The organism is Aliiruegeria haliotis (assembly GCF_003003255.1).
In the GTDB taxonomy this organism is placed as follows: Bacteria; Pseudomonadota; Alphaproteobacteria; order Rhodobacterales; family Rhodobacteraceae; genus Tropicimonas; species Tropicimonas haliotis.
Map to the genome: position 1 here is coordinate 1 of NZ_PVTD01000007.1, position 56,783 is coordinate 56,783.

At 64.0% G+C, this 56,783-nt stretch carries 54 protein-coding genes (1 of these 54 running past the window's edge); 23 read left to right on the forward strand and 31 right to left on the reverse strand.

The window, feature by feature from the left end:
- Positions 1–86 precede the first annotated feature (86 nt).
- The 5 genes from CLV78_RS15800 to CLV78_RS15820 all read right to left on the reverse strand — a co-directional run bounded on the left by CLV78_RS15800 (position 87) and on the right by CLV78_RS15820 (position 5,771).
- Entirely contained in the window at positions 87–1,184 is a 1,098-nt protein-coding gene (locus CLV78_RS15800; RefSeq protein WP_106205804.1) for a mandelate racemase/muconate lactonizing enzyme family protein, read from the reverse strand.
- Position 1,185: 1 nt separating this feature from the next.
- The gene (locus CLV78_RS15805; protein ID WP_106205805.1) at positions 1,186–2,181 is read right to left on the reverse strand and encodes an ABC transporter permease; all 996 of its coding nucleotides are present in this window, start codon (positions 2,179–2,181) and stop codon (positions 1,186–1,188) included.
- A gap of 5 nt (positions 2,182–2,186) precedes the next feature.
- Positions 2,187–3,143, reverse strand: a complete 957-nt coding sequence (locus CLV78_RS15810) for an ABC transporter permease (RefSeq protein ID WP_211301005.1) — start codon at positions 3,141–3,143, stop codon at positions 2,187–2,189.
- A gap of 44 nt (positions 3,144–3,187) precedes the next feature.
- Positions 3,188–4,735 carry a sugar ABC transporter ATP-binding protein gene (locus CLV78_RS15815; RefSeq protein WP_245925108.1) on the reverse strand — a complete coding sequence of 516 codons (1,548 nt, stop codon included), beginning with the start codon at positions 4,733–4,735 and terminating at the stop codon, positions 3,188–3,190.
- Positions 4,736–4,796: 61 nt separating this feature from the next.
- Positions 4,797–5,771, reverse strand: coding sequence for an ABC transporter substrate-binding protein (locus CLV78_RS15820; protein WP_106205807.1), 975 nt, complete (start codon positions 5,769–5,771; stop codon positions 4,797–4,799).
- Positions 5,772–5,946: 175 nt separating this feature from the next.
- Between CLV78_RS15820 and CLV78_RS15825 the strand changes: the two genes are divergently transcribed.
- Positions 5,947–7,059: a LacI family DNA-binding transcriptional regulator gene (locus CLV78_RS15825; protein WP_245925109.1), complete on the forward strand. Its 1,113-nt coding sequence runs from the start codon at positions 5,947–5,949 to the stop codon at positions 7,057–7,059.
- 9 nt (positions 7,060–7,068) lie between these two features.
- On the opposite strand, the gene CLV78_RS15830 is transcribed toward CLV78_RS15825, so the two are convergent.
- On the reverse strand, positions 7,069–8,535 hold the full coding sequence (locus CLV78_RS15830) for an aldehyde dehydrogenase family protein (protein ID WP_245925110.1): 1,467 nt from the start codon (positions 8,533–8,535) through the stop codon (positions 7,069–7,071).
- Between the two features lie 175 nt (positions 8,536–8,710).
- On the opposite strand from CLV78_RS15830, the gene CLV78_RS15835 reads away from it, so the two are divergent.
- The 5 genes from CLV78_RS15835 to CLV78_RS15855 all read left to right on the forward strand — a co-directional run bounded on the left by CLV78_RS15835 (position 8,711) and on the right by CLV78_RS15855 (position 14,402).
- Positions 8,711–9,445 (forward strand): FCD domain-containing protein, encoded by a 735-nt coding sequence (locus CLV78_RS15835; protein ID WP_106205808.1) that lies wholly within the window; start codon positions 8,711–8,713, stop codon positions 9,443–9,445.
- A gap of 23 nt (positions 9,446–9,468) precedes the next feature.
- On the forward strand, positions 9,469–11,088 hold the full coding sequence (locus CLV78_RS15840) for a GMC family oxidoreductase (protein WP_106205809.1): 1,620 nt from the start codon (positions 9,469–9,471) through the stop codon (positions 11,086–11,088).
- A 419-nt stretch (positions 11,089–11,507) separates the two neighbouring features.
- On the forward strand, positions 11,508–12,497 hold the full coding sequence (locus tag CLV78_RS15845) for a sialic acid TRAP transporter substrate-binding protein SiaP (protein ID WP_245925112.1): 990 nt from the start codon (positions 11,508–11,510) through the stop codon (positions 12,495–12,497).
- A 59-nt stretch (positions 12,498–12,556) separates the two neighbouring features.
- A complete protein-coding gene (locus CLV78_RS15850) occupies positions 12,557–13,111 on the forward strand; it encodes a TRAP transporter small permease (protein WP_106205810.1) in 555 nt (184 codons plus the stop codon).
- A gap of 13 nt (positions 13,112–13,124) precedes the next feature.
- The gene (locus CLV78_RS15855; protein WP_106205812.1) at positions 13,125–14,402 is read left to right on the forward strand and encodes a TRAP transporter large permease; all 1,278 of its coding nucleotides are present in this window, start codon (positions 13,125–13,127) and stop codon (positions 14,400–14,402) included.
- Positions 14,403–15,009: 607 nt separating this feature from the next.
- Here the strand turns inward: CLV78_RS15855 and CLV78_RS15860 are convergent.
- The 4 genes from CLV78_RS15860 to CLV78_RS15875 form a co-directional block, all read right to left on the reverse strand.
- Complete coding sequence (locus CLV78_RS15860; RefSeq protein WP_106205814.1) at positions 15,010–16,203, reverse strand: alpha-D-ribose 1-methylphosphonate 5-triphosphate diphosphatase; 1,194 nt, start codon at positions 16,201–16,203, stop codon at positions 15,010–15,012.
- Positions 16,204–16,339: 136 nt separating this feature from the next.
- Positions 16,340–16,804, reverse strand: a complete 465-nt coding sequence (locus CLV78_RS15865) for a phosphonate metabolism protein/1,5-bisphosphokinase (PRPP-forming) PhnN (protein WP_106205816.1) — start codon at positions 16,802–16,804, stop codon at positions 16,340–16,342.
- Positions 16,801–16,992 (reverse strand): hypothetical protein, encoded by a 192-nt coding sequence (locus CLV78_RS15870; RefSeq protein ID WP_106205818.1) that lies wholly within the window; start codon positions 16,990–16,992, stop codon positions 16,801–16,803. The genes CLV78_RS15865 and CLV78_RS15870 overlap by 4 nt, the downstream gene beginning before the upstream one ends.
- A 237-nt stretch (positions 16,993–17,229) precedes the next feature.
- Positions 17,230–18,210, reverse strand: coding sequence for a carbon-phosphorus lyase complex subunit PhnI (locus tag CLV78_RS15875; protein WP_245925113.1), 981 nt, complete (start codon positions 18,208–18,210; stop codon positions 17,230–17,232).
- 432 nt (positions 18,211–18,642) lie between these two features.
- Here CLV78_RS15875 and phnF point away from each other — a divergent pair, with 432 nt between their 5' ends.
- Positions 18,643–19,380 (forward strand): phosphonate metabolism transcriptional regulator PhnF, encoded by a 738-nt coding sequence (gene phnF / locus CLV78_RS15880; protein ID WP_106205820.1) that lies wholly within the window; start codon positions 18,643–18,645, stop codon positions 19,378–19,380.
- A gap of 269 nt (positions 19,381–19,649) precedes the next feature.
- On the opposite strand, the gene CLV78_RS15885 is transcribed toward phnF, so the two are convergent.
- Positions 19,650–22,004 carry a putative inorganic carbon transporter subunit DabA gene (locus CLV78_RS15885; RefSeq protein ID WP_106205822.1) on the reverse strand — a complete coding sequence of 785 codons (2,355 nt, stop codon included), beginning with the start codon at positions 22,002–22,004 and terminating at the stop codon, positions 19,650–19,652.
- Between the two features lies 1 nt (position 22,005).
- The gene (locus CLV78_RS15890) at positions 22,006–23,595 is read right to left on the reverse strand and encodes a proton-conducting transporter transmembrane domain-containing protein (RefSeq protein ID WP_211301006.1); all 1,590 of its coding nucleotides are present in this window, start codon (positions 23,593–23,595) and stop codon (positions 22,006–22,008) included.
- 99 nt (positions 23,596–23,694) lie between these two features.
- Between CLV78_RS15890 and CLV78_RS15895 the strand changes: the two genes are divergently transcribed.
- Positions 23,695–24,564, forward strand: a complete 870-nt coding sequence (locus tag CLV78_RS15895) for a LysR family transcriptional regulator (protein WP_106205824.1) — start codon at positions 23,695–23,697, stop codon at positions 24,562–24,564.
- Here CLV78_RS15895 and CLV78_RS15900 read toward each other — a convergent pair whose 3' ends face one another.
- The 11 genes from CLV78_RS15900 to CLV78_RS15950 all read right to left on the reverse strand — a co-directional run bounded on the left by CLV78_RS15900 (position 24,565) and on the right by CLV78_RS15950 (position 33,644).
- A complete protein-coding gene (locus CLV78_RS15900) occupies positions 24,565–26,274 on the reverse strand; it encodes a proton-conducting transporter transmembrane domain-containing protein (RefSeq protein WP_106205826.1) in 1,710 nt (569 codons plus the stop codon). It lies immediately after the preceding gene.
- Positions 26,271–27,743, reverse strand: a complete 1,473-nt coding sequence (locus CLV78_RS15905; RefSeq protein ID WP_106205828.1) for a complex I subunit 5 family protein — start codon at positions 27,741–27,743, stop codon at positions 26,271–26,273. The genes CLV78_RS15900 and CLV78_RS15905 overlap by 4 nt, the downstream gene beginning before the upstream one ends.
- The gene (locus tag CLV78_RS15910) at positions 27,740–29,149 is read right to left on the reverse strand and encodes a complex I subunit 5 family protein (protein WP_106205830.1); all 1,410 of its coding nucleotides are present in this window, start codon (positions 29,147–29,149) and stop codon (positions 27,740–27,742) included. The genes CLV78_RS15905 and CLV78_RS15910 overlap by 4 nt, the downstream gene beginning before the upstream one ends.
- Positions 29,142–29,417 carry an NADH-quinone oxidoreductase subunit K gene (locus CLV78_RS15915; RefSeq protein WP_106205832.1) on the reverse strand — a complete coding sequence of 92 codons (276 nt, stop codon included), beginning with the start codon at positions 29,415–29,417 and terminating at the stop codon, positions 29,142–29,144. Before CLV78_RS15915 ends, CLV78_RS15910 begins: the two co-directional genes overlap by 8 nt.
- A gap of 1 nt (position 29,418) precedes the next feature.
- The gene (gene mbhE, locus CLV78_RS15920; protein ID WP_106205834.1) at positions 29,419–30,312 is read right to left on the reverse strand and encodes a hydrogen gas-evolving membrane-bound hydrogenase subunit E; all 894 of its coding nucleotides are present in this window, start codon (positions 30,310–30,312) and stop codon (positions 29,419–29,421) included.
- Positions 30,312–30,620 carry a cation:proton antiporter gene (locus CLV78_RS15925; protein WP_106205836.1) on the reverse strand — a complete coding sequence of 103 codons (309 nt, stop codon included), beginning with the start codon at positions 30,618–30,620 and terminating at the stop codon, positions 30,312–30,314. The genes mbhE and CLV78_RS15925 overlap by 1 nt, the downstream gene beginning before the upstream one ends.
- A complete protein-coding gene (locus CLV78_RS15930; RefSeq protein ID WP_106205837.1) occupies positions 30,617–30,868 on the reverse strand; it encodes an MrpF/PhaF family protein in 252 nt (83 codons plus the stop codon). Before CLV78_RS15930 ends, CLV78_RS15925 begins: the two co-directional genes overlap by 4 nt.
- A complete protein-coding gene (locus CLV78_RS15935) occupies positions 30,865–31,446 on the reverse strand; it encodes a Na+/H+ antiporter subunit E (protein ID WP_106205839.1) in 582 nt (193 codons plus the stop codon). The genes CLV78_RS15930 and CLV78_RS15935 overlap by 4 nt, the downstream gene beginning before the upstream one ends.
- A 278-nt stretch (positions 31,447–31,724) precedes the next feature.
- Positions 31,725–32,087, reverse strand: a complete 363-nt coding sequence (locus CLV78_RS15940) for a hypothetical protein (RefSeq protein ID WP_146136707.1) — start codon at positions 32,085–32,087, stop codon at positions 31,725–31,727.
- 245 nt (positions 32,088–32,332) lie between these two features.
- Positions 32,333–33,121: an anti-sigma factor family protein gene (locus CLV78_RS15945; protein ID WP_106205843.1), complete on the reverse strand. Its 789-nt coding sequence runs from the start codon at positions 33,119–33,121 to the stop codon at positions 32,333–32,335.
- 13 nt (positions 33,122–33,134) lie between these two features.
- Entirely contained in the window at positions 33,135–33,644 is a 510-nt protein-coding gene (locus CLV78_RS15950; RefSeq protein WP_106206159.1) for an RNA polymerase sigma factor, read from the reverse strand.
- 175 nt (positions 33,645–33,819) lie between these two features.
- On the opposite strand from CLV78_RS15950, the gene CLV78_RS15955 reads away from it, so the two are divergent.
- Genes CLV78_RS15955 through CLV78_RS15965 form a run of 3 tightly spaced genes read left to right on the forward strand, consistent with a single transcriptional unit; the run spans position 33,820 to position 35,589 of the window.
- Entirely contained in the window at positions 33,820–34,833 is a 1,014-nt protein-coding gene (locus tag CLV78_RS15955; RefSeq protein WP_245925115.1) for a DUF2333 family protein, read from the forward strand.
- Positions 34,834–34,863: 30 nt separating this feature from the next.
- Positions 34,864–35,220 (forward strand): hypothetical protein, encoded by a 357-nt coding sequence (locus CLV78_RS15960; protein WP_106205845.1) that lies wholly within the window; start codon positions 34,864–34,866, stop codon positions 35,218–35,220.
- Positions 35,221–35,268: 48 nt separating this feature from the next.
- Positions 35,269–35,589: an ATPase inhibitor subunit zeta gene (locus CLV78_RS15965; protein WP_106205847.1), complete on the forward strand. Its 321-nt coding sequence runs from the start codon at positions 35,269–35,271 to the stop codon at positions 35,587–35,589.
- A gap of 288 nt (positions 35,590–35,877) precedes the next feature.
- Here CLV78_RS15965 and CLV78_RS15970 read toward each other — a convergent pair whose 3' ends face one another.
- The 6 genes from CLV78_RS15970 to CLV78_RS15995 all read right to left on the reverse strand — a co-directional run bounded on the left by CLV78_RS15970 (position 35,878) and on the right by CLV78_RS15995 (position 42,830).
- Positions 35,878–37,095 carry an L-rhamnonate dehydratase gene (locus CLV78_RS15970; protein ID WP_281261153.1) on the reverse strand — a complete coding sequence of 406 codons (1,218 nt, stop codon included), beginning with the start codon at positions 37,093–37,095 and terminating at the stop codon, positions 35,878–35,880.
- Positions 37,096–37,119: 24 nt separating this feature from the next.
- The gene (locus tag CLV78_RS15975) at positions 37,120–38,100 is read right to left on the reverse strand and encodes an ABC transporter permease (RefSeq protein WP_106205849.1); all 981 of its coding nucleotides are present in this window, start codon (positions 38,098–38,100) and stop codon (positions 37,120–37,122) included.
- Complete coding sequence (locus CLV78_RS15980) at positions 38,100–39,635, reverse strand: sugar ABC transporter ATP-binding protein (RefSeq protein ID WP_211301007.1); 1,536 nt, start codon at positions 39,633–39,635, stop codon at positions 38,100–38,102. Before CLV78_RS15980 ends, CLV78_RS15975 begins: the two co-directional genes overlap by 1 nt.
- On the reverse strand, positions 39,635–40,666 hold the full coding sequence (locus CLV78_RS15985) for an ABC transporter permease (protein ID WP_106205851.1): 1,032 nt from the start codon (positions 40,664–40,666) through the stop codon (positions 39,635–39,637). The genes CLV78_RS15980 and CLV78_RS15985 overlap by 1 nt, the downstream gene beginning before the upstream one ends.
- 106 nt (positions 40,667–40,772) lie before the next feature.
- Positions 40,773–41,768, reverse strand: coding sequence for a sugar ABC transporter substrate-binding protein (locus CLV78_RS15990; RefSeq protein WP_106205853.1), 996 nt, complete (start codon positions 41,766–41,768; stop codon positions 40,773–40,775).
- A 36-nt stretch (positions 41,769–41,804) separates the two neighbouring features.
- Entirely contained in the window at positions 41,805–42,830 is a 1,026-nt protein-coding gene (locus CLV78_RS15995; protein ID WP_106205855.1) for a Gfo/Idh/MocA family protein, read from the reverse strand.
- 169 nt (positions 42,831–42,999) lie between these two features.
- On the opposite strand from CLV78_RS15995, the gene CLV78_RS16000 reads away from it, so the two are divergent.
- Together CLV78_RS16000 and CLV78_RS16005 are read left to right on the forward strand one after the other, a co-directional pair.
- Positions 43,000–44,058 carry a LacI family DNA-binding transcriptional regulator gene (locus CLV78_RS16000; protein ID WP_106205856.1) on the forward strand — a complete coding sequence of 353 codons (1,059 nt, stop codon included), beginning with the start codon at positions 43,000–43,002 and terminating at the stop codon, positions 44,056–44,058.
- A complete protein-coding gene (locus tag CLV78_RS16005) occupies positions 44,055–45,086 on the forward strand; it encodes a hydroxyacid dehydrogenase (protein WP_106205858.1) in 1,032 nt (343 codons plus the stop codon). The genes CLV78_RS16000 and CLV78_RS16005 overlap by 4 nt, the downstream gene beginning before the upstream one ends.
- Before the next feature lie 29 nt (positions 45,087–45,115).
- On the opposite strand, the gene CLV78_RS16010 is transcribed toward CLV78_RS16005, so the two are convergent.
- Positions 45,116–45,811 carry a GntR family transcriptional regulator gene (locus tag CLV78_RS16010; protein WP_106205860.1) on the reverse strand — a complete coding sequence of 232 codons (696 nt, stop codon included), beginning with the start codon at positions 45,809–45,811 and terminating at the stop codon, positions 45,116–45,118.
- Positions 45,812–45,855: 44 nt separating this feature from the next.
- Positions 45,856–46,710 carry an alpha/beta hydrolase gene (locus tag CLV78_RS16015; protein WP_158263556.1) on the reverse strand — a complete coding sequence of 285 codons (855 nt, stop codon included), beginning with the start codon at positions 46,708–46,710 and terminating at the stop codon, positions 45,856–45,858.
- A 211-nt stretch (positions 46,711–46,921) separates the two neighbouring features.
- Between CLV78_RS16015 and CLV78_RS16020 the strand changes: the two genes are divergently transcribed.
- From CLV78_RS16020 to CLV78_RS16070, 10 genes are all read left to right on the forward strand, one after another.
- Positions 46,922–48,178: an ABC transporter substrate-binding protein gene (locus CLV78_RS16020; protein WP_158263557.1), complete on the forward strand. Its 1,257-nt coding sequence runs from the start codon at positions 46,922–46,924 to the stop codon at positions 48,176–48,178.
- Between the two features lie 79 nt (positions 48,179–48,257).
- Positions 48,258–49,196: a carbohydrate ABC transporter permease gene (locus CLV78_RS16025; RefSeq protein WP_211301008.1), complete on the forward strand. Its 939-nt coding sequence runs from the start codon at positions 48,258–48,260 to the stop codon at positions 49,194–49,196.
- Positions 49,196–50,032: a carbohydrate ABC transporter permease gene (locus tag CLV78_RS16030; protein WP_211301009.1), complete on the forward strand. Its 837-nt coding sequence runs from the start codon at positions 49,196–49,198 to the stop codon at positions 50,030–50,032. Before CLV78_RS16025 ends, CLV78_RS16030 begins: the two co-directional genes overlap by 1 nt.
- A 12-nt stretch (positions 50,033–50,044) precedes the next feature.
- On the forward strand, positions 50,045–51,118 hold the full coding sequence (locus CLV78_RS16035; protein ID WP_106205868.1) for an ABC transporter ATP-binding protein: 1,074 nt from the start codon (positions 50,045–50,047) through the stop codon (positions 51,116–51,118).
- Positions 51,115–51,798 carry an RraA family protein gene (locus CLV78_RS16040; RefSeq protein ID WP_106205870.1) on the forward strand — a complete coding sequence of 228 codons (684 nt, stop codon included), beginning with the start codon at positions 51,115–51,117 and terminating at the stop codon, positions 51,796–51,798. Before CLV78_RS16035 ends, CLV78_RS16040 begins: the two co-directional genes overlap by 4 nt.
- Positions 51,799–51,803: 5 nt before the next feature.
- Positions 51,804–52,784: an NAD(P)-dependent oxidoreductase gene (locus CLV78_RS16045; RefSeq protein ID WP_106205872.1), complete on the forward strand. Its 981-nt coding sequence runs from the start codon at positions 51,804–51,806 to the stop codon at positions 52,782–52,784.
- Positions 52,781–53,578 (forward strand): amidohydrolase family protein, encoded by a 798-nt coding sequence (locus CLV78_RS16050; RefSeq protein ID WP_106205874.1) that lies wholly within the window; start codon positions 52,781–52,783, stop codon positions 53,576–53,578. The genes CLV78_RS16045 and CLV78_RS16050 overlap by 4 nt, the downstream gene beginning before the upstream one ends.
- Complete coding sequence (locus CLV78_RS16055; RefSeq protein ID WP_158263558.1) at positions 53,568–54,566, forward strand: Gfo/Idh/MocA family protein; 999 nt, start codon at positions 53,568–53,570, stop codon at positions 54,564–54,566. The genes CLV78_RS16050 and CLV78_RS16055 overlap by 11 nt, the downstream gene beginning before the upstream one ends.
- Before the next feature lie 476 nt (positions 54,567–55,042).
- Complete coding sequence (locus CLV78_RS16065) at positions 55,043–56,581, forward strand: phospholipase D-like domain-containing protein (RefSeq protein WP_245925117.1); 1,539 nt, start codon at positions 55,043–55,045, stop codon at positions 56,579–56,581.
- 174 nt (positions 56,582–56,755) lie between these two features.
- On the forward strand, positions 56,756–56,783 hold the 5' end (the start) of the coding sequence (locus tag CLV78_RS16070) for a PLD nuclease N-terminal domain-containing protein (protein WP_106205880.1). 149 nt of this gene lie beyond the right edge of the window; the window shows 28 of its 177 coding nt (coding positions 1–28); it begins with the start codon at positions 56,756–56,758; the stop codon falls past the right edge of the window.

The following is a 56,783-nucleotide window of genomic DNA, read 5'->3' on the forward strand; positions in this document are numbered from 1 at the left end:
CCGGGAGCCTCAGCCGCGATCTCCGTAACCTCGAACGTCTTCTCGCCACGATAATAGGCCGCCAAAATCGACATCGTTCTTTCCTTTCAGGCCGCCTTGTCCGCAGCGGCGTCGAGTTTGTCCCAATCGAAGGTCACGCCGATGCCGGGCGCATCCGGGGCAACCGCGAGGCTGTCCTCCAATACAACGGGGCGCGTGGTGTAGCGGTCGATCGGAAACGAGTGCAGTTCGACCCAGCCGGCATTGGGCTGCGCCGAGACCAGTGAAATGTGAAGTTCCTGCATGCCGTGACTGCACACCGGCACGTCATGCTGACGCGACAGCTCCGCCACTTGCAGCCAGCCGGTGACGCCCCCGCAATTGCTTGCATCGGGCTGCACGAAGGAGAGGGCCGCCTGATCGAAAGCGTATTCGAACTCGTGGATCGTGTGCAGGTTCTCGCCCATTGCCAGCGGCATGCCGGTTTCGCGGGCGATCCTGCCAAAGCCCTTGTAGTCGTCGGGGATGGTCGGCTCTTCGAACCAGAGCAGGTTGAACGGCTTGAACGCATTGGCCGCCTCGATGGCCTGATCGACGCTCATGGAGTAATTGGCATCGACCATGAAGGTGATGTCCGGCCCGATGAGGTCCCGGACGGCGGCGATGCGTTCCACGTCCTCGGCCAACGTCGGCTGGCCGATCTTGATCTTCACACCGTTGGCGCCCTTGTCCAGATACCCGCGGATCGAGTCGAGCAGCTTGGGCAAGGGGAAGTTCAGGTCGATGCCGCCAAAATAGCAGTTGCATCGGTTGGACGCCCCGCCCGCCATTTGCCAAAGCGGTTTGCCCGCGCGCTTGCAGCGTGCATCCCACAGCGCGATATCGACGGCAGAGATCGCGAAGGACGCGATCCCGCCGCGCGCCACGTAGTGGACGTGCCATTGCATCGCCTCGTAGAGCGCCTCGACATCCGCCCCTTCGCGCCCGAGCAGGAAGGGTTTGAGGTCGTGTTCGATCATGGCGAGGATCGACCAGCCGCCCTTGCCACCGGTATAGGTGTAGCCGGTGCCCTCCGAGCCGTCGTCGAAACCGATGGTCACGGTGATCAGTTCGAAGTGGAAATGGTCCCCGTGCCTGGCGTCCGTCAGCACCTCGTCCAGAGGGACGGCGAACCGCTGCGTGTGCAGCGTCGTTATCTTTGCCATGTCAGGCTCCTTGTTTCGCCCCGACGCGCGAGACGCGCGACTGCAGGAGAATGACAACGAAGAGGAAGAGGCCGCGAATGACCATCTGCCAATAGGCAGAGAAGGAGATCACGCCACGTCCGTTTTCGAAGTTGAGAATATTGAACACGAGGCCAAGCAGAAGCGCGCCCGCAACCGTCGCCGGTACCGAGCCGAGGCCGCCTGTCAGCAGCGTGCCGCCAACCACGACCGAGGCAATGGCCGAGAGCTCCCAGCCGACGCCTTCCAGCGGTTGGCCCGCGCCGAAGCCCGAAGCGAGGATCACACCCGCGAGCCCGGCGCAGCCGCCCGACAGAATGTAGACGAAGGCCTTTGCACGGTTGACGGGCAGGCCCATCATCTTGGTCGCATCCTCGCCGCCGCCGATGGCTTCGACAGTGCGCCCGATGGAGGTCTTTTCCAGCACGATCCAAAGCGCCACGGCAAGAATGGCCACGACGATGATCGACCACGGAAGGATACCGCCGACATTGTTCATCCCGAACTTGGTGAAATTCGACGTCCAGTCGACAGAAATCGTCTGTCGGCCCGAGATCACCAGTGCTCCGCCCTTGGCGCCAAGCATGGTGGCCAGCGTGGCGATGAAGGGCGGAATTCGCATGGCAATGACGAAGAACGCATTGAGCGCCCCGATTGCCATGCCCGCCAGAATGCCACCGGGAAGCGCCACCTGGATGCCGTAGGGTGACAGGTAGGCGACGCAGACCGAGGTGAAGGCCACCACCGATCCGACCGAGAGGTCGATACCGCCGGTCATGATGACGAAGCACATGCCGAGCGCGATCGCGATGAACATGGAGTTGTAGTTGAGGAAGGAGGAGATGTTGTAGGCGCCTGCGAAATTGTCGTAGCGCAGCGCGCCGAAGACAATCATCACCACCAGGGCAATCCACACGCCCATGGACTGGCCATTGCCCTGGATGTACTTGCGAAGGTCGAAAGTGTTCTGGTCGAGCATATCGTTCACTCCTTCCGGCCTTGCTGGACGTAGACGGCGAGCACGATGATGCCGGCCTTGGCAATCAGCGCCACCTCGTCGGCCACGCCGTTGGCAAGCAGGGTATATTTCACGAGCTGGATGATGACCGCGCCGAGTACGGCGCCGAAGATGGGCGCCTTGCCGCCCATCAGCAGCGTGCCGCCCACCACGGCGGAGGCGATGGCGTCAAGCTCCATGAGGTTGCCGATCCGTGCGGCGTCGGAGGCGGAGTTGATCGCCACGACGATCAGCCCGGCGATGCCCGAAAGCCCCGCCGAGATCACGTAGACGCCTGTCTTGACCCGGCGCACCGGCGTCCCCGTCAATCGCGCGGCGTTTTCGTTGCCGCCGACGGCGAGGATGCGGCGGCCATACATCGTGCGATTGACGATGTACCAGAAGACGATCGCGATCAGGAGGACAAGCCACCCCTGGAACGGCAGACCGAGGATCTTTCCGGTTCCGAGATAGGAGAACCCGGGATGGGTGAAGGTTTGCAGGTTGCCGTTGGTGAGCACCTGCGCAATCCCACGCCCCGAGATGAAGAAGATCAGCGTCGCGATGATCGGCTGCACACCTAGGTAGGCGACGAGGACCCCGTTGAAGAGCCCGCAGAGCAAGGCCACCAGGATCGGCACGATGATCGACGCCGCGAGGCCGAGCGTCGGATAGGCCTGGGCGAAGTCGCTGAGGAAAATCAGCGGCGCGAGCGCCCCCGCCACAGCCATGACCGCCCCGACCGACAGGTCGATGCCCGCGGTGGCGATGACAAGCGTCATGCCGACCGCAACGATGGCGATGGTCGCAACCTGCGAGATGTTCACGAACAGCGTCTGCATTTGCAGGAAGTTCGGCGTGATCGCGATATTGATGAGCAGCAGCACCGCCAGCGCGATCAGCCCCCCATGCTTGGTGAGTGTCTTAGCGTCGAAGCCAGCCATGGCAGGGTTCCTGCTCTTGCCCCGTGGGGTCTGCGAAATGTCGGTCATGCTGCCGCCCCGTCTTGGGTTCCGTCGGGCGATGCGTCATGCGACTGGGCGATGGCACCGATGAGGCTCTCTTCGGTGATCCCTGGATTGTGAAGCTCGCTGACGGACTTGCCGTCCTGAAGCACGATGATCCTGTCCGCGCCTTCGACCAGTTCCTCGAATTCCGAGGAGATCAGCAAGACACCGACGCCCTTCTCGACATATTCCTGAATGATCGACTGGATCTCGAATTTCGCGCCCACATCCACGCCGCGGGTGGGCTCGTCGAGGATCAGCAGGTCGGGCTCCAGCGCCAGCCAGCGCGCCAGCAGAACCTTCTGCTGGTTGCCGCCCGACAACTCGCGGATCGGCTGTTCGATGGAGGCGAGCTTGATGCCGAGCGCCTCGACGAACTTCTTGACGATTTCCTCTTCCTTGGCCCGGTCAATGGCGCCATTGCGCACCAGCCGGGGCATCAACGCGAGCGTCATGTTCTCGCGCACCGACATTTCCGGCACGATCCCTTCGGCCTTCCGGTCTTCGGTGAGGAAACCGATGCCGCTGCGGATCGCTTCGGCCGGATCCTTGAAGCCGGCCGGGTTGGCATGCGTCGCCACCGCGCCGCCGCGCAGCTTGTCCATGGCAAAGATCGCCCGCGCCGCTTCCGTGCGGCCCGAGCCGAGCAACCCGCCCAACCCCACGATCTCGCCCTTGTGGATGGACACGGAGACGTCGCGCAGGTTGCGGTCGGTGTGAAGGTTCGTGGCTTCCAGCAACAACTCGCCGCGTTCATGCGTGCCGCCACCGAGATCGGTCATGCCGGCGGCCGATATCTCTTCGGGGTCGCGCCCCAGCATGTCCGCGATCAACCCGAGCTTGGTGCTCTCTGCGATCTCGCGCACGGCGACGGTCTGGCCGTCGCGCATGATCGTGGCGCGGTCGCAGATGTGGAACAACTCGTCGAGGAAATGCGAGATGTAGATGACCGACACACCCTTGGCCTTCAGCCCGCGAACCACGCCGAACAGCGTTTCCACCTCGCGGTCATCCAGCGAGGACGTCGGCTCGTCCATGATCACCAGCCGGGAGTTGAGCGACACGGCACGGGCGATGGCGGTCAGTTGCTGGATGGCCGTGGAAAAACTGCCCAAAGGCTGCGTCACGTCGATGTCGATGCCAAAATCGGAGAGGATCTCCCGTGTGCGCCGGTGCGCCGCCTTCCAGTCGATCAGGCCAAGCTTGGTGCGCGGCTCGTACCCCATGATGACGTTTTCCGTCACCGAGCGGAGCGGCACGAGGCTCAACTCCTGGTAGATTGTCGCGATGCCGTTGTCCTGCGCTTCCCGCGGGGACAGCGCATTCCAGGGGGCATCTTCAAAGGTGATATCCCCGGAATCCTTGCGATAAACGCCAGTCAGGATCTTGATCAGGGTGGATTTTCCAGCGCCGTTCTGCCCGATGACGGCATGAACTTCGCCCGGGGCGATCTCAAGTTCTGCGGATGTGAGAGCTGCGACGCCCGCAAAGGACTTGTTGATGCCCTGCATTCTCAGGAGCGGTTGCATCAGAGGCCTTTCGCCAAAATGCGCGAGGGGCCGCCCGAAGGCAGCCCCCCGGCGGGGAGGATCAGTACGCCTCGTCGATGTGATCGGCGGCGTTCTCGGCGGTGAAGATACGGTCTTCGACCTTCACCCATGGCGGGATCTCTTCGCCAGCGGCGTATTTCTTCATCACCTCGCAGGCGAGCGGCCCGAAGAACGGCGAGGATTCCACCGTCACGCCCATCTTGCCGTCGATGATCGCCTGAAGCGCGTCGCGGGTACCGTCGATGGAAACAACCATCACGTCCTCACCCGGCTTGCGGCCGGCAAGCTCAAGCGCCTGGATCGCGCCGATGGCCATCTCGTCATTATGTGCATAGACGATGTTCACGTCCGGATGCGCCTGCAACAGTGTCTCCATGACCTGACGGCCAAGGTCACGGGCGAAATCACCGGTCTGCGAGGCGACGATCTCGAAGCGGTCATCCTGAAGGATGCGATCATCGAAGCCGGACTTGCGATCGTTCGCGGGCGAGGAACCGGTGGTGCCTTCCAGCTCGACGATGATGCCCTTGTCGCCCTCGAAGTTCTCGATCACCCATTCGGCGACGCGCTTGCCTTGATCGACGAAATCGGAACCAAGGAACGACACGTAATGCTCGCCCGCCTTGGCGACGTTCGGGTCAACCGAACGGTCGACGAGGAAGGTTGGGATACCGGCAGCCTGGGCCTTCATCACTGCGGGGATGAGCGGCTTTTCTTCGCGCGGCGGCAGGAAGAGCACATCGATTCCCTGCGCGATCATCGAGTCGACATCGGCAACCTGCTTCGCGGCGGAGCCGGCGGCGTCGGTTGCGATCAGATCCCAGTTGCAGCTCTCGGCGGTGTCATGGAACGACTTGGTTTCCGCGATCCGCCAGGGGTTGTTCGATTCCATCTGGCTGAAGCCGACCTTGTAGCGTTCTTTCTGCTCAAGCGGCGGCGGCTCGGCCATGGCCGACATGGTCGTCAGTCCCAGACCAAAAGCGATGGCCGTCCCCATCAAAATCCGACGTTTCATTGTAGTCTCCTCCTTGGTTTTGCGGCATCGGTTCGTGTCTTGCCGCGTCTTTGTTCTTCTCTAGCAGCGCTTGGACCTATGCCTTGTGGCATCCAAAGCTAATGATCATTAGCTGTCAACTAATGATTATTAGTTTCCGCTTGATTTCGCCTCCAATCGGCCCGATACAGACGGAATGGGAAAGAAAACGAAGACGACGGAACACTCCGACCCATCCGGTGTGGGCAACGTTGCGGGGCAACGGCGCGTGACGATGCAGGACGTCGCCCGAGTCGCGGGGTGTTCGCAGTCCACGGTCTCGTTCGCTCTGAACAACAACACCTCGGTCAAGATTTCCGAGCGGACGCGGCAACGCGTGCTTCAGGTTGCGAACGAACTTGGCTATCGGATCCCACCGCTTCCGGCGCTGGAGGACAGCCGCGCGCCGGGAGATGGCGCCATCGCCTTTGTGATCGACAAGATCTCGACCAGCCCGGAGGGCGTTGTCATGCTCGACGGCATCCGGCAGGTCGCGCGAACACTGGGGTCTGTCGTGATCGCTTCGGAAACCGACAATGACGCCGCGCTTGAGCCGCAGGCCCTCCAAATGCTGCTGGACATGAAAGTGCGGGCCATCATCTACGCCTGCATCTTCACGCGCCAGGTGGAACTGCCGACGATTCTGAAGAACACTGCCGTTCCGGTCGTGCTGCTCAACTGCTACGAACACGGCGGAACCCTGCCCTCCGTGGTGCCGGGCGAGATCGCCGGCGGCCATCGCGCCACCGCGCTCCTCACCGGCGCCGGACATCAGCGCATCGGGACGATCACCGGCGAAATCTTCATGGAAGCGGCGCGCGACAGGTTGCAAGGCTACCGAAACGCGCTCGCAACCGCCGACATCCCCTATGCGCCCGAACTGGTTGTCGAGGGCGACTGGTCGACCTCCGCCGGCTATCGGGGCACGCAGCGATTGCTGGGTCTGGACAAACCGCCGACCGCCATCTTCTGCCAGAACGACCGCATGGCCACCGGTTGCTACGAGGCGCTCAAGGAAACCGGACTGCGCATCCCCGAAGACATTTCGGTCGTCGGCTATGACGACGAAGAAGTTGCCCGGCACCTTTCGCCACCGCTGACCTCGCTGGTCCTGCCGAGTCGTGCGATGGGACGCTGGGCGGTCGAGCAATTGCTGAGCGAGCCGGCCGGCACACCGCAACGTCAAGGACTGGTGAAACTGGAATGCAGCCTTGTGGAACGCGCCTCCGTGGCGCCTCCGTCCGCTACGTCGATTTCCACACGCACCTGACATCCTGCCTCAGCCCCAGTTCAGATAGGTGGTCTGCTTGCGCAGGTACCCATCGAACCCGTATTTGCCGTCTTCCCCGCCAAGCCCGGATTCCTTCCAGCCGGTGTGGAACCCCTGCACCTGCTCACCATTGGCCCGGTTGAGATAGATCTCGCCGAATTTCATCGCGTATGGCGTGCGGGCAATGCGTCGGAAATCGCGCGTGAAAACGTAGGCCGAGAGGCCATAGGCGCTGTCATTGGCGAGTGTCGCCGCCTCCTCGAAGCTCGACACGGTCAGGGCGGGCACGACCGGGCCGAACACCTCGTTCTGCACCAGGGTCGAGGCGTTGTCCTTTACCCGCAGCACGGTCGGGGAATACCAGTAGCCCTTGTCGTAGGCGCCCTCGCTGAGCGGTCCGCCCGGAAGCAGCACCTCGGCGCCCTCGCCCTCTGCCGCGCCGACCATCTCGGCGATCTTGTCGACCTCGACCCGGCTCACCTTGGGGCCCATGTCCGGGTCTCCCATCGGGTCGCCGATGCTGAGCGCCTTCGACTTCGCCACGAACTTGTCGAGGAACTCCGCAGCGATCGCCTCGTGCAGGTACATCCGCTCGTTGCAGGTGCAAATCTGGCCGCAGTTGGTATAGCGCGCGACGACAGCCGCCTCGACGGCCTTGTCGATATCGGCGTCCTCCATGACGATGAAGGGCGCCTTGCCGCCCAACTCCAACCGCACCACTTTCATGGTCTCGGCGCCGGTGCGATAGATCTGCTTGCCGGCGCGCGTCGAGCCAGTCATCGTCACGAGGTCGGAGAGCGGGCTTTCGACCATCGCCTGACCCACCACGGCGCCGCGGCCCGTGACGACATTCACAACACCTCTGGGAATTCCGGCCTTCTCGGCGAGAGCACAGATGAACATTCCCGAAAGCGGGGTGATCTCGTGGGCCAGCAGCACGAAGGTATTGCCAGTGACCAGCGCCGGGCCAAGCTTGCGGGCACAGAGCGCCGCCGGGTAATTCCAGGCCGTCAATGCCAGGACCACCCCATGGGGATGACGGCGGATCTGCACCTCTTCATCGGGATTGTCCGAGGCGACGATATCACCCTCGATCTGGCGAGCGCGGCCTGCGGCGTGGCGCAGGAACATCGACACGGCACCAACCTCGCCCCGGGCCTGCCCGATCGGCTTGCCCTGTTCGAGCGTTATGATCCGGGCGAGTTCCTCCGCGCGGGCCTCGACCTCCCGCGCAAGCGCGAAAACGGCCTCGCCGCGCTTCACGGCCGGAAGCGCCGCCCAGGCCGGTTGCGCCCGTTGTGCGGCTTCAAGAGCTGCGATCGCATCTTCGGCGGTGGCGTCCGGAATGGTCGCAATGACCTCCTCGTTCGCCGGGTTGTCGACCTCGATCAGACCACCGCTTCCGGAAACCCACTCCCCGTCAACCAGCATCCTTGCGCGCAGGACCTCTCCCCGTTCCAGGGTGAACCCTTCCATGTTGCGGCTCCTTGGTCAGACCAAACTTTCCGGAACCATACGCAGGGCGCTGACGATCAGTCAAGGATTTCCGCGACAAACAGAATTTCCCCTGTATTATTGAGCGAAAGCAGTTGATACATCAGTCCCGGGTCGATACGACTTGAAGTATCATCATACCAAAGGGGCTCAAGCCGTGAACCAAGCGAGTCGCCCGCAATCCGTTGACACCGCCCCCGCGACCGGGCGGGCCTCTGACGCCATCGTCAGCCAGATCCAGCAGCGAATCCTCTCTGGCGAGCTGGCGCACAACTCTCCCCTGCCCTCGGAACGCGACCTCATGGAGCAGTTCTCCGCCAGCCGGACCGTGATCCGCGAAGCGGTCGCGGCGCTGGCCAGCCGTGGCTTTCTCGAGGCCAAGCCACGCTATCGTCCAATCGTCCGCAAGCCGGGCTACGACACGGCGCTGAACTCCGTCGGCTCCATCGTGGAACTCATGCTGCGACAGGAAGACGGTGTCAGATCGCTCTTTCAGGCCCGCGTGTTTGTAGAACGGGGCCTGGTTCGCGACGCCGCCACATCCGCCACACGCGAGGACATTGCCGCACTCAAGGACGCGCTGGCTGCCAACGAACGGGCGATCCCGGAATCCGACGCGTTCTTCGCCACCGATGTCGCCTTTCACGGTGTGCTCTACCGCATCCCGCAGAATCCACTCTTTCCAACGCTGCACGCCGCCTATGCGTCATGGCTGGCGCCGCACTGGTGCCAGATGCTGCGCTCCCCGGAGCGCAATCAGGTCAATTTCGCCAGCCACCAGGCTATCTACACGGCCATCCTCGAACGCGACCCAGATGCCGCAGAGGAGGCGCTGGTCACCCACCTGGACACCGCATGGAACCACGTGCGGGAGACATTCGGCCTCGACTGAGCGCCGAACCGGAGGAGAACGACATGGAAAGCTTTGATCACATCGTCGTCGGAGGCGGGGCGTCCGGATGCGTCGTCGCCGCCCGACTGGCGGAGGCAGGACACCGCACATTGCTACTGGAAGCGGGCCACTCACACCATCACCCCCTGCTCGACATGCCGCCGGGGATCTTCAAGCTTATCAACGGGTCGAAATACATGGTCCAGCACCAGGCGGTGCCACAGGCGCAGCTTGGCGGCCGCCAGCCCTATATCCCGCAGGGCAATGTGCTGGGCGGTGGATCGACGGTAAACGGGCAGGTCTACATGCGTGGCCGCCCGTCGGATTATGATCGTTGGGACGCGATTCTGCAGGGATCGCAGGACTACGTGCCCTGGGATTTCGAAACCTGCCTGCCGGTCTTCACCGGCATGGAGGACAACAACCGCCTGCTCAATCGATACCATGGCACCGGCGGACCGCTCAAAGTCTCCGATCCGGGTCATATCGAACCCGCCTCCCGCTGGTGGGTGCAGGCGGTGCAGGCGATGGGCGAGCCTTTCAACACCGATTTCTGCGGCGAGAGCCAGCGGGGAGCTGGCTACTATCAGTTCATGAACCGCGACGGGAAACGCTCCTCGGCGGCCTATTCCCATGTCGAGCCGCTCAGGAACAACCCGAACCTGACCGTGAAGCTGCAATCCCCGGTGCACCGCGTGGTTGTCGAGAAAGGTCGCGCGGTTGGCGTGACCTACGCAGACAAGAGCGGCGTGGTACAGGAAGTGCGCGCCGAGGGCGAAGTGATCGTGACCGCCGGCGCGTTGGTCACGCCCAAGATCCTGCTGCTTTCGGGCATTGGCGCTGCGGACCACCTGAACGAGGTCGGCGTCGACGTCGTGCATGATCTGCCGGGCGTCGGCGCAACGCTCATCGACCATGCCGAAGTGCCCATCACAGCCTATTTCAACGGGCGCCATGGCTACCACAAGCAGGGCGAAGGCTGGCGGATGCTGCTCAACGGCCTGCAATTCATGCTCTTCGGAACCGGCCGTGTCTGCTCCACCGGCGTGGAATGCGGCGCGTTCGTCAACCCGATCGACCGCGAGGCGGAACCGACCATCCAGACCTTCTGCGTCAACATGGTCTATATCGACCGGGACGCCCAGGACCTGGTCGAGAACCGGCCCGGCGTGACCGTCGCGACCTCGGTGATCCAACCCAAATCGAAGGGCTGGCTGCGGCTTGCCTCGAGCGACCCGAAAGACATGCCACTGGTGAACCCCAACATGCTGAGCCATGAAGACGACATGACGATGATGGTCGAGGGCCAGAAGTTCTTCTGCGAGGTCTTCAACCAGGACCCCCTGCGCTCGCGGATCAAGGAAGTGGTGCTACCGAGCCCGGAGACGTTGAAGTCGGATGCCGCGATTGCCGAACACTGCCGGCGATTTGCCAAGACCGGCTATCACCCCTGCTGCACCGCCCCGATGGGCCATGACAACGACCCCCTGGCCGTTCTCGACCCCCGGCTTCGGGTGCGCGGCATCGAGGGCCTGCGGGTCTGCGACATGTCGGCCACGCCCTACATCACCGCCGGCAACACCAACGCCCCGGCGATGATGATCGCAGATCGCTGCGCCGACATGATTCTCGGCAATATCTGACGGACAGGCGCTTCGCGCGACACAGACGATTCCGCATGCATCGCCCCGATGGAATTGTCGGGGGCAGGAGGTCGCACGATTTTCGCAATCCAATTTGGTTCTACCAAGAATAAGCGGATTCCTGATTTTCTCACGACCAAGGGCCATAATACCGCCGCTTTCCGCAAAAATTCTTGACTTTCGTCGCATACTTTGGGAAACCTGCGGAAGATGGTCATACCAAATGGGAGGGTGACACGCGAAAATCCGCACCGCGACATGCCTGGGAGGGTTGCGCGGTACAGCGAAGGGTTTGCCCGTCTTTCCTCCTCTCACCGGAATGGCTCCATCTCCTGAACCGACACGGCTCACAGTCCCGTCGCACCTGCCGCGGGCCGACTTTCCGGAGCATCAGCTCCGTCTCAAAGGGAGTAGAACAGTTGAAACTCGACAAACTCATCAAGGGCATCGCCGTATCGGCCATGGCCGTCGCCGCGGCCACCGTGGCCAATGCCGCCGAAACGCTGAAGTTCGCGCATGTCTACGAAGTGAACCACCCGCTTCACATCGGCGCCGAGCAGGTTGCCAAGGAGGTCGAGGAAAAGACCGAGGGCCGTGTGACGATCAAGGTTTTCCCCGCCTCGTCGCTCGGCAAGGAGCTTGAGCTTTCCGAAGGCCTCTCCCTCGGAACGGTCGACATCATCTACACCGGCATCGGTTTCGTCTCCGCGTTCTATGCCCCGATCGGCATGGCCGACTACCCGTTCACGATGCGTGGTATGGAGCACTGGCGTGCCTATCGCGACAGCGAACTGTTCAAGGAGCAGTCGGCAAAGCTGTCCGAGAACATGAACGGCAACGTCGTCGCGGCGCTCAGCTACTACGGCTCGCGTCACGTGACCTCAAACAAGCCGATCCTGACGCCCGCCGACATGGAGGGTTTGAAGATCCGCGTGCCGAACGCACCGGCCTACCTGATGTTCCCGCAGGCCACTGGCGCCAACCCGACCCCGATGGCCTTCTCCGAGGTCTACCTTGCATTGCAACAGGGCGTCGTGGACGCGCAGGAAAACCCGCTCACCACGATCCAGGCCAAGAAGTTCTACGAAGTTCAGTCGAACATCAACCTGACCAGCCACATCATGAACTCGACCCTGACACTGGTCTCCAAGATGAAGCTCGACAAGCTGTCCGAAGGCGACCGCGAGATCCTGCTTCAGGCGCTCAAGGACAATGCCGACTTCGTGACCGACACGATCGAAAAGGCTGAAGGCGAACTCGCCGGCTGGTTCGAGGAACAGGGCATCACCGTCAACGAGGTTGATCGCGGCCCGTTCATGGAAGCCGTGGCCCCCGCCCTGATGGGTGAAGGTCTGCCGTTCTCGAAGGAAGACTTCGAAGCCATGCAAGCCCTGCCCGGGAACAAGTAAATCCCGGCACATCCGCCCCCGGCACCTGCCGGGGGCGATTTCATCTGAAAGCAGGTTCCATGCAAGACACGCACGAGAATTCCCGCCCGGAGCTCGACCTGAGCGAGATGGACACCGCCAGCGAAGATATCTCGGATGTCTCCTGGCTCGATGTCCCCGTCCTGGTCATCTTTGTCGTCCTGATCCTGATCGTCGCGACGCAGTTCTTCACCCGATACGTGCTCAACAATTCGCTCGGCTGGACCGAGGAAATGGCGCGATACCTCCTTATCATGCTCGGTTTCGTGGGCTCGGTGACATGCGTCCGCAAGGGCTCGCACATCTACCTGGAATTCTTCTACCGCTACGTCCCGCGCGGCGTCATCAAGCCGATGGCCCTGCTGGTGGAGGTCATCACCGGCCTTTTCTTCGGCTATATCGGGTATCTCGGACTGGCAATGATCGAGCGCACCTCGGGGCAGAAAATGATCACCGTGCCATGGCCCAAGGCCATCATCTGGTACGTCGTCATGGCCGCCTGCGCGATGATGGTGCTCTACGTGATCCGCAATATCTACCGGCTCATCCAGACGGATGCCGACGAGGTTGCGCACAAGAAACTCGAAAACTTCTGAGGGCGGGCCCGAAATGGAACTCACCATCATGTTCGTCACCCTTGCGGTGATGCTTGTCATCGGCGTGCCGGTCGCGGTGTCTCTCGGCCTCGCATCGCTGATCTACGTGCTCATGTCCGACCTGCCCGACGTGGTGGTCTTTCACAACATGACCAACGGGATCAACTCCTTCCCGCTGCTGGCAATTCCCTTCTTCATTCTTGCTGGCCACCTGATGAACACGGCCGGCATTACCACCAAGATCTTCAGCTTTGCCCGCGCGCTCGTCGGCTGGCTTCCCGGTGGCCTCGGGCATGTGAATGTCGGCGCCTCGGTGCTCTTTGCGGGCATGTCCGGCGCGGCCGTGGCCGATGCCGGCGGGCTTGGCAATGTCGAGATCAAGGCGATGCGCGATGCGGGCTACGACACCGACTTCTCGGTGGGTGTGACGGCCGCGTCCTCCACCATCGGCCCGATCATCCCGCCATCGCTGCCACTGGTGATCTATGGCGTGATGGCCTCGGTCTCGATCGGCGAATTGTTTGCCGCCGGCCTTGTGCCCGGGTTGCTGATGGCACTGTCGCTGATGATAATGGTTGCCTGGTACGCACGGAGGCGGAACTACCCCAAGGACGACCGGTTCGAGCTTTGCCGCCTCTGGCAGACTTTCAAACAGGCCTTCCTGCCGCTTCTGACGCCGGGCATCATCATCGGCGGCATCGTCACCGGTGCCTTCACCCCGACAGAGGCCGCCGTGGCCGCCGTGTTCTACGCGCTGTTTCTTGGACTCTTCGTCTACCGCTCGCTGTCGTTGCGCCACCTGATCCGCGTGTCCATCGACACGATCGAGACGACCGCCGCTATCCTGATGATCGTGGCCGCCGCCGCCATCTTCGCCTGGATCCTGACGGCCAATCAGGTTGCCGCCATCTTGGGCGACGCATTGCTGGGCGTGACCACCAACAAGGAAATGGTGCTGCTGATCATGATGGTCATGGTGCTGTTGATCGGGCTGTTCATGGAGACCATCGCGGCGATCACCATCCTCGTGCCGGTGTTGCTGCCCATCGCGGCGCAGGTTGGCATCGACCCGGTACACCTCGGCATCATCGTCATCCTGAACCTGATGATCGGCTTGCTGACCCCACCCATCGGTATGGTCCTCTATGTGCTGGCCGAGGTCTCTGGCGTCAGCTTCGAGAAATGCGTGAAGGCAACGATGCCGTTCCTGGTGCCGCTGATCACCGTGTTGATGCTCATCGTGTTCTTCCCGAAACTGGCGCTGTTCCTGCCGGAACTTTTCTACCGCTAGGCCAGAGACAGGCGAAAAAGCGACCTGCGGGGCAAACGCCTCCGCAGGTCACCATCCACCTTCGGAAAGACGCACGATCCGGGAACGCTTGGCAGGGCCACCTGACACGAGCCCCTGACGCCCAAATAGCCACGCCTTCCAACGTATTTGGACGAAGATGCCCACCTTGTCGGCCCACGCCACACAAGCGCGGCCACAGGCCCTGCAGGGAGAGCCCGTCTCCTCCCGGCGCATCGTCTGTTTTTTTCAATCCACAAGCGGAAAGCAGGCATCCCCGCTCCCCTGACAGCCGCAACCGACATGGCGGGCGCCCAGTCTCTGCATTGCGGCCCGGACCTCCCCGACGACCTTTGGCTCCCGGATGCCGCGACAGGTCATCTCCGCGCTTTCCGGATCTCAAGATGATGGAAAGGTGGGCCAGTCACGGCCCCAAAAAGACGTCCGCGTTTCTGGCAAAGGTCGTTTCTGCGTGAGGCGCGGCGAGAACAGCGGGGATGGTCGACACCTCCATCCACCCAAGGCGGCATCTTCGATCTGCCATCGTCGCCGAACAGGATAAGCGAAGCGATCCGGGCTCAGCCACATCGCCAATTGCCAATGCGCGGCATCAACCGACCTGGACCCCACCTCGCCATACAGTGCGCACCACGGGCGTATCGCCCAGCGGGTGCACACGGACCAGATCCGCGACGCATCCCACCTCGATACGACCCCGATCAGGCAGTTTCGCCGCCGACGCAGGGGTTGAGGTGACCGTATGCACCGCCTTCGGCAGATTGCTCCAGAGCCGGGACAGGTGCCATGTGGCGGCAATCAGCAGCGAGGGAGCGTAGTCCGACGACACGATATCGAGGAGGTCCGCTTCCGCCAGATCCCGGGCCGAGACATTGCCGGAATGAGACTGGCCCCGGACGAGGTTCGGTGCGCCCATGATGATCCGGATTCCCGCGTCGCGACAAGCTTGCGCCGCCTCCAGAGTTGTCGGGAACTCCGCCAGGTCAATCCCCATATCTCTTGAGTACCGGACCTGATCGCGGGTGGTGTCGTCGTGACTGGCAAGGGTCGCCCCAAGACGCCGCGCCTCGGACACCGTGGCCGCCTCGTGGTCTGCTCCGAACCGCTCCCGGCGCTCGACCTGCTCCTTGACATGGGTGTCGAATTCGGACCGGCCCATCCCGTATTTGCCCTCCAGATACACCCGAAGCTTCGCGAGGTCGCGGAACTGCCGCTGACCCGGCGTGTGGTCCATCATGCTGACCAGACCGACGCGGTCTTCCGGGCCGAACTCGGCCAGTTCATCGACCAGCGTGTCCGAACAGATCTCGGCCCGCAGGTGGATCATGTGACGGACCCGGAACACCCCCGCGGCGTTCAGCTCCAGCAGTTCGCTGGCGACAGCGCGGGCGTATTTTCGATAGTTCGAATCCGCCTTGACCACCGACCCCAATCGCAACGCGTCGAAAACGGTCGTGATCCCGCAGGATGCCATTTCGCCATCATGCGCAAGAATGGCGCTGATATGTGGCATCTCGACCTTCGGGCGTGGCTGGATATGCCGTTCAAGGTTGTCGGTATGCAGTTCGACGAGCCCCGGGATCAGGATATCGCCCGCCGCGTCGATGGCTCCCGCCGGAACGGCATCGCCCTCCGACACGTCGACAATCCGGTCGCCCTGAACGTGAACCGCCCCGGGCATCACGCGATCTTCCAGAACGATGCGCGCATTCGCGATGCAAAGCTCGCCCTGCTCCGGGTGGGGGCTGTCATTCCTTCGGGGCGCGGCGGCAAAGGGAGAGTTCATGTCAGTGTCCCATGTTGTCATCTTGCTGTGCCGTTGGCCGGCGAATGGGTCAAGGGCACCAACGGTGCCTTCAGGTGCAGAACGTCGAGGATCCGCAGGACGGTACCGTGCACTGGTCCGTCGTTCGAGACGGTGATCACCTTGATGTCGTCCCAAGGTGCAACGATGCTGCACGCAAATCGTCGTCCGATCGCTGCCGCATCCACCCGCCCCCCGCAATGAGCCGACGCGCAAGGAGCCGTGGCGAGACCGTGAGATGCAGCACGACCAGTTCGGGAACGGTGCAGGCGGCCAGTCCGAGCGCGTTTCTGGAAAGGTTGACGAGCATCATTGAACCCATCGCCACTCTCAGCCGCACATCGCCCGGGATGCCATAGTGCAACCCATGGGCTCGCCAAGTCAGGCAGAACGCACCGGCGGCCTCGCGGCGCTCAAACTTGGGCAGACTGACGGATCCGAAATCCTCACCGCCCAGCTTCGGGACGCCGGTGATCACCCGCCACACGAGGGCAAGGTCTGGGACAGCCTCCGACAGGGCCCGCATCACGGAGTCCTTGCCGACACCGGAGGGCCCGACAACTCCGATGAGCCGACCGCTCATGCCGCCATGCCCGGCGCGAAGGCGGAGATCTCAACTCCACGGTCCGCAACCCGATCCCGCATGGCCTCATCGTGGGAAATACCCATGACTTCGCCGGGCCAGAGCGAGAGGCTGACGTCCCCGCCGCGGATTTGGTGGCCATTCCGCCGCCCGACCTTCCGAACATCGAGACGTAGCGTCACGGTCATTCATTTGCCTCCCTGGTTGGGCCGCCGCGCGCCCACTCTGCCCGGCGGCGCTCGCAATAGTCGGTGTCGCAGCATACAAACAACTGCCCGCCCGAGTCATCACCTCGTCGAGGCAGATGCCCTCCGCGCCAAAGCTCCCGAATCGATGGCGCCGGATCGTCCGCCTCGCCTGTTCGTCCACAGAAGTAGAATTGCCACTCTGTCCGGTCATTCTGCGCCCTCCGGTGCCGGAACCGCTTAGCGGTGCTGCTTGCGGAATAGTTTAGGCTCCAGTTTGAAATCGACGTAGTGGGGCGGCGTGATAGGTTCGAGGATCCCCGCCGCCTCGAAGTTGCCGGAACGGCAAAGGCTACTCTCGGCATCTTGGGCGAACGCGCCGAGGTTGGCCTCCGCCAAGCCCTTCCATCGCAACGCCCAATCCATCCACGTGCCCGGGATCGCCGTGCGCTCGCATAGCCCGATGACGAGGCCATCGCCGCGCGCGACCTGCGGCGGCTCGGTCATAGCGCCCGCAAAATGTTTGACCGTCTCGCATTCGGTGACAGTGAATTCACCTATCTCGTTGGCAAGGCTCACTTCGGGGATCTCCGTTGCGACTGCGACCTTGCCGATCCTGAGTTCGCCCATGACGGCATGGCTGCGCGCACGTCCACGTTGCGTGGAACAGGCCAGATCAAGTTTGCTCCCCGCGTCCAGCGCCTTGTCGGCGTGCGGTCCAAGCGGCGCGCGGGTCAGGCTCGCCGGGGCAGCGCGCTCCTCCTCCGCCGAGCCCATCATGCCTCCGCGGTCCGGGAACACGGTGGCATGTGAGACCAAGCCTGCCGCCTTAACCTCAAGTCTCGCTGCCATTGGAACTCCGCCTTCGGCCGCCAGTCTGAAACCTGGACTCCGGTGCGTGCCGTCGAATGGCCGCCCGGGAGCCTGCCCGCCGGGAAAAACTTTGCAGGTTGCCGAAATCCGCCATGCGCAGTGCATCCGCGACGTACCTAACGGCTCGGAACAGCCAGAACGCTGTGGGGTCGTGAGATAGGCGTAGATCGGGAGTTCCGCCTCGATCAGGTCGCCGCGAGCCCGCTTGATGGCAAGTGCCTCCAGATCCGGATCATGGAGCGAACCTTCGGCAATGCCCCGGTTGATTGCCCGCGTGGGCTGTTCGCGGGTCTGCCCTACCGAAAGCCGGGCATGAGCATTGTCGACAGCGCGTTTGCTGCAATTCACCTAAATACTCATCATCCGTTCCGAGTCGAACGGGGAAGCCTGGCGCACCGGTCGCTTTCCATGAAGATGAAGTCGAACCCGAGCGGATGCAGTGCGTGACTGGCATCGCACAGGGTGAGCCGCGCCACTCCGGCGGCGACCGAATGTGGCGCGGGTAGCGGTGATCTCGCTCAGGTTGGATGGCGATCCCTTGCCACCGATCTGGCTGCGGAGCACCGCGGGTCCGTCCACCGGCCGGTGCGGCCAGCCAATCGGCACCGGTGCCCCTGCCGCGCCGAGCGGGGTCGCGACGTGCACGACTGAGTGTCTCGCCAACAAACACACCCACTCGTTGCGTGCTTCAGCTACCCGGCTCACTATACAACTCCACCCGCCTCTATACAACTAGACAGATCATAGGGGAATCGCTCCCGGAAGGCTTTTAAAATCTTGATGCCCCGCTCCGCGAATGTGCTAACACCGCTTTGGAAGTCGATCGCCGCAACGTTGCGGTCGGCAATCGCCGACGGGCAATATCCCGAGGGCAGCCGGCTTCCGACCGAGGCAGACCTGGCGGCGCGGTTCGGGGTCAACCGTCACACCGTCCGCCATGCGCTCGCGACGCTGATAGAGGACGGGCTGGTGCACAGCCGTCGTGGTTCGGGCACCTTCGTGCTGTCGAAACCGCTGGACTATCCGCTCAGTGAGCGGGTCCGCTTCCACCGGAACCTGCGCGATGCCGGGCGCCTCCCCGGCCGCGAGATCCTCGCAATCGAGGTTCGAACGGCCACGGAGGCAGAGGCACGGCGGCTCAGCATGACACCGGGGGACGAGATCTGCGTGGCACATACGCTGTCTTTCGCAGACCACACGCCGATCGCACTGGCCGAAAGCCACTTCCCCGAGGCTCGCCACCCTGGCTTCGCGGATGCACTGCGCAGCTCACGAAGCGTCACCGATGCCTTGGCCACCGTTGGCGTTGCCGACTACCTGCGGACGGAAACACGGCTCTCCGCCACGATTGCCAACGCGACGCAGGCGTCTCATCTTCGGTTGCCCGAAGGCGCACCGCTGCTGCTGACGGAATCCCGAAGTGAATCCGATGGGGTGCCAGTGGAGTGGGGCCAAACCTGGTTTGCCAGTGACCGCGTCACGCTGACATTTGATTTCCAGCGCGATCAACTACCCTAGAGTTCGAAAGGGCCTGCGTGGGCAGACACCGGAGTTCAACGACGCCTGCTTGAAGCCCGGTGTCGTTTCTGACCCTCCGGCATGGCGGTTTGCCCCGCCGGAGTGGTGGCGACCGGACGAAAGTGCTGTTCAAGCCAGCACCCGAAGTCCGGCGCCCGATGCCCATTTGGTCTTTCCACCGGCCCACGGCTGGGCCCGGGCATCGTCGTGGCCGACAACGCCCGGACCAGCAATTGCCTGCGACGAGACCGAAGGCCTCGGACAGCCCGTCAGTGGGCGCCCAGATCCGCCTTTGTGCGGGCGGCAACGGCCAGCGCCTGAATCGGGCGCAGGTCGATCCAACCAGCTTTCTGCATCCCCTTGATTGCAGGACTTTTTTCGAGCGCGGCTTCCAGTGTCGCAGCCGGAGCCGCGATCCGAACCGAAAGGCGCACTGGCTCATGAATGGCGCGATCCCCAAGAATTGTGCTCTGGACCGACGGGCCGCCGCGCAGCGCGCCGGAGGTGCCCTCCAGGATACCGAAGCCGCCAGCCACGTTGTGCAGCAGCTTGTTGCCACTGCCGAAGGCCTGCGGAGTCACGGTCGCACCGTAGTACTGGAGGTTGATCCAGGCCGCGACACACACTGGGCCACCAAGGATCTGCGCCAGCCAACTGCCATCAGGGTCCTGCGCTGCATCGTAGTCGTGCAGGAACGCCTTGCCTCCAAGGTTCCGGCCGATGGTCGCCGATCGCGGTGCGGCGACGAACCAGCTGCACCCGGCAAGGCCCCATTCAACGCGGGTCTGCGCCCAGTCCATGCCGCGCCGAAGCAGGTCCTCCGGGTCCGGCTGCCCGGGCAGCGCGCGTGCCCGCTCTGTGCGCACAGCGTCGCCTGCCCGCGCGAGCGAGACTTCAAGCTGCTTCACGGACGGCCTGTACCGCTCGCCGAAGTAGTCCTTGTTGAAGATGGTCACCCGGTCGGCGGCCGTGTCGTGGACTGCTGCCCGGAACACGGTCTCCGCCGGAATCTCGATCCCGCGGGCGACCAGCGACTTGCGCACGGGCGTTTCATTGAGCAGTTGCGCCAGCGCCCGCGCATTTGTTGCCCCGCTGTGCCCACCACAGGCACCGCACTGGAGCAGGCCCGCCTGGGCATCGTTCTTCACATGCGCTTCGTGGCCGACGAAAACGACCATCGGCGCGAAATCCTGCGTCAAACCCATCGTGCGAAGGGCGGCTTCGGCGGCATCCGCCGCTTCGGGGGCTGTTGCTGCGAATGCCAGTTTCGGGGCCGGTCCATGGGCCTCCTCGGGCGGCAATGGCTCGGTGGATTCAGTGAACAACTTGCCGATGCGCAGTGGGCCAGCAGCCTCGACGAAGGCAAAGCTCGACACAGCCGCCCGCGAGAAGCGGGAGACGGCCCGCGCTGCCCGCCCGCGAATGCGCCGCAGCGCTTCATCTGCACGGACCTCGCGGGAATCGTGCTCAGGCTTGAGCAGAACGGGCGCGTGGCTATCGGATTCGTTGGACGCCGCAGGACGGTGTTTCAGGGTGAGGCCAAAGAACCCGGCGACACCATGGGTCCGGATGTCCGGTGCGGCCTCTTCGAGCACGCGCCGAAAGCGCTCAGAGCGGACGTCGATGCAGAACACCAGCTGTGCGGAGACTTCGGAGGCCGCGTCGACGGTCGTGTCGTCGGCCAGCAACCCGTCAAGCCGCCGCCCCGACGCAACCTCGGCCGCGCGCAGCAGGATCGCGTCGATCAGGTCGTCCGTGCCCGGCGTGACGGGCTGGCGATGCCTTTGGCAGGCCTCTCCCCATCTCTCGGCGACGGCTGTCCCAAGGTGCGCATAGAGCGCCTGTTCCCAGACCAGCCGGATAACCAGCAGTTCGCACAGGGTCGTATCACTGTCGCCTGACAGCTCTGCCTCCCAGGACAGATGGCGGGCATGCCCCGACCAGCCGCCAAGGTCCCAGAGCAACCGACGGAACACCGCCGGAGCCGTTGCCGCGTCGATCCCGAGCGCCTTGCAAGCCTCGCCCAGGGCGCGCCAGGGGTTGCGATCGGTTTGGCTGACCAGTTCCGCAAAGCCAGAGCAGCCGAGGATCTCCGGCGTGAGGTCATGCGTGGCCCAGTCCCGCCAGTCCGCCCAAGCGCTCGGACGAGGCGCCCTGCCCCACAGCGCCTGTCCCCGGTCAAAGAAGCTCTGGGCCCAGGCGCCGATACGCTCGGTCACGATCCCAGGCCAATCCCTGCCCGTGGCCGCCGCCGCCAGATCGGCAACGGTTGGGGTCGCCACCGGAGCGGGCCGTGCGTCGTCGAGGGCCGCGCGTACCGCTGACGGGGTCAACCCGGCCTCCGGCGCGGTTTCGGCGATGGCGCGCTCGATATCCGCTTCGGTGATCGAACCCCGTGCGACGCGTTGCGCATGGTGAGCGCGGTCCGGGAAGATGCGCAGACCGGCGGCGCGTTCCAACCGGGCGGCAACCAGGGCGATCGGCACGTCCGACTGGCCGTGGAAGGGATTGACCGCGACAGCCCGATCGAGCGGAAAGAGCGGCGCCATTTCGCGGGCTGCATCCTCTGCTGTTGCTGCAAAATCAACGACGTCCGGGGTGAAGTCCTCGTGATTGATGAACATCTCAGATCTCCTTGACGGGCTGCGGGGCGGTGGCGGTCGGGACGGGCGCGGTGGCCCATGATCCCACCAGCCGGTCGGTGAACGCGCTCAGGTAGAGGCCGTTGGCCAGGTGGATGCGCAATCCGCGTGCAGCCGGATGTGCCGACCAGACCGGCAACAGGGCCTGCACCACGGCCAATGTGCCAAAACTCACGAGCGTGAGCGTGATGAGCGCCCATTCCAGCGGTCCGGCAACCGGCGTAGGCGGCAGCGCGCCCTGCGTCACGGCATTGGCGACCCACTGGAACGTGAAATAGCCAGCGGCAAAGAGTGCAGAGGCACGCGCCGTCGTCACACCCAGCGCCCGCGGCGCCTCGTCGGCAAGGCCCTGCGCCACCAGGTAGGCAATGCCCGTGACCAGAATGGCGCCAAGCGCAACCGCCTGCGGCGATTTCTCGACAAGTCCGAGTGGCAGGCCCACCGCGACGTAGATCGCGAGTGCAATGCTCATTGCGCGGGCCACCGCCCGCCCGCCCGGGATGGCCACCGGGCCGAGACGACGGGCCGATTGCACGGCCTTGGCGGCATCGGCTGCGGTGAGGAAGGCATGCGACTTGTAGAGCGCGTGCGCGACAATGTGCAGAAGCGCAAGCGCGAAGAGCCCGAAGCCGCATTGGAGCACCATGAAGCCCATCTGAGAAACCGTCGACCATGCCAGCGCCGTCTTTGCGGCCGGTTGGGTCAGCATGACGATCGCACCGATCAACGCGGAGAAACCGCCGATCATCACCAGCGCAGCAAGAACGGCAGGCGCGCCCAGCAGGACGTCGGCGAACCGGATGAGGAGAAATCCGCCGGCATTGACGACACCGGCATGCAACAACGCGGACACCGGCGTCGGGGCTTCCATGACCTCGGTCAGCCAGCCATGTGCGGGCAGGAGCGCGGATTTCAGGATTGCTGCCGACGCGAGAAAGACCGTCGCGACGATGGCGGGAAGAGGCACCGTGCCGCTGCGCGCCGCATCCGTGATGGCGGCAATGTCCGAGGTGCCGTAGGCAAACACCAGCAGACCGGCCGCAGCAAGGAGCGCGGCGTCGGCACAGCGGGCGACGAGCCTCTTCTTCTGCGCGGCGCGACGGGCGCCGGGGCGCTCGGGATAGAACAGCAGCAACCGGTTCACGCCAAAGCCCGTCAACACCCAGCCGACAACCAGCTGCGCAAGATGCCCTGCGGACACAAGCAGCATGACACCGGCAAGCGTGACGCTCAGCCAGACGGTGAAGCGCGCCTCGCCGGGTTCGCCGTGCAGATGCGTGGCCGAGAACCGCAGGATGACCCAGGCCAACCCGCTTGTCAGCAGCATCATCACGACCGAGACGACGTCGAGCCGCACGGAAAGCCCCACCTCGCCGATCCCGAGCACCGGTGAGGTAACAGGACCTGTATAGGGAAGCGCCGCGGCGGCGATGGCGGACAGGCCAAATGCCAGCAATGCGCCGCGCTCCGGTCCACGCGGCGGACGTTTGGGAATACCGGTTTCAAGGGACCGTACTGCGCCAGCGGACAACACAGCCAGCGGGGCGAGCAGAAGCGTGAGGGCGGCAATCAAGGGTCGATCTCCTTCTCCGTGGGTTCCGATGGATATGGTGGACGTCGAGCCGAATAAAAAATACAATGATTGGGATGAAACGTTCTATTCAGGTGAACGATGGTCAGTCTCAACTACAACCACCTGCGCTACTTCCATGCCGTCGCACATGAGGGGAACCTGACGCGCGCGGCGGAACGATTGAACCTGTCGCAATCCGCACTCTCGACCCAGATCCGGGCGCTGGAGGCGCGGCTTGGACATGACCTCTTCGAGCGGCGGGGACGCGCGCTGCATCTGACCGAAGCAGGCCGGATCGCACTGGAGCACGCCGATGCGATCTTTGCTGCCGGACGGGACCTCGTCGACACGCTGGGGCAAACCGGGCAGGTACGGCGCGCCTTTCGGGTTGGCGCCGAAGCCACGCTGTCCCGAAATTTCCAGATGCGCTTTCTCGCGCCGCTCGTGGGGCGGGACGACACCGATCTCGTCCTCCGCTCCGGTCGACTGGGCGAGCTGCTCGAAGGGCTGCGCGCCCATGCGCTCGACGTGGTCCTTGCCACGACGCCACCTCCCGACGATGCAATTGGCCGGCTGGAGGCGCACCTGCTGTCGGAACAGGCAGTGTCCATCGTTGGCGCGGCGGAGCGCATGTCAGGCTCGCTCGCCGAGGTCCTGACTCGGGAGCCGGTTATCCTCCCCGCGCGAGGGTTCGAGATGCGGACGGGGTTCGACGCGCTGGCCAGCCGATTGGATGTGCGCTGCGAGGTCGCCGCCGAGATCGAGGATATGGCGATGATGCGGCTGATGGTTCGCGCGGACATGGGTGTCGCGCTGGTGCCGCCCGTTGTCGTCGCCGACGAACTCGCATCGGGAAGGCTGGTGGAACACGGCGAAACCACCGGCCTGACGGAACGCTTCTGGGCCGTGACCTATCCACGGCGCTTCCCCAACCCGCTGGTCCGGCAGCTGATCGATGCAAATCTGTGATCATGGCGTCGTCGCGACGGTCCGATCGCCGGTCAACTCTCCGGTGGGGGCGTCGGGCAACAGGGCGAGAAACGTGAGCGCGGCCGTCATGCCAAGGATCGCCAGCGAACCGCTCTCCGGTCGCACCAGCCGGGTGCGCGCGCGGCGCAGCACAAGCCCCCGGTTGCGGCTGCGCGGCAGGCGCGGAGGCGGCAGGGCGAGCACGGGTTCGGGCGCCGTCTGTTGCCGCAACAGGCCCAGGATTTCCCCCGGTGCAGGCGGTTCGACGCGAAGGGAGGAAACACGGCAAAGGACCATTGCACACAGTCCGAGACCCACAGCCAGAGCGACCGGCAGGACGTCTGGCAGTTTCACCACACCGGCATCGACGAAGGGAAGCGGCGCGGCGGAGAAACCGATGCCCACGAACAGGAGCAGCGCCAGCCAGGGAAAGACGACATCTTGTGGAACGTCCGGCTTCGGGGCGGTAGAGGCAAGTAGCGTCAGGGCGCGCATCATCAGCAGTGCCGTGCCGAGACTGGCACAGAACAACGCCAGTCCAAGCCACACGGCCCAGCCTTCAGGCGCCGCGGCGAACGCGGATTTGAGAGCTTCCTTCGCCTTGAAACCACCGGTCCCCGGCATTCCGGCCAGGGCCAGCGCCGGAAGACACAGCGCCAGGATGATTGCGGGTCGGGACACGCCTCGGGACGACGCCCAGACGGCGGGCACGCCCAGAAACAGCGCGGCCTTGGCGAATGCGTGGGCGGTTGCGAGCAGGATCAGGGCAGCGGCGACAAACGGCCAGCTTTCCGGGGCAGCCAGGGCAACCGCGAGGCCAAGCGCCATGAGGCTCATCTGCCCGATGCTGGAATAGGCCAGCGTCGCCTTTGCGTCCGCTTGTACCAGTCCGAGAACCGGCGCAAGAATCAGGCCGGCAAGCGCCATCGCCGCCAGAGCTGTCGCGGCAGCCGGCGAGGCGGTTTCTCCAAGCGGCAGTATGATCATCAGGCCGAAGAGGCCGGCTTTCAGCATCGCGCCAGAGAGCACCGCGCTCGCCGGAGCCGGTGCCGCCGAATGCGCGAGCGGCAGCCAGAGATGCAGTGGCACCGCACCGAGTTTCACCAGCAACCCGCCGGCGGCGAGCGCAATGGCCAGGGGGGGCACGCCATCGGACGCCATTGCCGGGAGCGCCATGCTGCCCGTGAAATAGGCTCCGATCGCCAGGCCCGCGAAAAGCGCGACCTCTCCGGCAACGGCAAAGGTGATGTACACCCTTCCGGCGAAACGCTGCGGTGCCCCGCCCCCATGCAGGACAAGCCCCCAGGAGGCGAGGCTCATCATGGAGAAGAAGCTGTAGAAAGACGCCATGTCCTGCGCGACCAGAAGACCGAAATTGCCCGTCATCGCGAGGAGGAAACACCCGAAGAAGCGGTCACGATGCCGGTCGTCGGCGAGAAGCCGCAGCGCCTGCCACCCCGCGAACCCCCAGAGCAGCGACGAGAAAAAGAGGAATGCGGCACCGGTATCGGAGAGAGAGAACTCGCTTCCGAGGAGCAGCCATTCGAGACGAACCGACAGTGGTCCGGGTGTCGCTGTCGCGGTAAGGAGCGCCGGTAACGCGGCCAGCGGCACCAGGTTTCGCGCCACGCCACGCATGGACGGCAGCACGAAAGCCAACAGCAGAACCAGGGGAGCGGCGGGGACGAGCCAGAGCGGGATAGCGATCATAGGTACTCCAGGGAAACGATGAAACGGGTCCAGCCAAGGGGGCTGAAAGGGGCGCTCGCCATCAATCCGGCGACGAGCACGAGCGCTGCGGTGGTGGCAGGTGGCACAGCCAGCATCCAGCCGATGCGCCGGGAGGCCTTGGCGCCCTCCGTCGGCGCACAGAACCATCCACGATAGAGGATCGGCAGGAAGTAGGCGGCGTTGAGCAGGCTGGATCCGGCCAGCAATGCAATAACCATCGGCTGCCCGGCATCGAGCCCCCCGGCACCGAGGTACCACTTGCTCACGAAACCGGCGAGCGGCGGGACGCCGATCATGCCGAGCGCGCCGATCGTGAAGGCGAGCATCGCGCCGGGCATGCGCTGGCCCATGCCGTCCATGGCCCGCACGGTCTTGACCCCCTGCCCTTCGGCGAAATTGCCAGCGGCGAGGAAGAGCGTGATCTTCATGATCCCCTGGTGCACGAGGTGCGCAAGGCCACCGATTGCAGCCACCGGCGAGATCAGCGCGACACCAAGCGTGATGTAGCTCACCTGGCTGACGGTGGAATAGGCAAGGCGTTTCTTCAGGTCATCTTGCGTCAGGGCGCGGAACGACCCCCAGAGGATCGTGACCGCGGCGAGCGCCGCGAGCGGCATCGCGAGCCCCATCGCCTGCAGGGTTTCGACGCCAAAGACGTCGTAGACGATGCGCATGATGCCAAACGCGCCGGCCTTCACCACTGCGACAGCGTGCAGAAGCGCGCTGACGGGCGCCGGTGCGACCATGGACAACGGCAGCCAGCCGTGAAGCGGCACCAGCGCGGCCTTTACACCCACGCCCGCGATCAGCAGCACGAAAATGGCGGTGAGCGCCAGCGGCGCCGTTTCCGGCAGATCCCCCAGCACACCGCGCGGGACGAAAGGCACCTCGCCGGCCAGCGCGTAGAGCCAGATCGTTCCCAGCGTCAGCGCCAACCCGCCGCCCAGCGTGTAGACGAGGTAGATCCGGCCAGCCCGATGCGCCTCTGACGTGCCGCGGTGCACGACCAGGGGCCATGTCGCAAGGGTCAGAAGTTCGAAGAAAACGAGGAAGGTGAAGAGGTTGCCTGCCATCGCGATGCCGACCGTCGAGGCCACGCACAGAGAGAAAAAGCCAAAGAACCGGCTCCGGTCCGTGCCACCCTCAAGATAGCCCACAGCGTAGATCGTGGTCAGCAACCAGAGGATCGACGACAGCGCCAGAAACAGAACCGCAAGCGGGTCGGCCTGCAGGTGCAGCTCCAGTCCCGGTGCGATGCTGTGCCGGAGGTCGAAGCTGTTGCCGCGCGTCACCTCAAAGGAAAGCCAGACAACCAGCGCGACCTTGACCGTCGCCGCGGCGAGGTTGACCCCGGTGCGCAGGCGCCGGGCACTCTCCGGCATCACGAGGATGATCGGCACGATACCGAGCGATGTCATCAGGATAGCAAGAGGAAGGTATTGGCTCATGCGAATGGCACCTCGAGAAGGGTAAGTGGAAGCGCAGCGGCGAGGCCGAGGAGCAGTGCCCCCGTGGCCAGTCCGAGCGCCGCGACGTCGCCGCTGCGCCATGGCAGACGCTGGGCGGTGGCAGAGACATGTGGCCCGCCACGCAGGCATCGGGACACGACCCGCGACAGATAGGCAGCCGACAGGGCGGTCCCCAGCAGGAGGAGTGCAATCCAGTGCACGGCACCCTCGTCGACAAGGCCCTCGATCAGGATCCACTTGCCAATGAAGCCCGCGGTCGGCGGCAGTCCGACAAGGCTGATTGCGGCGATGGCAAAGGCGAATTCCGCAGCGCCCGGGCGCAGTTCCTCGCGGTTCAGCCCCGATATCCGGTCATGTCCGAGCGCCTCGGCGATCCGCCCGACGGCGAGAAACATGGCCGCCTTTGCAAGCGCATGGGACAGCATCAGGAGCGCCGCCGCCGTCCAGAGCCCGTTTTGCAGCGGGTCTCCGGCGACACCGATCGCCAACGCGATCAGGCCGATCTGGGCGACGGTGGAATGGGCGACCAGGAGCTTCAGGCGCTCCGCGCGCAGCGCGTTCCAGGCGCCCCAGAGCATGCCGCCCGTACCGAGCACGGCGAGGGCGCTGCGCAGGAACTCCGCACCGGCGCCACCTTCGATGGAGAGGCGCAGCGCGAGGTACAGCGCCCCCTTCACGACAAGTGCCGAGAGCAGCGCGCTGGCAACCGGCACCGCGCTCGAATGCGCCGCCGGCATCCAGAAATGCAGCGGGAAGAGCGCGGCTTTCACCGCAAGGCCCGCAGCGATCAGAGCCAGCGCGATACGCCCGTTGCTGCTTTCGGTCAGGACAACCACGGTTTCCAGGTCCACCCGACCCGTCACCGAATAGCTCAGGGCGATGCCGAGCAATATGAGCAGGCTGCCTGCTAGCCCCGCGGTCAGGTAGTCGAATGCGGCGCGCAGGGCCATCGGGGTCCCCGCGAGCGCCGTCAGGCCGACTGCGGCCAGACCGAGGATCTCGAAGGCGACGTAGAGGTTGAACAGGTCGCCCGAGAGGAACAGGCCATTGAGCGCCCCGAGCGTCGCCATCCACAGCGGCCAGAAACCGGCGCGCCCCGGCGTGGACATCGCCTGGGCGGTGATGGCGAGGCTGACAATGGCCGTCATGGCGAGCATGACGGCGGCGAGGCCATCGCCGACAAAGGTGATCCCGAGCGGTGCGGCCCATCCGCCAATCACCTGCTCGACGGCGCCACGCGCGATGATCTCGCGGCACAGGCTCACGACGAGCAAGGCATTTGCCGCAGTGGCGACCAGCCCGAGCGATGCGGCCCGGCCGGGCACCGCAACAGTAAGTGTCGCGGCGAGGAACGGCAGCAGGACAAGAAGCGACAGCTCACTCATCGCGATCCTCCGCGATACGCTCGGCCAGAGCCAGAAGCACGGCAGTGACGCCGACAAGCACCACGATTCCGGTCAGAACGAAGGCCTGGGGAACGGCATCGGTCCCGCTGGCGCCCATGCCGGACACGAGAAGCAACATCGCAATTCCGACGGCAAGAACATTGAGCCCGAGAACGCGCATCAGCAGGTCTGCGCTGGTGGCGAGGCGAAGGAGGGCAAGACCGACGAGGCCGGCTCCGGTGGCGAGAAAGGCATATTCGGAAATCATGTCAGTGTCTTTCAGCTGGTCCAAAGAAAAGGAGGAAGAGCGTTGCGGCGATGGACAGTGTCAGGGCGCTTTCGATGGCGATGATCCAAGTCTTCGCCTCGCCCGCGGGGTAACCAAGCAACGCACCGGTCAGGACCTCGGCCGCCAGGGCCGCGAGCGCGAAGATTGCCAGCCCGGCGATGGCGAGCAGGGCCAATCCGTTCTGCCGCGTCAGCTTTGAGCCGATTACACCGCTCAGGCCGAGCGCGATCGCCCCACCCGCAAGCACGGCTCCCGCCTGGAAGGCTCCCCCCGGGGCATGCCCACCCTGCCAGAGAAGATGGCCACCGATCAGGACGGTGAGTGGCAGAAGAACACGCGCGAAGGGCTGCACCAACGGTCCGAGCGGCGCTGTGCGCGGGCGTGCCGGCGCCACCATGATGACCACCGTCAGCGCAACGAAGAGCACCGCGATTTCCAGCAGGGTGTCCCAGGCACGGAAGTTCAGCAGAACGGCCGTCACCGGGTTCTGGGCACCGCTCTCGGGCAGGTTGTCTGCGACGAGAGACGGATAGACCGGTGCCGCACCGAAGCTTGTCACGGTCCACACGATTGCACCGCTGATCGCGATGGCGAGCGCACCGGCGGCGCACCAGAGCGAAGGCGGCAGGGCCTTCGATGGCGCGCAGGGGATCCGGTGGGCACTGCGCAGGAGCAATGCGCCGGTCAAGCCCGCGCCGATGGCGGCCTCGGCCAGGGCAACATCCGGCGCCCCCAGTCTCAGCCACGAAAGTGAAACCAGCAGACCGGTCACGAGGAACCCCGACACGGCCGCGATACGATCGCGCACCCACAGGGCAAGTGCGGCACTGACGAGGATGGCAGCGGCAAGCACGACGTCAAAGACAGGCAACATCAGGCCCCCTCTTCGGCATCGGCCACGCTCGGGTTGAACTGATCGCGCGCAATTAGGTGCCCGGTCGTCGCACCGGATACCGCCACGAGCAACGTGCACAGGGCCAGGCTCAGCGTGGCGGCGACGTCCTGGACGTGAATGGCGGCGCCGATGGCAATCAGCGCGACACCGGCGGTGTCTGCCTTCGTCAGCACATGCAGCCGCGAGAGAAGATCGGGCAGGCGCCAGACACCGATCGCCGCAACGACCAGGAAGGCGGTGCCGGCAAGCATCATTGCCAGGCCGAGGGCTTCGACGAAGGCGGTCATGCGGTCCTCCGTCCGAGAGCGACGAAGGCAATGCCCGCGACAGCCGCGAGGGCCGAGAAGACGAGCGCGATGTCGAAAAACGCGGGCGCCCGTTCGGCTGCGCCGAGCAGGAGCAGCGTTGCCACCGTGCCCGTTCCGGCCAGTTGCATCGCGAGTATCCGGTCCGCCGCGCTTCGCGCACGGACAAGACGGGGCACGACGGCAACCGTCGCCAACAGTGTGATCAGGGCAAGGTACTCGGGGATCATGTATTCTCTCCTTTCAGGGAAAGACCGAAGAGGCCGGCAATACGATGCTCCAGCGCATCCAGATCGCCTTGGACGGCTTCGCCGCAGTCGAGCGCATGGACGACCAGCATTTCGCCATCCAGGCGCACGGTCAGCGTCCCGGGAAGCAGGGTGATCGTCAGGGCAAAAAGGCGGCGCGGCCGCCCTTCCGGAAGGCGGGTCCTGAGCGTCAGGCACCCCTGGTTGAGGCGGCCCGGACGCAGGCTCAGGAGACTGACGTCGACCGCGCCACGGAGCACGCCGGTAATCGCAAAGGCGGAAAGGCGCAGGGCGCCCGTGAAGGAAATTCGCGGCGAGTTCGATACCGGCAGCAGCGTCGAGGCCGCGGCACCCGCGACCGCGGTCGGCAGACCAATGACCCAGCTTGCCGGATCGTCCCAGTGCAGCACCGCCCAGGCCGCCGCCAGCATGACACCGGTGCCCAGTGCCGCACGCACTTTTCCGGTGGTCCGGTTGTCCCGGATCGGGGTCGTGTCGGGCACGATCGGGTGGTTGCCCTGCACGGCAACCACGCTCGCAAAGTCCTGTCGAACCTTCATTGGATCTCCTTGGGCAGCGTCAAACGGCGCTGTACGAGGGATCCGACATCACAACCGGCTGCCATTCGGTTGTCAGAGGGGCCCGGATCCGGGTCTCCTGTTCTGTTTCTGGGAAGATCCGGCGACAGATCGCCGGGCCTTTGGTTGATAGACGCGCGAGGACGCCTTTTCATCCCTCCGGGGGACAAAGAAAAAGAGAGCCGGCGCGATGGCCGGCCCTCAAGGTGCGGAGCAAGGAGCGAGCAGGGTTGAGGATGCTCCGCGGTATGTTGGTGAAATCAGGTCTCGTTCGTGCCTTCCGGCTCGTTGGAAACAAGGTCTGTCGCCATGTGGCGGATCGCGGCGATGGCGACGATGGTGCCGAGCACCGGAAACGCCCAGGCCGATCCCGAGGGCATTTGCCAGGCAAAGACCGGCACGAGAATGGCGAGCGCACCGCCGCCGATCAGAAGCAGGTCATCGCCTTTGCCCGGCCGCCAGACAGCTTTCGAACCGAGTGCCATCAGCGTCACCCCGATGAGATGCGCCCCAACGGCCTTCTCCGGCGAAAAGCCGATGAAGTAGGGGAGCAGGAAGGCGACCGCACCGGCGACAAGCGCGACGAGGTGCGGCCTGTGGTCGGCGTGAAAAAGTCTGGACATTGCGGTCTCCTGAAGCTGGACCTGCGCCGCACCGCGGCCGCTGCATGTACGTTGCTGATGACTGAAGAACGCTTTTCCCCGCGATTTCATCCCCAGAATTTTTCCATGGCGAACAATTGCCTGAAGTAGCCGCGGATCAAGCAAGGCGGCCCGGGCACAAGTGCCCGGGCCGCCGGGCGTGGCGATCACCCCATTGATCGCCACCGCGCGTGTTGCCCGCGCCGGAGCGGGACGGGCAACGCGGGTCAGATCCTGCTCGAAAGGTCCATCGCGATCTTCTGGACCTCGGCGGTGTCGCCCTCGCCAACAAGCGCGAAGTCGACATCGGCGGTGCGCCAGTAGCCAACCGAACGGCTTGGATAATCAACGACCTTGACCGGACCGATAGGTTCCTTTTTCGGGTGCTGCGCGAGCGTCAGGGAGTATCGCGCACCCTCCCCGTCCTCATAGATATACTGCGCCAACGGGCCTTCCTTGGTGCCGAGCAGTCGCGCACCCACCAGTTCCACTCCATAACCGCCGAGATCCGGCGCAGAGATTGGGACACCGATCTTGCCGGAGAACCAGTCTTCGACGCCATCCACGGCGGCCCCGGCAAACTCCACGGGATAGTCGGGATCTCCGGCAAAGACCTGGTGCGCGCCGACCGCTTCGGAAACATATTCCGGAACGCCGGATGTCGTGGTTGTGACCGTCGCATGCCCCCACCAGCCAAAGGCAAAGAGGGCGCATGCGGCGGCCACCTGCGCACCGGGCCGCAGCCAGCCGATGGCGGGCGTGGCGCGCCGGGGCGCAACGCGGCGAACGAGCCGGTCGGCAAGCTTGCGCTTGAGCCGTTCGGTCTGCATGTGGGCCGGCCCGGTGTCGAGCGCTTCCAGCGCTTCACCGAGCTGGAGATTTTGGCGGGACATTGCTTCGAACGCGGCGCGCACCTCCGGGTCGTCGGTCATGCGGGCCTCGAACTCGGCCGCTTCCTCCGGGCCGATTTCTCCGTCGATGTAAGCGTTCAAGGACTCGTGGACTACGTTTGTCATTTCCTCAGCCTCCTCAAACGACCAGTTTCAGTCGTTTCGATTTCAAGCCGTCGATGATTTTCCGGAGCGCAACGCGGCCCCGCCCGAGACGGCTGTAGAATGTTCCAAGCGGCAGATCGAGCGTACGCGCGGCATCGGCATAGCTCATCTCCTTCAGCGCGACGAGAACGATGGGCTGCCGCTGCGCCTCTGGCAGTTCCTGGAGCGCATCCAGCACCTGCTGCAACTCGATCCGCTTGGTCGGGTCAGTGTCTTCAATCGGTTCCGGGATCATCAGGCGCGCATCCTCGCGGACCTTGTGACGACGCCTTTCACTCACGTGGGTGTTGTGCATTATCCGGAACAGCCAGACACGAAGGTCGCTGCCAGGTTGCCACTGGTCGGCCGCGGCAATCGCCTTGGTCAGCGTTTCCTGCACAAGATCTTCGGCTGCATCGCGATTACGTGTCAGCACCATCGCGTAGCGCCTCAGACTGGCGACATACTCATCAAGGTTCCTTTCCAACTGGGCTCGCGCGTCCATGTTCTCCTGTTCTCCTGCAATCGCTTCCTGTGTCACATACGTGTGAGCCCCCGGATTCATCCCACTTTCTCCAATAAAAAATCACTCACGGCTTTGTGTGCCGTTGCGCGCGGCGGCGGGGATGAAAACGCTCGCTGTCGCGTATGTCGTGTGAAGCCACAAGGGAAAGAGCCCAGTGACCACCACGACAAGCGATACCACCGAAGCTCGCGGATCCGGGCTCGTGCCTGTTCCCGCAAGTCCGCAGACCGCGCGCTTGCGGGACAGGTCTCGTCGATCCTCCGTCCTGCGCGCCGCGCGATATATAGGGGTGGGCGTCTCGATCTGGGCCGTGGTTACCTACGGCATCCTCGGGCCGCTCAAGCACACGATCGTCACGGACCTGCCCGTCATTCCGTCGGAGGAAACAGCCGGCAGCGCGGCCGTCGCATCGGCTGCGGCGCTGATCCGCCGCGAACTGGACGTGAATGGCTGGACCCCGAATGATCCGCCCATCGCGCCAGCCGCCGTGCTCGACAACATGCCAAATTTCCAGACCGGGGTGATCGAGGCGGTCGGAAGGTTCAGCTTTGAAATGCTCGACCAGATTGCACGCACGCGCGGGTCGTCGAGCGACGACCCGGACCTGGAGCGCGCGACCGGTTTTCTGCAGTTCCCGCCCGATATCTGGATCTGGGAACCGTCACGCTCGCTCCTGCCGTCGGTGTCGTCGGAAACCCAGTACCGGCAGGGCCTTGCGGCGCTTGAAAGATACAATGCGCGCCTCGCGCGGGGGGACGCAGTCTTCGAGCAGCGCGCCGACACGCTGGCCGCAACCCTGTCCCGGATCTCTGCTGACCTCGGAGCCCAGACGGCGCAGCTCGAACGGGCCCAGGATACCGGGCGCTGGATCTTCAGCAGCCATGCCGACGACGTGTTCTATCACAACAAGGGCATGCTTCATGGCTATCACGTGCTTCTGTCGGGGCTCGGCTATGATTTCGACAGGATCATCCGCGAACGCAACCTCGGCCCGATTTGGAACCAGGTCCTCGACGGCCTTCAGCAGGGTGCCCAGTTGCGGCCACTCGTGGTGCTGAATGGTGACCGGGACCGGTCGATCTTTGCCAACCATCTTGCGCTGCAGGGCTTCTACATGAAGCGGGCAATCCTGCAGCTGGAAGAAGCGGTCAATGTCCTGGCCGTCTGACCCGCGGCCCTACCTCAGGAGACTCCCAGAATGATCAATCGACTTTTCTCGATCTTTGTCGCGCCCGAGACGGCCGCGGATGATCAGGCAGGCCGGAACAGGCTGGCCGCCCTCCGGCAAGCTTATGAAGACTGGCGCTTCGGACGCGACTTCGCTGCAATCATGGCCGCCTTCGGGCGCATGTCTGATCACCAGCTTCACATGATCGGCCTGTCTCGCGACACGCTGTTCGAGACGGTGGAGGACATGATGCTCGATGCCGAGCGCGAACGGGCACTTGGCCGCGAAGTGGCCGCGCTCCTCGAAGTATCGCCATCGGCGATGCAAATGGATGCCGAGGCAACCGTGGTGAAGAGCGACCCGGATCGCAAATTGCAAGCTGCGTAAGCCCGCGCGCAACAGGCGCAAGCAAACCCGTTCAATGAAAGGAGACAGATGTCAGTTCTGAAGCAACGCAAGCAATCGATGGAAACCAAGTTCGCCCGGGATGGCGAGTTGGAGTTTCATGCCCGGATCCGAGCCTTCCGCAGCCTCGCGGCCTGGGCCAGGAGTGAAAACGGCGGCACCTCGGCGGATGAAGAGGCATTCGTCAAGGCGTTGATCCGAGAAGACATGCGGCAACCCGGTGACGAGGCCGCGTTGGCCGTCGCCCGAGACCATCTTGGCGGGTTGGTGGAGGATGCTCGGTTGCGGGCGAAGCTGGAAGAATTCACCCGCGATGCCCGGTCAGCTGCAATGCTTGCCAAGGCAAGCTGACTGACATGTAACCCGATAAAGACGCGGCGCGCCGAAAACCCGTTTCGGCGCGCCGATCTGTTTTTGGTGTGTTCCGATCCGGAGACCGACTACGCATTTTCCCTCGCGCCGGAGCTGTGTCGACGGGCACTCCAGTCAACCACGCCGAAAGGATCAAACCCGCCCCTTCAGGACCGCAGTCCGTAGGCCGTAGGCATCTTCGCAACCTCGGGATTGATCCGACGCCAGCCACCTGGGTGCGCGCGATTGCCACTACCGATTGTGGTGACAGAACCCCGTGGAAAGCCCCTATTCGATCACCCGGAAGTTCTCCCGGTGTTCGTCGCTCAGGCTGAGACCCAGGCCCGGTTCGTTGCCGATCCGGATTTTCCCGTTTTCGGCCAGCGGCTCACCCTTGAACAGATACCAGAACAGCTCGTTTCCGATCTCCACCGGGTTGGGCGGGAAGTACTCCACGATCGGGCAGATCACCGAACTGAGCGACAGATGGAAATTGTGCATCTGCCCGGCATGGGGCACGACGGGCACGGAAAATGCCTCCGCCATCGCGATGATCTTGCGTGCCTGGCTGATGCCGCCGACACGGTTGGTGTCGAACTGGATGTAATCGATGGCGCGAGCCTCCAGCAGACGACGGAAGCCATAGATCGTGTGCTCGTGCTCGCCGGTCGCGATAGGAATGCGACTGTCGCGGCGCAACTCGGCAAAGCCTTCGACGTCATCGGCGATCAGCGGCTCCTCGACCCACCGCAGCCGGAACTCCTCCAGCCGGGGCAGCATCTGGCGGGCGTATTCGAGCGTCCAGCCCATGTAGGCTTCGAGCATCAGGTCGACGTCTTCGCCGATGGTGTCGCGCACAAGCGCGATGTTTTCGATGTTGCGGCGCATGCCCTCCGCACCATCCGCCGGTCCATAGCCAAGGCGCATCTTCACAGCCGTGAAACCTTGCTCGACATAGGTTTGGGCCTCTGCCCTCAGCCTGTCGGCGGGCTGGTTGTAGAGCTTGCTGGCATAGGCGGTCAGCTCCGGTTTCACACGTCCGCCCAGCAGGCGATGCACCGGCAGGCCGGTCAGCTTGCCCATCAGGTCCCACAACGCGATATCCACGGCGCTGATGGCGATCATCGCCGCGCCCTTGCGACCGAAAGCCATGGTCTGCCGGTACATCCGTTGCCACAGCAGCTCGACATCGAAAGGCGATGCCCCCAAGACGATCGGCGTGAGGTAGCGGTCGACAATCTCCTTGGTGACATGCGGCGCCACGGCGGCATTGCCCAGTCCCACCGCGCCGCTGCGGGTCTCGATTTCCACCACAAGCCAGGCGTGGAACGCATAGCCCCGCATCCGGTCCTCGTTGCTGGTGACGATATCGGTGGCGCTGATGCTGATCCGCTCCGGGATCGGAGCGGTCGGGCCAGTCCATTCAAAGACGCGAGTGCGCACGGCGACGATGGGATCGTCCTGAATGGCGAACACGTGGGCCGGGGTATCAATCATGGTCTTCATGGCGTTTGCCTTTTCTTGGCGAGGTCAGGCTTCAACGCGGATCGGGCTTCGGCCCAAACGCTCTGAAAGCTGGTTTCGCAAGGTGTCGATCAGCACGACGATGAAAATGACAGCGCCGGTGATGAGAGGATAGAGGTAGGGGTCGGTATCCATCAGGACCAGCCCGTTCTGAACGGTCTGCATCAGGATGGCGCCGAACACCGGGCCGAAAGCGTTGCCGCGGCCACCGAAGAGGCTTGTCCCGCCGAGCACCGCCGCGGCGATGGCCATGAACTCCTTCTCCTGCCCGAAGGTGGAGGAGGCCGCTGCGATCTGGCTCATCAGCACCACGCCGGACAGGCCGGCGAAACCACCGCAAAGGACGAAGAGCATGAAGGTCACGCGCTCCACCGGGATACCGGCCCGGCGCGCGCCCTCGGGATCGTCGCCGATGGCATAAACGGAGCGACCAAACGGCGTTCCCGACAGCAGCAGGTGCACGAAAACCAGTGACAGGCCCGCCAACAGGATCGGCACGGGGATGCCAAGGAAACTGGCACGGGACATTTCCAGCAGGTGCGGCGCGGCAAAGACCATCTTGGTATCTGAAATCCAGAGCCCCACCCCGCGCAGCAAGAACAGCATCGACAGGGTGACGATGAAGGCGGCCACGCGGACGCGCACCACAAAGAATGCGTTGATCGCCCCCAGCACGAGGCCGATGCCACATCCCGCCAGCAACCAGATCAGGACCGGCGCACCGGGCATGAATACCCCGATCAAGGCGGCTGCGACATACATCGTCGCACCGACGCTCAGGTCCACACCGGCGACCAGCAGAACAAGGCTGGCGCCGAGCGCGAGAATGGCCAGATGCGACGATTGCAGCAGGATGTTCTTTACATTTGCCCAGGTCGCGAAGCTGTCAGTGGCAGCGGAGAAGAACACCGCGACAAGCAGCATCAGGACGACCGGGACCAGATCCAGAAGGCGCGGGTTCGAAAGGCGTTGCGTGAGCGTTTTCATCAGGCGGCCTCCACGTCCGCTGCGGTTGCGCGCGCCATTATCGCGGCACGGTCGAAGCCGCCGTCCTGGCGCTCGAAGACGCCGACATTCATGCCCCGGCTCATCACCATGATCCGGTGCGACAGACCGGCAAGCTCCTCCAGTTCAGAGGAGATCAACATGACAGCCAGCCCCTGCCCCGCCAGTTCGGCGATGACACGATAGATTTCTTCCTTGGCGCCGACATCGATACCGCGGGTCGGCTCATCCAGGATGAACAATCGCGGCGCGTCGACCAGCCACTTGCCCAGAACCACCTTCTGCTGGTTTCCACCCGACAGCGACTTGGCCGGAAGGCGGACAAGGTCGCGGGCCTTGATGCGCAACCGGTGCGCGACGTCTTCGGCGTTGGAGACCTGTTGCTTGCGGTCCACCGGCACATGTGCGCCGCTGCCCGCTCCGGAGAGGTGGACCAGTTCGAGGTTCGTCGTCAGGCTCTGCGTCAGCAGGAGCCCTTCATGGCGTCGGTCTTCTGTCAGGAAGGCCATGCGTTTCGACACGCAGTCCCGCGGGGACGGATCGAACGGCGCGCCTTCGTAGGAGATCGTTCCGGTGCCGTCATGCGGGTCCAGTCCGAAAAGGATCCGCGCAAGCTCGCTGCGGCCGGAGCCCATCAGCCCGGCCACGCCCAGCACCTCGCCCGCCGCGATGGAAAAGGAGACGTCCTTCAGCACCCGTGGCTGTGTCAGCCCCTGGACTTCGATCACGGGGCGCCGCTCCCCGAGAGGCGGAACATCGGGATAGAGTTGGGAGACCGGTCGACCGACCATCGCTTCGACAATCCCGTCGCGGGTCAGGTCCCGGGTCGCGGTGCTTTTGACGGCATGGCCATCGCGCAGCACGACGATCCGATCCGACAGGCGTTGAACATCGGACAGCACGTGGCTGATATAGACAATCCCGATACCCTGCGCCTGCAGATCGGCAATCACCTCGAACAGGCGTCGGCATTCCGGTTCGGTCAGGGATGTCGTCGGCTCGTCGAAGATGATCATGCGCGGGTTCTGGGAGACGACCTTTGCGATCTCCAGCAATTGCCGCTCGCCCGGTGCCAGCGACCAGCAAGGCGCATCGGGGGACACGTCAAGCCCCACCCGCTTCAGCGCCTCGGCCGTGGCGAGACGTTTGGCGCGGTGGTTGATGAAGGGCAGCTTCTCCCACCGGCGGGGATAACGGCCGATCATCATGTTGTCGGCCACGCTCATGTTGCCGAAGATATTCAGCTCCTGGTGGATGAACCCGATCCCGGCCTCCATCGCGTCATTCGGCTGGGTGGGCACATAGGCGTCGCCGTTCAGGCGCATCTCGCCCGAATCCGGGCGCAGAATGCCGCCGATGATGTTCATGGTGGTGGATTTGCCCGATCCGTTTTCCCCGATCACGCCCAGGAACTCGCCCGCTTTGATGGCGAAACCGACATCGAACAGGACCTGCGTGCCAGAGAAACTCTTGTTGATGCCGCTGCATTCGAACAGCGGGACTGCCTTGGCATCCATCACGATTTTCCTTCTGCATAGCGGAGCCGGAGCGCATCGAGCACGGCGGCCAGCAGGATGATCGCGCCCTTGACCGACAGCACGACGAACAGCGTGAGCCCGATGAACTGCATGCCCTTGTCGATGACGGTGAGCAGCAACACACCGAGGAAGGCCGCCAGCACCGATCCGCGCCCGCCAAAGAGCGACACGCCCCCGATCACGGCAGACCCGATGATGTCCAGCAACAGGTTCTGGGACAGAACTGGCGTGCCGGTTTCAAGCCGGGCGCTGTAGATCATCGCTGACAGGCCCGCACAGGTGCCGCACAGCGTATAGGCCGACACCTGCACCGCCCGGACCGGCACGCCGGAGATCAGCGCCGCTGTCGGATTGTTGCCGATGGCGAACAACCAGCGCCCCCAGGTTGTGCGACGCAGCCCGAAATCGGCGGCGACCACGACAAGGACGGTCAGGATCAGCGCGAAGGCGATCGGGCCGATGGTGCCATAGCCGATACGGGTGAACCCCGATGGCAGGCCACCGATACTGACAGATGTCGTGTGCCAGGAGGAATAGAGCACGGCCGCCCCGGAAACGAACATCATCGTCGCCAGGGTGACGATGAAGGGCGGCATGCGAATGAAGGCGACGCAGAGACCGTTGAACAGTCCGACGAGCGCGCCGAAGAACAGAAAGCAGAAGATCCCGACCGGTACGGCCAGCGCACTGTCGGCAAGGTAGCCGCCGTTGGCCGTCATCACCGATCCGGCGATCACGCTGGTCAGACCCATCGTCGCCGTGACGGACAGGTCGATCCCGGCCACGATCATGACGAAGCTCTGGCCGATCACGGCAATCAGAAGCGGCAGAAGGCTGATGAAGATCGCCGACAAGGTGCCCGCGCCCAGAAACCCCGGCACGGCGGCGGTGACGGCGAGGGTATAGACGACCAGGAGGCCGATGACTGTGAAGGCGGGTTCGGACAGCAGGCGCGCGATCAGAACGCGATAGCCTTGCTTCCGGGGTGGTACCGTGGTGTCGGAAACCATTGAATTCTCCTTGCAACAGACGCCCGAACCTGGCGGCGTCGATGCAGCGTCGTGATATCCCGCCCGGCTTCGGGAGCGCCGGGCGGGGGTTTCGAGATCTCGGGCGTCAGCCGTTCTGGGATTTCCAGACCAGGTAGCCCCACATCTCGTCACGCTTCTCTTCGAAGTTGTACGGGGTGATGACGAACCCAGGGTCGAGCAGAAGGTCGTCGACCTCCTTGCCGTCCCACATGTCCTGAAGCGCGTTGAGCGTCAGGTCGACTTCGAAGAACACGTTCTGCACGCCCACGGCATCCAGATACCCGTCGGCGAGGCGCGCATAACCGCCTTCGTCGCCGTCGAAACCGGCAAACAGGACGTGGCCCTCTTCGCCGCGCTTGTGCCACTTGCCGGCAACCTTCAGCGCCTGTTCGATCTGCGGGTGCAGGAAGTCGGACGAGGTAACCAGGAAGTTGATGTCCGGGTTGGCCTGCAGCGCGTTGGTCAGCCCGGCAAAGGCCACATCGGCGTTCCACTCGGTGGCGATGCGGGCAACGACCTCGACCGTATCGGTGTTCTGATCGACGACATCGAAGAAACCGTCGCGGCGCGCGATCGCGTTCTGATCGCCCAGATCCCCGATCAGAAGCGCCGCCTTGTACTTGCCCCCCTGTTTCTTCGCCTCTTCGACGAGCGCCGTGACCGTGTCACGCATGATGGTGCGGTTGTCGGCCTGGACGGCCACCGATTTCGCATCGCTCTCGGCGGGCGGGCGGTTGTAGTGCACCATCGGGATGCCGGCGGCATTGGCGGCACGGATGGCCGGGATCACGGCATTGGCGTCGGTCTGCACGATCACGATGCCGTCCACGCCGCGTTCGATCATGGACTGAACCTGCTGGAACTGGCGGCTGTCGTCGAGGTTCGAGATGTTTTCCAGCATCGTCCAGCCCCGCTCGGCGATCTCGGCCTTGAAGGCGTCAAAGCTGGAGATCCAGAACGGCGACTGAAGGCTGTCAAACATGACAGCAATCGTGCGGCTTCCTTGCGCGAAGGACGCAATGGGAAGCCCTGCGGCGACCGCGCCCAGAAGGGCTGCCTTGGTGAATTCTCTCCGGTTCATGATATTCCTCCCTTGGATGTTGAAACGGTCTGGCGGTCAGGTGGCGGCGACGGGTCTTTCGGCCCGTCCGGATCCGGCGGCGCGATAGGCTGCCTCGATCACGCGCAATGTTTGCAGGTTGTCGCGCCCGGACGTCTCGGTCTCGCGGCGCGCGGAAAGACAGTCGAGCCAGTGGCGCTGGATGGCGATGACACTGTCCTGGACGACCTCCCACGGAGGCTCCATCCACGGCAGAACCTCCGGCTTGATCACTTCGCGGTGCTCACCGGCTCCCTTTCGGATGGTGACGCCGAGGTCGGGCGCGAGCACGACCGCGCCGTCTGTCCCTTCCACCGTGACGTGGAACTGCGGGAACGGGTCGCCCGGCACCGGACTGGCGTAGGAGCATTCCACAACGCCAATGGCCCCGTTTTCATGGCGCAGCAGCAGGGTCGCGGAATCCTCGCCGGTGATCCCGGGGCGGATGCTGTCAGTCTCGCAGGACACCCGCACAACATCGCCGAGCACGGAGCGGATCAGATCGACCACATGCACACCAACATCGAACAGGATGAAGCGTTCCAGATCGGCAAGGTACGGTTGACCTGCATAGATATCCCACGCCGTACGAAAGGCGACGCGTGCATAGGTCGGCCTGCCGATCTCTCCCCCGCGGACCACGTCAAGCAAGCGGCGCATCGGGGCCTGAAAACGGAAGTTTTCGTGCACCATCAGCGGTAGCCCGCGCGCTTCCATCATGGCCACGGCTTCCTCCGCCTCTTTCAGATCGAGCGACAGTGGCTTTTGAACGATGGCCGGCACGCCAGCGGCGGCGGCAGCCCGGATCAGGGCGCAATGGGTGTGCGGTGGCGTGATGATGTCCACGAAATCGACGAGGCCGCTACCGAGCATATCGTCTGCGTCCCGGAATCGCTGCACATCGTGGCCAGCGATGTCGACGGCGGCCTCGAGCCGCTCCGGGTCCGAATCGCAAATTGCGGTGACGCGGGCGCCTTCGACCTCCTGCCAGCCGCGCAGATGGTTGCCTGCAAAGAACCCGCAGCCGATGACACCAACTCGCATCAAGACCTCCCAGTCACGGGCAAACCGCCGCGCTTCGCAGCGGGAACACCCAATGTTGACGTCAACAGGTGCCAAAATGGAATTATGTTGACGTCAACAAAAATTTTGGGCTTTCTCCTGACAGACGTCCCCGGCAACAAGTTTAACGTTTACGGAGAGGGAGCACGACGTGAAGCGCAAGCCGACGATCAACGATGTGGCCCGTGTGGCCGAGGTCTCCAACATGACCGTCAGCCGGGTCGTGAACGGTCGCCCGAATGTCACCGAGGACACGCGCCGAAAGGTCCTCGATGCAATGCAGGCACTTGGATATCGTCCGAACGCCGTCGCGCAGAGCATGCGGTCCGACAGGACACGGACTATCGGGTTGCTGTTGCCGGACATTTCAAACGCGACGAACGGCTCGGTTGCCCGCGTTGTCAGCGACCGCCTGCGCGAGATGGGCTATCGGTTCCTGCTCGGCAGCACCGGGTTCAACGTCGAAGTCGAGCTTGACTACCTGAAGGACTTCCAGAGCGGCGTTGTGGATGGCATGATCCTGTTCCTCGCGAATGATCAGGATCCCCGGACCCGCGCGGCCCTGTCCGACATCTCCGTTCCGGCCGTCCTGGTCGATCGCTCACCGGGGATCGCGATGGACCGCGTGCTGTCCGAACACACGCACGCAATGACGGAAGCCGTGGAGCACCTGATCGCCCACGGACACCGGAAAATCGGGATCATCATGTCCCCGAACTCGATGCGTCCCGGCCGCAAGCGGACCGAGGCCTTCCTGGAGACGATGCGTCGCCATGGCCTACCGGTCGATCCCGCTCACGTGGTCGATACGCGCCAGACGGTCGAGGACGGCTACGCCGCCGCCATAAGGATGCTGACCGGCGATCGCCCCACGGCGCTGATCGTTGGTGCAAACCAGCAGGTTTTCGGAGCGGTGCAGGCCGTGCGGGAGCTTCGGCTGCGCATTCCGGACGACCTGTCGCTGCTCGGGGCCGACGAGAGCCAGGCGTCGGCGCTGATCCAGCCGCCGCTGACCATGATCGAACGCGACATGGAGGCCATTGGGGAAGCCGCCATCTCGACCCTGCTGGCGCGGCTGGAAACGCCCGCAGCCCCCCTGCAAACCATGACCTTGCCATCGATTCTCACCTGCCGGGCGTCCTGTGGACCGCCGCCACTGACGGGGTCGGTTCCTGCCGGCACAATCACGAAGGGTTCCCCCTCCCAATGAGCGCATCAGATCGCCCGCTTGTCATCTCTGCCCCGGAGCCACGCACTCTGGACCTGATCTTCACCGAGCCGCAGAAGCACCGCCTTTTCAAGGACTACGACGTCCACGAGACAACGGCCGAAGCGGTCGGCCAGCTTCCCGCCGAGACACTGAACCGCTGCCGCTACATCGTCGGCCAGCCGCCCCTGTCGCGGGACCTGCTAGACCGCATGCAGAACCTGCGTTGCATCTTCAATGTGGAAAGCAATCTTATCAACAACATGCCCTATGACGTGCTGTTTGCGCGCGGCATCCACGTTGTGACCACAGGCGCCGTCTTTGCCCAGCCAGTGGCGGAGATCGGGCTCGGTTTCGCTCTGTGCCTTGTGCGTGGGATCATCGACGCCGACCTCGCCTTCCGCGAAGGACGGGAGCTTTGGGGTGGCGATGGCAACGCGGCGGCACGTCTGCTGGCCGGCGGGAGGATCGGGATCATCGGTTTCGGAGACCTCGGCCGCGCGCTGTGCGGCCTGCTTGCCGGGTTCCGCGCGGACATAGTCGTGCACGACCCCTGGCTGCCGGACTCGCTTCTGCACGATGCCGGGGTAACGCCCTGCGGTCTGCCGGAACTACTGGAAAGCTCCGACATGGTGTTTGTCGTCGCCGCCGTCACCTCCGAAAACCGCGGGTTCCTGAACCGGGACGCTTTCGTCCGCATGAAGCCCGGCGCCGGGTTGATCCTGTTGAGCCGCGCCGATGTTGTCGATTTCGACGACCTGATGGAGGCCGTCGCCTCGGGCCATATCGTCGCCGCCAGCGATGTCTTCCCCGAAGAACCTCTGCCCGCCGACCACCCGGTGCGCACCCTGCCCGGCTTCCTCCGCTCTGCCCACCGCGCCGGCGCCATGGATGTTGCCTTCAAGCAGATGGGCGACATGGTTCTGGACGACATGGACCTGATCGACCGCGACCTGCCGCCGATCCGGTGCAAGCGCGCCGAGCGTGAAACCGTGTCCCGGATGCGGTCCCGGCCAGTGGAGACGAATTGAGACAGACGTGCGTCGACCGGACGTCCGGTTCAGGTCGACCCACCCGACGTCGAACCTTCCGGCGCGTGATCGCGCAGGTACAGGTCCTTCGACGGCAGGATGTGCCGAACGCACAACGATGCGAGGGCCTCCCTCTCGCCCGCGCGCGCCAGAGCGATCATCTCCCGATGCTCCGCCGCCGCCTGTTCCAGAAGCTGCGGATCATTGACCCGATAGGACCGTATCGCGTGGCTCGCCGATCCGAGTTGCCGGATGCTGTCAGCCACGAAACGATTGTCGCATTGGTCAAAGAGCAGGTCGTGAAAGGCGTTGTTGCACAGGATAACCGTCGCAAGATCGCCGTCACGGATGGCCGCCTCGTGGCGCCCGGCAAGCACCTCAAGGTCGGCGACAACCTTCTCCGCCAGTGGCAGGCGCATCCGGACGATCGCAAGCCGATGCAGGTCGGCGCGAAAGGTATACAGTTCCTCGACCTCGTCGAGGCTGTATTCCCGCACCATTGCCCCCCTGTTGGGCCGACGCTCGACAAGACCAGCGTGTTCCAGGTCCGAAAGTGCGCCGCGAACGACATGACGCTTGGCGTCGAACCGTTCCATGATCTCGTCCTCGACGAGCCTTTCGCGCGGCTTCAGACGTCCAAGAACCAGATCGAGTTCGAGGTGCTGGCGAAGCTCGTCACGCCCCGTTCCAGCGCGCCGCGCCGCTATCTGTTCTGGCTTTGCCATTTCTTCATTCCGTCTCACTTTGGCATGACAGGGCCGATGCCCGATCACAGGGGCGGGTGGGTCCCGGATGCAGCAGCGGTGCTATCATTCAGAACCCGATCGAAAAAGCTTGAAATCCGTTTGAAGGCTTCGTCGGCCTCGGACAGATCGCCGGCATAATGGATGAACCCATGCGCCATGCCGACAAAACGATCGACCTCGCAATGGACACCCTCCCGGGACAGCTCGTCCGCGAGCCACAGGCTGTCATCGCGCAACGGATCGGCATCCGCGACCAGCAAATGTGTCGGCGGCAGTCCCGAAAAATCGGCATTGCGCAGATCACCGTAGGGCGCCTTTCCCGGGCCATACATGTCCCAGAACCATCGCATCCTTTCGGTTCCAAGCCCCGCCCGGCCATCGCCCCACTCCAAATGGCTTGGCGTGTCGAAGACCCTTCGATAGCAACCGTACTGAAGGGAAAGCCCGAGCACTGGCAACGGGTTGCCTTCGTCTCTGCATCGAAGGACAGCGGCAAGCGCGAGGTTTGCGCCTGCGGAATCGCCAGACAGCAGGATGCCCGCCGGACTTGTCCGGGCGATCTCTCGCAAGGCGGCCATCGTGTCCCTCAGAGGCGTGGGAAATGGATGCTCCGGCGCGCATCGCGCATGCGGTCCAATGACCTCGCGTTCGGAGGCCAGGGCCAGACCGGCGTAAATCGAAAGGTGTGTTTCAGGATCACAGATACACCACCCTCCCCCATGCACATGGACAATCGGCGGGCTTTTCACGTCGCCGGCCGCCACCCTTCGAAGCGGGAGAATCGCACCATTCCCCCGAATCTCCCCGTCCCGAACCTCGACATGGGACCGCGCGGCGGAGTTCCAGGATGCCTTTCCGATCAACGCGTTCTCGCGCATTGTTTCGACGTCCTCCGTATCCAGATCAGGCTGACGAGCGAGTATCGCGGCCATCCCTGGCGCGAGCCCATCGGAAAACAATCCGCCACAACCTATTGAATTCAATACATACATTTGGATCTCTTATTATTATCAATAAAATTATTGACGAATTCTGCGATTTCGACAAGCCTTATGTTCAGGGCAAATGAAAGCCCATAGGGAGGACAAGATGCTCAGGACTACCGCCATGCTGGCGCTTGCCGCAGGTATTATCGGCAATGCCGCGAGTGCTCAGGAAATCACGCTCTGGTCGCATTGGGCAGACCAGGCTTCGAAGGTCGAGTTCGTGGAGAACGCGGCAAAGGCCTACGAAGAGGCCAACCCCGGCGTGACGATCAACATCAGCTGGTATCAGAAGGAGCCGCTGTACGCGGCGCTGAAGACCGCGCTGACGGCAGCTCAGGGACCGGACATTTTCTATGCCGAGTCCGACCAGACCGAATACATGCAGAATGATCTGGTGCTGGATCTTTCAGACAAGCTGAACTGGGACAACATCGAGCCGTGGGCCACCGAGGTCTGGGGCTACGAAGGCGGCGTCTACGGCTTCCCGCTGGAGGCCTGGACGGTCGAGACCTACGTCAACAACGCGGTGATGGCGGAAAACGGTATCGAAATACCGGTCGCGGGCATGGAAGGCCAGGCCTTCGTCGATGCCGTTCAGAAAATCGCCGATGCCGGCACGACGCCGCTTGCGCAGGGTGTGGGCGACCGTCCCTACCCCGGTGCATTCCTGACCCACGAAATCCTGGTCAAGAAACTCGGAACCGACGACTACCGCAGCCTGCTGAAGGGCGAAGGCGTGGCATGGTCCGACTCGCGCGTGAAAGAAGCGCTGGACTATGCCAAGCAGATCATCGACGCGAGTGCCTTCCCGGCATCCTTCTCCTCGATCAAGTTGGGCGAAGCGCACCGCTACTTCCACACCTCGCCGGGTGCCGCGATGCTCCAAATGGGGTCGTTCTACCCATCCCGCGCCTTTGCCGCGCCGGATGAGGGCGGCCAGCCGGACGGGTTCGACCTGGGCATCGTGAATGGCCCGATCCCCGATGGTGCAGCCTGCCCCGAGTGCAAGACGATCGCCGTGGGCGGCTCTTTCGTAGTGAACGCTTCCAGCGAAAACGCCGATCTCGCCGCCGGTTTCCTGAACTCGATGGCCACACCCGAGATGGGCAATGCCTGGCTCGAAGCCAATCTCGTCGGCACCGGAATCAAGTCCGATGCGTCCAAGATCACGGGCGAGAACGCCGATTATTTCCAGAAACTCGCCGCGGCCAACGAAGGCGCGAAATACACCTTCGGCATTCCTGTTCAGCAGATGCAGGGCACCCCGCGCGAGACCTTCACCCAGGTCATCAACCAGGCATTCCCCGCCGGTCTGATCGGCGTGGACGAAGCGATCTCGATGATGGAATCGGCCTACTGATCTCCTCCCGACTGTCCGGGGGCGCATGGCCGCGTCCCCGGATCCTTCAAATCCCCAAAGCCAATCCGGAGCCAGTTTCGTGACAGCGAGCACTCAGCCTGCGACCGTGGCCACCCCGCCCCGGAAGGAGCGCGACCACGCCAATCCCCGCAGCGCCATCGCGACTTTCCTGTTTCCGGCCCTGCTGATCTACGCGGCCTTCACAGCGCTGCCCGTGATGCGGACGATCTACAATTCCACGCACCTGATCGTGCCCAACAAACCCGCCGAATGGGTCGGCTTCACTCACTACATCGAACTTTGGAACGACAACATCTTCTGGAAGGCTGTCGGCAACACCCTGACGTGGGCCACTGTCGCGCCGCTCATGGAAGTGTCCATCGCCACGATCCTTGCGCTCGCGCTCTACGCCAAGGTGCCCTTCTCGCGCTTCCTGCGCGTGGCGTGGTTCACGCCGGTCCTCATGTCCTACGTTGTTGTCGGCATCCTCTGGATGTGGATCTACAACTACGACTGGGGTGCGGTGAATTCCTTTCTCCGCTGGATCGGCCTCGACGGCTGGGCGCAGCCCTGGCTGGGCCACCCGGACACCGCCCTGCCTGCGCTGATCGCCGTTACCACATGGATGTGGACCGGCTTCAACATGGTGGTGATCCTGGCCGCCATGTCCTCCCTGCCATCCGAGGTGCTGGAAGCGGCCGAACTCGACAATTGCGGCTGGTTCGGCAAGCTCTGGTTCGTCATCCTGCCGCTGATCCGCCCGACATTGCTGAACCTCATCGTGCTGAGTTTCATCGGCAAGATGAAGATCTTCGACCTTGTCTGGGTCACGACCCAAGGCAACCCGCTCTGGGCCACCGAGACCGTCTCCACCTACGTCTACAAACGCGCGTTTCAGTGGAGCACGTTCGATCTCGGCTACCCGTCCACCATCGCCGTGGTCTGGTTCGTTATCGTCATGGCCGGTGTGCTCGCCCTGACGCGGCTGTTCCGCCAGAAAGACAAGCTGGAATACTGATGCAACGCACGCTCTCCCCCTCCGGCCTGCGCATGGCGGCGCTCCTGATGTTCATCGCCATCTACACGGCCTATTCCGCCGGCCCGTTTGTCTGGGTTGCGATGATGTCGTTGCGGACAACGACCGAGATTTCGGCCGCGCCCTACGCCCTGCCGGAAACCCTCCATTTCTGGAAATTCGCCTCCGCCTGGACCGAAAGCAACTACGACACCTACTTCTTCAACTCCGTGACAATCGTGTTCTCCGCCGTGGCGATCCTGACCATCGTCGGCGGCATGGCGGCACATTGCTTTGCCCGCTACCGGTTCCGCTTCAAGGGGCTGATCTACCTGCTGATCTTCTCCACCATCATCTTCCCGCCACAGGTCACCGTGATCGGCCTTTTTCAGATCATGGTGGAATACGGGCTCTACAACAGTCGTGTCGGACTGGTGATGGTCTATGTCGCCATCCAGATGCCGGTGACGATCTACATCCTTGAATCCTTCTTTGCCCGCATCCCCAAGGACCTGTTCGATGCGGCCCGGATCGACGGGTATTCGGAATGGGCGATCTTCTGGCGCATCTCGCTGCCGGTGGCCCTCCCCGCGATTTCCACCACCATCATCCTGAACACCATTCTGCTCTGGAACGAGTTCCTCTATGCGGTGGTGCTCATCACCGAGGACGACAAGCGCACCCTGCCGCTCGGAGTGCTGCGCTTCCTCGGCGACCAGCTGGAGGATGTCGGCATGATCGCCACCGGTCTGATGATCGCCATCGTCCCCGTCGTCCTCATCTACGTCTTCTTCTCCGAACGCCTCATCCAGGGGATGACGGCCGGCGCCGTGAAATAAGGAACCCACCACATGGCAGTCGTTGCACTGGACAACATCTGCAAGAGCTACGGCGCATATTCGGCCGTGCGGGATGTCAACATCACCGTGGCCGATGGCGAGTTCATGGTGCTGCTGGGGCCCTCCGGCTGCGGCAAGTCCACGACCCTTCGGATGATCGCGGGGCTTGAGAGCATCACTTCGGGAACGCTCTCCATCGACGACGCCTGCATGAATGGCGTGCCGGCCAAGAACCGCGACATCGCGATGGTGTTCCAATCCTACGCGCTCTATCCCCACATGACCGTTCGCAACAACCTCGGCTTTGGCCTGAAACGGCGCCAGACCGACCGGGCCGTCGTGAAACGCAGGGTCGACGAGGTCGCCGCCTCCATCGGCCTGACCGAGTATCTTGACCGCAAGCCGCACGCGCTGTCGGGCGGGCAACGCCAGCGGGTTGCGCTTGGCCGCGCCATCGTGCGCGACCCGAAGGTGTTCCTGTTCGACGAACCGCTCTCCAACCTCGATGCCGCCTTGCGCGTCTCCACCCGCGCCGAACTGGTCCGCCTGCACCGGGACCTGAGCGCGACGATGATCTATGTCACCCACGATCAGGTCGAAGCGATGACCATGGGCGACCGCGTCTGCATCATGTCGGACGGCGAGGTTGCCCAGATCGGGCGCCCGATGGACGTCTATCTCAATCCCGCCTCCACTTTCGTCGCCGGTTTCCTCGGAAACCCGCCGATGAACCTGATGCCGGCGACCACGGACGAAGGTGGCATCCAGACCGGCAGCGGACGGCTCGCGCATGCGGGCTTTGCCCCCGGACGCAAGGTGACCTTTGGCATCCGGCCCGAAGACCTCACCTCGACCGACGATGCCGCCCAATCGGTGATTTCCGGCCGCGTGATCTCGCTCGAACCGCTCGGGGCCGAAACGCTGATCCATGTCGATGCCGGCGGCGACAAGCCCGTCATCGTGCGGGGCGGGCGCATTGCGGCGGCCGAGATCGACCACACGATTCACCTTTCCTGCGACCCGGCTCTTGCCCGGTTCTTTGACCCGCAAAGCGGCGTCGCCATCCAACCTGGAGTGTCCCAATGAGTTACTCGGACGTGCTGCGCGCACCCCGTTCCATCGACCGTGCCCCGGCCGAAGACATCGCCGCCTTTGCCGACGCACCCGTGGGCAACATCGTGGACGCCATTGGCCGGACCGGCGCCATGGATGCGCCGATCAAGGCAATCACACAGGCAAATCGGTTTGCCGGGTCCGCGCTGACAGTGGACGCCGGGCCGCGCGACAACCTCGCCCCCTGGGCCGCATTGCGGCTGGCGAAACCCGGTGACGTCATGGTGATCACGACCGGCGGTCACATGGCCTCGTCGGTCTGCGGCGACCTGCTCATCGGCATGGCCCGCAATGCCGGGATCGTTGCCATCGTGACGGACGGCGTCGTCCGCGACACCTCGGGCGCGAACGCGGTCGGCATCCCCGTCTTTGCCGCCGGCGTCAGCCCCAACTCACCGCAGAAGAACGGCCCCGGGGCAGTTGGCCTGCCAATCGTTGCGGGCGACGTGTCAGTCGCGGCCGGTGACATCGTCTGCGGTGACGAGGACGGCGTTGTCGTCATCCCCTCGGCGCAGATCGCCTCCGCCAAGGCAGAGCTCGCTAATGTCCGCGCAAAGGAAGCCTCGATGGAACAGGCCGTCTCCTCCGGCGCGACAGCGCCCGGCTGGCTGGCCGACCTGCCGCTCGACGACATCTTCAGCTTCACGGAGTGAACCGCATGCCCCGCCCCCTGCGCGTCTACTACAATTCCCTCGGCACGCCAGAGATGTACGCCATGATTGCCGCGCGCATGGGCGAGGGGCTGGAGCTTGTCACGCTGGACACCGATGACGATGCCGAACGCAAGGCAAAGATCGCCGAATGCGAGGTCGCCATCGTCGCCGCCAAGCCACTGACGGCCGAAGTGATCTCGGCCGCGAAAAAGCTCGAACTGGTGCATCACCAGGGCGTCGGCTACCATGATACCGTGGCAACCGATGCGCTGGCCGCGCGCGGCATCCGCCTCGCCCTGACGCCCGAAGGAACGACCATCGGCGTGGCCGAGCATACCGTCCTGCTCGCCCTCGGCGCGGCACGGCGCGCGGCCTTTGCCGATGCCGAGCTGCGACAGGGCCGCTGGCACGTTAACGCGCTGCGGCCCGTTTCCGTGGAACTCTTCGACAAGACCGTCGGCTTCATCGGCTTTGGCCGCATCGGGCAGGAGGCCGCCCGCCGCTTCGCCGCCTTTGGCACACGGCGGCTCTACCACGACCCCGCAGTGCCCGCCTCTGCCGACCTTCCGGCGGAGCCCGCCGCGTTCGACGACGTGATCGCGCAATCCGACATCCTGAGCCTGCACCTGCCGCTGTCCGATGCCACAAGTCACCTGATCTCGGCCGAGGTGATCGGGCGGATGAAACCCGAGGCCATTCTGGTCAACACCGCGCGCGGCGGCATCGTCGACGATGCCGCCCTTGCCTCGGCGCTGGCCGATGGCCGCTTGCTTGCCGCCGGGCTTGACGTGTTCGAAGGGGAGCCGATCGACCCCGACAACCCCTTCTGCGGCCTGCCCAACGTCTTTCTTACCCCGCATATCTCCGCCGGAACCCGCGACGCGCTCGGCCACAAGATGACCGCGCTCTTTGCCAATATCGACCGCTTCCGCAACGGTGATGCACTTGCCAACGAAGTCACCCTGGGCACATCCTCCGGCGCATGATCGACACACAGGCCCATATCCTCGACCCGGCCCGCTTCCCCTATCCTTCGCCCTGCCCCGGATACCGGCCCGCCCCGGACGAAATCGGCACCATCGAGATGCTGCTTCAACAGATGGACCGAACAGGCATCTCGCGTGCAGTCCTCGTGCAGCCAAGCACCTACGGCACGGACAACAGCGCCATTCTCACTGCGATGGCCGGGGCGCCCGAGCGGTTCCGCGCCGTCGTCGTTGCCCGGAACGATCCGGACGAGATCACCCGCCTCGCCCGGCAACCCGGCGTCTGCGGTGTTCGGCTCAACCTGACACACAGCCGCGAACTTCCGGCAGAGATCTCCGCGCTCCGCGACATGGCCCGCCGCATCGCGTCTACCGGGCTGCTGGTGCAGGTGCAGGGCACGCCCGAGACCCTGCCATCCTTGCTCGACGGGCTCGATGACGTGCCGGTTCTAATCGATCACTTTGGCCGGCTCGATGTATCCAATCCGGCCTCTGTCGCCGCCATATGCCGCCTCGCCGACGCGCCCGGAAACCTCCTGAAGGTGTCCGGCGGTTTCCGGCTGGCCCCTAGCGGCGACTGGCGCAACAACCTGTCGCCGTTTGAGCAGGTTATGGCGGCCTTCGGGCCTGAGCGGCTCGTCTGGGGATCGGACTGGCCCTTCATCAACCATGATGGCCCGACGCCGACCTACACGGAATGCCTCGACTGGGGGCGCGCACTTCTGCCCGATGAACGCACCGCCGATGCAACCGCTGCCACGCTCTTTGGCTGGGACAATGACGATGGCGGGTGACCTTCGCGTCGGACTGGTCGGGGCCGGCATGGTCGCCGCGTATCACATCGCCGGGTGGAGCGACTGCCCCGGCGCAACGCTTGTCGGCGTGGCTGACCCTGATCCTGCACGCGCCCGCGACCGCGCCACGGCGGCGGGCGCGCAGGCCTTCCCCTCGCTGGCTGAGATGGCAGAGATCGGACTGGATGCCGTGGACATCGTCGCGCCCGCGCCGATCCATGGCGCGTTGATCGACGAGGCGCTGTCGCATGGCCTGCACGTCAAGTGTCAGAAGCCGCTCGCCCCCGACCACGCCTCCGCCCGGCGGATCGTTGATCGTCTGCCCGATGGGGCCAGGGTCATGATCCACGAGAACTGGCGTTGGCGGCCGCAGTATCGCGCACTCAGAATGGCCATGGAGGAGGACACTCTCCAACGCCCCACGGGCTTCGAGTTCAGGGTCGAAAGCTCCGGACTGCTTCCCCGTCCCGACGGCAGCTTCCCGGCACTTGAGCGCCAACCGTTCTTTGCCGACATGCCGCGCTTCCTCGTCCTCGAACTGTTGATCCACCACCTCGACACTCTCGAATTCCTGTTCGGCCCGGTCGAGATCCACTCGGCCCGACTGGATCGTCGTTGTATGGCAATCCGCGGCGAGGACCTTGCCGTGATCACGCTCGTCGCGGGTGGTGTTCCGGGCCGGTTGATCGGGGATTTCTGCGTTCCGGGTGCGCCGCCCTTGCCGCGGGATCGACTTGCCTTGACCGGGAGTGAGGTGCCGGTTGTCGATGGATGGCGAATTGCGTTGCCCGGGCAACCGGGATGCGATTTCGACCCGGAGAAAGCCTACCAGCAGAGCTACACCGACACGATCGGACATTTCGTCGATTGCATCAGGCAGAACCGGGTGTTCGAAACCCCTGCCCAACAGGGGCTCCGGGCCCTCGACCACGTCGCTAAAATCTACGCGATCGCAGACCCGAGCCTGATCCCGGCCGCGGCGACCTGAAGCGCATGGGCGTGCGAGGCTGCATGCCGCCCGGAATGCGCGTTGCAGATCTCGGTTGCAAAAGCCGGGCCGAACCCGGTTGTCCAAGAACGAGCAGGTTCGTGGCGGATCTCGATCTCGCGATCATTCAGCAAGCTCCGCACGAGGATTCGAACCTCACGTACCGCATCGACCGCTTGCATTCTCTGCCGAAAAGTAGATCAACATTGCACAGTCTCTCAACAAGCGACGAAGGAGCAACCTAGGCGGGACACGCTAAACCACGCCCTGCCCCGTTTAACCGGCGTCTCCATAGCTCCGACTTTGGGGGATCACTACTCGCGGGCACTTCGTCATCCACGGCCACCCAAACGGACCCTGCCCAACTGAGGTTTCCGAGATGGCGCTATTAGGTCGACGATGAGATTCTCATGTAGAAAGGGGAACCATTTCTCACCGGCGGACTTACCTTTACAAAGGGACAAAGCGGAGCAGCAATGAACGAAGAGCACACCTCGTCGGCCATGGGAACGGCCGGGCTCCTTTCTGAGGGCCGGAACTGTTGGCGAAAGAGCACGGCACAGGATTTCACCCTGGTCGTCGATGGGGCTGCCTATTTCAAGGCATTGCGCCACTCCTTGTGCGAGGCACGGGATCAGGTCCTGCTGATCGGGTGGGACTTCGATTTCGAGATCGAGATGCTTCCGGGCGAGAGCGATGCTGACGGAAACGCACCGGACGGGCTGCCCAACCACGTCGGGCCGTTCCTTGAAGCGCTGGTTGACCGCGAGCCGAACCTGAGCATCTTTCTCCTCCGTTGGACCGGCTCCACCGTGTTTGCGCCCGGCCGCGTGGTGCCCGCGCTCAAGCTTGGCCTCGGAGGGTCTGACAGGATCCGGCTGGCCTTCGATGGCCGCCATCCCGTCGGCGCCTGCCACCATCAGAAGATCGTGGTCATCGATGACGCGCTCGCCTTTTGCGGTGGCATCGATGTGACCGACGCCCGCTGGGACACGCCAGACCACGCCCCCGGAAATCCACTGCGCCACCTGCGTGACGGCTCACCGGCGGCGCCCTGGCATGACGTGGCTGCGGCCGTTACCGGGCCGGTTGCATCCGATTTCGGCGACCTCGCCCGAACCCGCTGGGAGCGCGCCACCGGCGAACGTCTTTCCCCGCCGACACCGGCCGAGACGCCTGTGTGGCCGAATGGTCTCGATGTTGATTGCAGCGATGTGCCCGTCGCGATCTCAAGGACCGAACCGCCCGAACAAGACACGCCCCTGGTGTGCGAAATCGAGCGGCAGCTGCTGGATGGGATTGCCGCGGCAAAGGAGACCATCTATCTCGAAAGCCAGTATTTTGCGTCTGACACGGTGACCGACGCCTTGGAGCGGCGACTGAAGGAAACCGGCGGCCCGGACATCATCGTGATCAACCCCACACGGGCGTTCAGCGCGATAGAACACGAGGCCATGCACGAGACCCGGGCGCGGATGATTGCGCGATTGGCGGAGGCTGACCACGAGAACAGGTTTCGCATTTGGGTGCCCGTCAACACGGCGGGAGAGCCAATTTACGTTCACGCCAAGCTTTGTGTGATCGATGATATTCTGCTCCGTGTGGGTTCCAGCAACCTCAACCAGCGTTCGATGGGTTTTGATACCGAGTGCGATCTTTCGCTGGAAGGCACCACTCCCGAGATCCGGGAGACGATTTCGACGTTCCGGGATCGAATGCTGGCCGAGCATCTCGGCGTGGACCTGCCGCGATTGCAAGACAGGATCGCGCAGGAAGCCCGTGTTCTATCAGCCGTCGAAGCCCTGAATGCACCCGAAGGGCGTGGCCTCCGGCAACTGGCCGAGGGCGGCGACAGTGTCATTGCAGATGTGCTGGCGGAGACACGCCTGCTCGATCCGCGCTACGAGCAAGGCGAGGTCAAGAGCACCGGTGTCACGGCCCGCCACATGGCCATTGGAGCCCTTGGCGTACTGGCCATCGCGGCCGTCTGGTGGAATTGGCGGCAGGGCAAATAGTGGGCTACCATTGCCACATGCGCCAACGCTGCGGAACCTTTCAGGGGCTTGCGCGTTGGATCTTCGATCCGTCTGCGGACGAGCGAAGCGGCAGCTAGCGTCGTTCGCACCAACACGCGCCGACGGAGGCATCAGCCGCGGGTTTTGTACCCTGGCAAACCAAGGAGAAGGTGAATGGAATTCCTTATCGGTCTGGTCGTTC

Bases quoted from the DNA above. Each gene is read 5' to 3' on its own strand.
- CLV78_RS15800 (WP_106205804.1), bottom strand. From the start codon at position 1,184: ATGGCAAAGATAACGACGCTGCACACGCAGCGGTTCGCCGTCCCTCTG.
- CLV78_RS15805 (WP_106205805.1), bottom strand. From the start codon at position 2,181: ATGCTCGACCAGAACACTTTCGACCTTCGCAAGTACATCCAGGGCAAT.
- CLV78_RS15810 (WP_211301005.1), bottom strand. From the start codon at position 3,143: ATGGCTGGCTTCGACGCTAAGACACTCACCAAGCATGGGGGGCTGATC.
- CLV78_RS15815 (WP_245925108.1), bottom strand. From the start codon at position 4,735: ATGCAACCGCTCCTGAGAATGCAGGGCATCAACAAGTCCTTTGCGGGC.
- CLV78_RS15820 (WP_106205807.1), bottom strand. From the start codon at position 5,771: ATGAAACGTCGGATTTTGATGGGGACGGCCATCGCTTTTGGTCTGGGA.
- CLV78_RS15825 (WP_245925109.1), top strand. From the start codon at position 5,947: ATGGGAAAGAAAACGAAGACGACGGAACACTCCGACCCATCCGGTGTG.
- CLV78_RS15830 (WP_245925110.1), bottom strand. From the start codon at position 8,535: ATGGAAGGGTTCACCCTGGAACGGGGAGAGGTCCTGCGCGCAAGGATG.
- CLV78_RS15840 (WP_106205809.1), top strand. From the start codon at position 9,469: ATGGAAAGCTTTGATCACATCGTCGTCGGAGGCGGGGCGTCCGGATGC.
- CLV78_RS15850 (WP_106205810.1), top strand. From the start codon at position 12,557: ATGCAAGACACGCACGAGAATTCCCGCCCGGAGCTCGACCTGAGCGAG.
- CLV78_RS15855 (WP_106205812.1), top strand. From the start codon at position 13,125: ATGGAACTCACCATCATGTTCGTCACCCTTGCGGTGATGCTTGTCATC.
- CLV78_RS15860 (WP_106205814.1), bottom strand. From the start codon at position 16,203: ATGAACTCTCCCTTTGCCGCCGCGCCCCGAAGGAATGACAGCCCCCAC.
- CLV78_RS15865 (WP_106205816.1), bottom strand. From the start codon at position 16,804: ATGAGCGGTCGGCTCATCGGAGTTGTCGGGCCCTCCGGTGTCGGCAAG.
- CLV78_RS15870 (WP_106205818.1), bottom strand. From the start codon at position 16,992: ATGACCGTGACGCTACGTCTCGATGTTCGGAAGGTCGGGCGGCGGAAT.
- phnF (WP_106205820.1), top strand. From the start codon at position 18,643: ATGCCCCGCTCCGCGAATGTGCTAACACCGCTTTGGAAGTCGATCGCC.
- CLV78_RS15885 (WP_106205822.1), bottom strand. From the start codon at position 22,004: ATGTTCATCAATCACGAGGACTTCACCCCGGACGTCGTTGATTTTGCA.
- CLV78_RS15895 (WP_106205824.1), top strand. From the start codon at position 23,695: ATGGTCAGTCTCAACTACAACCACCTGCGCTACTTCCATGCCGTCGCA.
- CLV78_RS15900 (WP_106205826.1), bottom strand. From the start codon at position 26,274: ATGATCGCTATCCCGCTCTGGCTCGTCCCCGCCGCTCCCCTGGTTCTG.
- CLV78_RS15905 (WP_106205828.1), bottom strand. From the start codon at position 27,743: ATGAGCCAATACCTTCCTCTTGCTATCCTGATGACATCGCTCGGTATC.
- CLV78_RS15910 (WP_106205830.1), bottom strand. From the start codon at position 29,149: ATGAGTGAGCTGTCGCTTCTTGTCCTGCTGCCGTTCCTCGCCGCGACA.
- CLV78_RS15915 (WP_106205832.1), bottom strand. From the start codon at position 29,417: ATGATTTCCGAATATGCCTTTCTCGCCACCGGAGCCGGCCTCGTCGGT.
- mbhE (WP_106205834.1), bottom strand. From the start codon at position 30,312: ATGTTGCCTGTCTTTGACGTCGTGCTTGCCGCTGCCATCCTCGTCAGT.
- CLV78_RS15925 (WP_106205836.1), bottom strand. From the start codon at position 30,620: ATGACCGCCTTCGTCGAAGCCCTCGGCCTGGCAATGATGCTTGCCGGC.
- CLV78_RS15930 (WP_106205837.1), bottom strand. From the start codon at position 30,868: ATGATCCCCGAGTACCTTGCCCTGATCACACTGTTGGCGACGGTTGCC.
- CLV78_RS15935 (WP_106205839.1), bottom strand. From the start codon at position 31,446: ATGAAGGTTCGACAGGACTTTGCGAGCGTGGTTGCCGTGCAGGGCAAC.
- CLV78_RS15940 (WP_146136707.1), bottom strand. From the start codon at position 32,087: ATGTCCAGACTTTTTCACGCCGACCACAGGCCGCACCTCGTCGCGCTT.
- CLV78_RS15945 (WP_106205843.1), bottom strand. From the start codon at position 33,121: ATGACAAACGTAGTCCACGAGTCCTTGAACGCTTACATCGACGGAGAA.
- CLV78_RS15950 (WP_106206159.1), bottom strand. From the start codon at position 33,644: ATGGACGCGCGAGCCCAGTTGGAAAGGAACCTTGATGAGTATGTCGCC.
- CLV78_RS15960 (WP_106205845.1), top strand. From the start codon at position 34,864: ATGATCAATCGACTTTTCTCGATCTTTGTCGCGCCCGAGACGGCCGCG.
- CLV78_RS15965 (WP_106205847.1), top strand. From the start codon at position 35,269: ATGTCAGTTCTGAAGCAACGCAAGCAATCGATGGAAACCAAGTTCGCC.
- CLV78_RS15970 (WP_281261153.1), bottom strand. From the start codon at position 37,095: ATGAAGACCATGATTGATACCCCGGCCCACGTGTTCGCCATTCAGGAC.
- CLV78_RS15975 (WP_106205849.1), bottom strand. From the start codon at position 38,100: ATGAAAACGCTCACGCAACGCCTTTCGAACCCGCGCCTTCTGGATCTG.
- CLV78_RS15980 (WP_211301007.1), bottom strand. From the start codon at position 39,635: ATGGATGCCAAGGCAGTCCCGCTGTTCGAATGCAGCGGCATCAACAAG.
- CLV78_RS15985 (WP_106205851.1), bottom strand. From the start codon at position 40,666: ATGGTTTCCGACACCACGGTACCACCCCGGAAGCAAGGCTATCGCGTT.
- CLV78_RS15990 (WP_106205853.1), bottom strand. From the start codon at position 41,768: ATGAACCGGAGAGAATTCACCAAGGCAGCCCTTCTGGGCGCGGTCGCC.
- CLV78_RS15995 (WP_106205855.1), bottom strand. From the start codon at position 42,830: ATGCGAGTTGGTGTCATCGGCTGCGGGTTCTTTGCAGGCAACCATCTG.
- CLV78_RS16005 (WP_106205858.1), top strand. From the start codon at position 44,055: ATGAGCGCATCAGATCGCCCGCTTGTCATCTCTGCCCCGGAGCCACGC.
- CLV78_RS16010 (WP_106205860.1), bottom strand. From the start codon at position 45,811: ATGGCAAAGCCAGAACAGATAGCGGCGCGGCGCGCTGGAACGGGGCGT.
- CLV78_RS16015 (WP_158263556.1), bottom strand. From the start codon at position 46,710: ATGCGCGAGAACGCGTTGATCGGAAAGGCATCCTGGAACTCCGCCGCG.
- CLV78_RS16020 (WP_158263557.1), top strand. From the start codon at position 46,922: ATGCTCAGGACTACCGCCATGCTGGCGCTTGCCGCAGGTATTATCGGC.
- CLV78_RS16030 (WP_211301009.1), top strand. From the start codon at position 49,196: ATGCAACGCACGCTCTCCCCCTCCGGCCTGCGCATGGCGGCGCTCCTG.
- CLV78_RS16035 (WP_106205868.1), top strand. From the start codon at position 50,045: ATGGCAGTCGTTGCACTGGACAACATCTGCAAGAGCTACGGCGCATAT.
- CLV78_RS16040 (WP_106205870.1), top strand. From the start codon at position 51,115: ATGAGTTACTCGGACGTGCTGCGCGCACCCCGTTCCATCGACCGTGCC.
- CLV78_RS16045 (WP_106205872.1), top strand. From the start codon at position 51,804: ATGCCCCGCCCCCTGCGCGTCTACTACAATTCCCTCGGCACGCCAGAG.
- CLV78_RS16050 (WP_106205874.1), top strand. From the start codon at position 52,781: ATGATCGACACACAGGCCCATATCCTCGACCCGGCCCGCTTCCCCTAT.
- CLV78_RS16055 (WP_158263558.1), top strand. From the start codon at position 53,568: ATGGCGGGTGACCTTCGCGTCGGACTGGTCGGGGCCGGCATGGTCGCC.
- CLV78_RS16065 (WP_245925117.1), top strand. From the start codon at position 55,043: ATGAACGAAGAGCACACCTCGTCGGCCATGGGAACGGCCGGGCTCCTT.